This is a genomic window from Pseudomonas sp. GW460-LB5 (genome assembly GCF_059423245.1).
Window position 1 is genome coordinate 1 of sequence record NZ_JBWKXT010000029.1, and the last position, 52,576, is coordinate 52,576.

At 57.9% G+C, this 52,576-nt stretch carries 67 protein-coding genes and 5 pseudogenes (1 of these 72 cut by a window edge); 36 read left to right on the plus strand and 36 right to left on the minus strand.

The window, feature by feature from the left end; all coding sequences use genetic code 11:
* Positions 1-519 (minus strand): TIGR04141 family sporadically distributed protein (locus AC07XM_RS17795; protein ID WP_256596982.1); only part of this gene is annotated, 519 nt, incomplete at its 3' end.
* Between the two features lie 181 nt (positions 520-700).
* Between AC07XM_RS17795 and AC07XM_RS17800 the strand changes: the two genes are divergently transcribed.
* Both AC07XM_RS17800 and AC07XM_RS17805 read left to right on the plus strand, forming a co-directional pair.
* Positions 701-910 carry a hypothetical protein gene (locus tag AC07XM_RS17800; RefSeq protein WP_054903770.1) on the plus strand — a complete coding sequence of 70 codons (210 nt, stop codon included), beginning with the start codon at positions 701-703 and terminating at the stop codon, positions 908-910.
* A gap of 2 nt (positions 911-912) precedes the next feature.
* Entirely contained in the window at positions 913-1,239 is a 327-nt protein-coding gene (locus tag AC07XM_RS17805; protein WP_054903769.1) for a hypothetical protein, read from the plus strand.
* A 272-nt stretch (positions 1,240-1,511) separates the two neighbouring features.
* Here the strand turns inward: AC07XM_RS17805 and AC07XM_RS17810 are convergent, their stop codons facing one another.
* Positions 1,512-1,685: a hypothetical protein gene (locus AC07XM_RS17810; RefSeq protein ID WP_156340891.1), complete on the minus strand. Its 174-nt coding sequence runs from the start codon at positions 1,683-1,685 to the stop codon at positions 1,512-1,514.
* Positions 1,686-1,726: 41 nt separating this feature from the next.
* Here AC07XM_RS17810 and AC07XM_RS17815 point away from each other — a divergent pair.
* Positions 1,727-1,937 (plus strand): annotated as a pseudogene (locus AC07XM_RS17815) (hypothetical protein); the annotation flags it as partial.
* A gap of 251 nt (positions 1,938-2,188) precedes the next feature.
* Here the strand turns inward: AC07XM_RS17815 and AC07XM_RS17820 are convergent.
* Positions 2,189-2,479: a hypothetical protein gene (locus tag AC07XM_RS17820; protein ID WP_054903766.1), complete on the minus strand. Its 291-nt coding sequence runs from the start codon at positions 2,477-2,479 to the stop codon at positions 2,189-2,191.
* A 175-nt stretch (positions 2,480-2,654) separates the two neighbouring features.
* Here AC07XM_RS17820 and AC07XM_RS17825 point away from each other — a divergent pair, with 175 nt between their 5' ends.
* Entirely contained in the window at positions 2,655-3,794 is a 1,140-nt protein-coding gene (locus AC07XM_RS17825) for a glutathione-independent formaldehyde dehydrogenase (RefSeq protein WP_014859200.1), read from the plus strand.
* Between the two features lie 91 nt (positions 3,795-3,885).
* On the opposite strand, the gene AC07XM_RS17830 is transcribed toward AC07XM_RS17825, so the two are convergent.
* The 3 genes and pseudogenes from AC07XM_RS17830 to AC07XM_RS17840 form a co-directional block, all read right to left on the minus strand.
* On the minus strand, positions 3,886-4,134 hold the full coding sequence (locus AC07XM_RS17830; protein WP_016711391.1) for a hypothetical protein: 249 nt from the start codon (positions 4,132-4,134) through the stop codon (positions 3,886-3,888).
* A 78-nt stretch (positions 4,135-4,212) separates the two neighbouring features.
* Positions 4,213-4,677, minus strand: a complete 465-nt coding sequence (locus AC07XM_RS17835) for a PA2171 family ribosome-binding persister protein (RefSeq protein ID WP_054903765.1) — start codon at positions 4,675-4,677, stop codon at positions 4,213-4,215.
* Between the two features lie 93 nt (positions 4,678-4,770).
* Positions 4,771-6,525: pseudogene (locus AC07XM_RS17840) on the minus strand (glycoside hydrolase family 15 protein).
* Positions 6,526-6,773: 248 nt separating this feature from the next.
* On the opposite strand from AC07XM_RS17840, the gene AC07XM_RS17845 reads away from it, so the two are divergent.
* A complete protein-coding gene (locus AC07XM_RS17845) occupies positions 6,774-7,007 on the plus strand; it encodes a hypothetical protein (RefSeq protein WP_146024565.1) in 234 nt (77 codons plus the stop codon).
* 35 nt (positions 7,008-7,042) lie between these two features.
* On the opposite strand, the gene AC07XM_RS17850 is transcribed toward AC07XM_RS17845, so the two are convergent.
* The 3 genes from AC07XM_RS17850 to AC07XM_RS17860 are packed head-to-tail and all read right to left on the minus strand — an operon-like array spanning position 7,043 to position 8,517.
* Positions 7,043-7,486 (minus strand): DUF421 domain-containing protein, encoded by a 444-nt coding sequence (locus tag AC07XM_RS17850; protein ID WP_054902874.1) that lies wholly within the window; start codon positions 7,484-7,486, stop codon positions 7,043-7,045.
* A 9-nt stretch (positions 7,487-7,495) separates the two neighbouring features.
* On the minus strand, positions 7,496-8,002 hold the full coding sequence (locus tag AC07XM_RS17855) for a hypothetical protein (RefSeq protein WP_054902873.1): 507 nt from the start codon (positions 8,000-8,002) through the stop codon (positions 7,496-7,498).
* A gap of 11 nt (positions 8,003-8,013) precedes the next feature.
* The gene (locus AC07XM_RS17860) at positions 8,014-8,517 is read right to left on the minus strand and encodes a CinA family protein (protein ID WP_054902872.1); all 504 of its coding nucleotides are present in this window, start codon (positions 8,515-8,517) and stop codon (positions 8,014-8,016) included.
* A 153-nt stretch (positions 8,518-8,670) separates the two neighbouring features.
* Between AC07XM_RS17860 and AC07XM_RS17865 the strand changes: the two genes are divergently transcribed.
* A complete protein-coding gene (locus AC07XM_RS17865; RefSeq protein ID WP_172455974.1) occupies positions 8,671-8,832 on the plus strand; it encodes a hypothetical protein in 162 nt (53 codons plus the stop codon).
* A 52-nt stretch (positions 8,833-8,884) separates the two neighbouring features.
* Here the strand turns inward: AC07XM_RS17865 and AC07XM_RS17870 are convergent, their stop codons facing one another.
* Positions 8,885-9,742, minus strand: coding sequence for an SDR family oxidoreductase (locus AC07XM_RS17870; protein ID WP_054902871.1), 858 nt, complete (start codon positions 9,740-9,742; stop codon positions 8,885-8,887).
* Between the two features lie 196 nt (positions 9,743-9,938).
* Here AC07XM_RS17870 and AC07XM_RS17875 point away from each other — a divergent pair, with 196 nt between their 5' ends.
* The 9 genes from AC07XM_RS17875 (at position 9,939) to AC07XM_RS17915 (ending at position 15,682) form a co-directional block, all read left to right on the plus strand.
* Positions 9,939-10,463, plus strand: a complete 525-nt coding sequence (locus AC07XM_RS17875; protein WP_054902870.1) for a hypothetical protein — start codon at positions 9,939-9,941, stop codon at positions 10,461-10,463.
* A gap of 32 nt (positions 10,464-10,495) precedes the next feature.
* Positions 10,496-11,569 (plus strand): zinc-binding metallopeptidase family protein, encoded by a 1,074-nt coding sequence (locus AC07XM_RS17880; protein WP_060510440.1) that lies wholly within the window; start codon positions 10,496-10,498, stop codon positions 11,567-11,569.
* A 216-nt stretch (positions 11,570-11,785) separates the two neighbouring features.
* A complete protein-coding gene (locus AC07XM_RS17885) occupies positions 11,786-12,733 on the plus strand; it encodes an alpha/beta hydrolase (protein WP_245353424.1) in 948 nt (315 codons plus the stop codon).
* A 55-nt stretch (positions 12,734-12,788) separates the two neighbouring features.
* Complete coding sequence (locus AC07XM_RS17890; RefSeq protein WP_054902867.1) at positions 12,789-13,886, plus strand: catalase family protein; 1,098 nt, start codon at positions 12,789-12,791, stop codon at positions 13,884-13,886.
* 116 nt (positions 13,887-14,002) lie between these two features.
* Positions 14,003-14,296, plus strand: a complete 294-nt coding sequence (locus AC07XM_RS17895) for a DUF6555 family protein (protein WP_054902866.1) — start codon at positions 14,003-14,005, stop codon at positions 14,294-14,296.
* 38 nt (positions 14,297-14,334) lie between these two features.
* The gene (locus tag AC07XM_RS17900; protein ID WP_172455977.1) at positions 14,335-14,493 is read left to right on the plus strand and encodes a hypothetical protein; all 159 of its coding nucleotides are present in this window, start codon (positions 14,335-14,337) and stop codon (positions 14,491-14,493) included.
* Between the two features lie 16 nt (positions 14,494-14,509).
* Positions 14,510-14,734 (plus strand): DUF2188 domain-containing protein, encoded by a 225-nt coding sequence (locus tag AC07XM_RS17905; RefSeq protein WP_054902865.1) that lies wholly within the window; start codon positions 14,510-14,512, stop codon positions 14,732-14,734.
* The gene (locus tag AC07XM_RS17910; RefSeq protein ID WP_054902864.1) at positions 14,731-15,165 is read left to right on the plus strand and encodes an HhH-GDP family DNA glycosylase; all 435 of its coding nucleotides are present in this window, start codon (positions 14,731-14,733) and stop codon (positions 15,163-15,165) included. The genes AC07XM_RS17905 and AC07XM_RS17910 overlap by 4 nt, the downstream gene beginning before the upstream one ends.
* Before the next feature lie 82 nt (positions 15,166-15,247).
* Positions 15,248-15,682, plus strand: a complete 435-nt coding sequence (locus AC07XM_RS17915) for a response regulator (protein ID WP_054902863.1) — start codon at positions 15,248-15,250, stop codon at positions 15,680-15,682.
* Here the strand turns inward: AC07XM_RS17915 and AC07XM_RS17920 are convergent.
* Positions 15,679-16,095, minus strand: a complete 417-nt coding sequence (locus tag AC07XM_RS17920; protein ID WP_054902862.1) for a low affinity iron permease family protein — start codon at positions 16,093-16,095, stop codon at positions 15,679-15,681. The two genes, AC07XM_RS17915 and AC07XM_RS17920, sit on opposite strands and share 4 nt — an antisense overlap.
* 166 nt (positions 16,096-16,261) lie before the next feature.
* On the opposite strand from AC07XM_RS17920, the gene AC07XM_RS17925 reads away from it, so the two are divergent.
* On the plus strand, positions 16,262-17,605 hold the full coding sequence (locus AC07XM_RS17925; protein WP_060510444.1) for a cation:proton antiporter: 1,344 nt from the start codon (positions 16,262-16,264) through the stop codon (positions 17,603-17,605).
* Positions 17,606-17,664: 59 nt separating this feature from the next.
* On the opposite strand, the pseudogene AC07XM_RS17930 reads toward AC07XM_RS17925, so the two are convergent.
* Together AC07XM_RS17930 and AC07XM_RS17935 are read right to left on the minus strand one after the other, a co-directional pair.
* Positions 17,665-17,859 (minus strand): annotated as a pseudogene (locus AC07XM_RS17930) (con-10 family general stress protein); the annotation flags it as partial.
* Between the two features lie 160 nt (positions 17,860-18,019).
* A complete protein-coding gene (locus AC07XM_RS17935) occupies positions 18,020-18,472 on the minus strand; it encodes a response regulator (RefSeq protein WP_054902859.1) in 453 nt (150 codons plus the stop codon).
* A 266-nt stretch (positions 18,473-18,738) separates the two neighbouring features.
* Between AC07XM_RS17935 and AC07XM_RS17940 the strand changes: the two genes are divergently transcribed.
* Positions 18,739-19,017 (plus strand): hypothetical protein, encoded by a 279-nt coding sequence (locus AC07XM_RS17940; protein WP_054902858.1) that lies wholly within the window; start codon positions 18,739-18,741, stop codon positions 19,015-19,017.
* 51 nt (positions 19,018-19,068) lie between these two features.
* Here the strand turns inward: AC07XM_RS17940 and AC07XM_RS17945 are convergent, their stop codons facing one another.
* Genes AC07XM_RS17945 through AC07XM_RS17955 form a run of 3 tightly spaced genes read right to left on the minus strand, consistent with a single transcriptional unit; the run spans position 19,069 to position 21,876 of the window.
* Positions 19,069-20,394 (minus strand): SDR family oxidoreductase, encoded by a 1,326-nt coding sequence (locus tag AC07XM_RS17945; RefSeq protein ID WP_054902857.1) that lies wholly within the window; start codon positions 20,392-20,394, stop codon positions 19,069-19,071.
* Positions 20,395-20,426: 32 nt separating this feature from the next.
* The gene (locus AC07XM_RS17950; protein WP_054902856.1) at positions 20,427-20,660 is read right to left on the minus strand and encodes a PLD nuclease N-terminal domain-containing protein; all 234 of its coding nucleotides are present in this window, start codon (positions 20,658-20,660) and stop codon (positions 20,427-20,429) included.
* 13 nt (positions 20,661-20,673) lie between these two features.
* The gene (locus AC07XM_RS17955; protein ID WP_054902855.1) at positions 20,674-21,876 is read right to left on the minus strand and encodes a zinc-dependent alcohol dehydrogenase; all 1,203 of its coding nucleotides are present in this window, start codon (positions 21,874-21,876) and stop codon (positions 20,674-20,676) included.
* A 280-nt stretch (positions 21,877-22,156) separates the two neighbouring features.
* Between AC07XM_RS17955 and AC07XM_RS17960 the strand changes: the two genes are divergently transcribed.
* Positions 22,157-22,468 (plus strand): hypothetical protein, encoded by a 312-nt coding sequence (locus tag AC07XM_RS17960; protein ID WP_054902876.1) that lies wholly within the window; start codon positions 22,157-22,159, stop codon positions 22,466-22,468.
* A gap of 126 nt (positions 22,469-22,594) precedes the next feature.
* Here AC07XM_RS17960 and AC07XM_RS17965 read toward each other — a convergent pair whose 3' ends face one another.
* Entirely contained in the window at positions 22,595-22,978 is a 384-nt protein-coding gene (locus AC07XM_RS17965) for an NUDIX domain-containing protein (RefSeq protein WP_054902854.1), read from the minus strand.
* A gap of 216 nt (positions 22,979-23,194) precedes the next feature.
* Between AC07XM_RS17965 and AC07XM_RS17970 the strand changes: the two genes are divergently transcribed.
* On the plus strand, positions 23,195-23,584 hold the full coding sequence (locus AC07XM_RS17970) for an NUDIX hydrolase (RefSeq protein ID WP_054902853.1): 390 nt from the start codon (positions 23,195-23,197) through the stop codon (positions 23,582-23,584).
* 10 nt (positions 23,585-23,594) lie between these two features.
* Here AC07XM_RS17970 and AC07XM_RS17975 read toward each other — a convergent pair whose 3' ends face one another.
* Positions 23,595-24,380 carry a CHAD domain-containing protein gene (locus tag AC07XM_RS17975; protein WP_054902852.1) on the minus strand — a complete coding sequence of 262 codons (786 nt, stop codon included), beginning with the start codon at positions 24,378-24,380 and terminating at the stop codon, positions 23,595-23,597.
* A 153-nt stretch (positions 24,381-24,533) separates the two neighbouring features.
* Positions 24,534-24,707: a hypothetical protein gene (locus tag AC07XM_RS17980; protein ID WP_156340949.1), complete on the minus strand. Its 174-nt coding sequence runs from the start codon at positions 24,705-24,707 to the stop codon at positions 24,534-24,536.
* Between the two features lie 242 nt (positions 24,708-24,949).
* Here AC07XM_RS17980 and AC07XM_RS17985 point away from each other — a divergent pair, with 242 nt between their 5' ends.
* Complete coding sequence (locus tag AC07XM_RS17985; protein WP_054902851.1) at positions 24,950-25,240, plus strand: hypothetical protein; 291 nt, start codon at positions 24,950-24,952, stop codon at positions 25,238-25,240.
* Positions 25,241-25,274: 34 nt separating this feature from the next.
* Here AC07XM_RS17985 and AC07XM_RS17990 read toward each other — a convergent pair whose 3' ends face one another.
* On the minus strand, positions 25,275-25,502 hold the full coding sequence (locus AC07XM_RS17990; RefSeq protein WP_060513156.1) for a hypothetical protein: 228 nt from the start codon (positions 25,500-25,502) through the stop codon (positions 25,275-25,277).
* 12 nt (positions 25,503-25,514) lie between these two features.
* Complete coding sequence (locus tag AC07XM_RS17995) at positions 25,515-25,805, minus strand: hypothetical protein (RefSeq protein ID WP_054902849.1); 291 nt, start codon at positions 25,803-25,805, stop codon at positions 25,515-25,517.
* A gap of 257 nt (positions 25,806-26,062) precedes the next feature.
* On the opposite strand from AC07XM_RS17995, the gene AC07XM_RS18000 reads away from it, so the two are divergent.
* On the plus strand, positions 26,063-26,497 hold the full coding sequence (locus AC07XM_RS18000) for an NUDIX domain-containing protein (protein ID WP_054902848.1): 435 nt from the start codon (positions 26,063-26,065) through the stop codon (positions 26,495-26,497).
* Positions 26,498-26,555: 58 nt separating this feature from the next.
* Positions 26,556-26,828 carry a PepSY domain-containing protein gene (locus AC07XM_RS18005; RefSeq protein ID WP_054902847.1) on the plus strand — a complete coding sequence of 91 codons (273 nt, stop codon included), beginning with the start codon at positions 26,556-26,558 and terminating at the stop codon, positions 26,826-26,828.
* Between the two features lie 196 nt (positions 26,829-27,024).
* On the opposite strand, the gene AC07XM_RS18010 is transcribed toward AC07XM_RS18005, so the two are convergent.
* The 5 genes and pseudogenes from AC07XM_RS18010 to AC07XM_RS18030 form a co-directional block, all read right to left on the minus strand.
* Positions 27,025-28,161, minus strand: coding sequence for a sensor histidine kinase (locus tag AC07XM_RS18010; protein ID WP_054902846.1), 1,137 nt, complete (start codon positions 28,159-28,161; stop codon positions 27,025-27,027).
* Between the two features lie 576 nt (positions 28,162-28,737).
* On the minus strand, positions 28,738-29,076 hold the full coding sequence (locus AC07XM_RS18015) for a hypothetical protein (RefSeq protein ID WP_054902844.1): 339 nt from the start codon (positions 29,074-29,076) through the stop codon (positions 28,738-28,740).
* A 677-nt stretch (positions 29,077-29,753) separates the two neighbouring features.
* Entirely contained in the window at positions 29,754-30,548 is a 795-nt protein-coding gene (locus AC07XM_RS18020) for an OBAP family protein (protein ID WP_054902843.1), read from the minus strand.
* A gap of 246 nt (positions 30,549-30,794) precedes the next feature.
* Positions 30,795-31,487: pseudogene (locus tag AC07XM_RS18025) on the minus strand (DUF421 domain-containing protein).
* 644 nt (positions 31,488-32,131) lie between these two features.
* On the minus strand, positions 32,132-32,656 hold the full coding sequence (locus tag AC07XM_RS18030) for a toll/interleukin-1 receptor domain-containing protein (RefSeq protein WP_054902842.1): 525 nt from the start codon (positions 32,654-32,656) through the stop codon (positions 32,132-32,134).
* Between the two features lie 1,023 nt (positions 32,657-33,679).
* Between AC07XM_RS18030 and AC07XM_RS18035 the strand changes: the two genes are divergently transcribed.
* Both AC07XM_RS18035 and AC07XM_RS18040 read left to right on the plus strand, forming a co-directional pair.
* Positions 33,680-34,687: a hypothetical protein gene (locus AC07XM_RS18035; RefSeq protein WP_054902841.1), complete on the plus strand. Its 1,008-nt coding sequence runs from the start codon at positions 33,680-33,682 to the stop codon at positions 34,685-34,687.
* A 169-nt stretch (positions 34,688-34,856) separates the two neighbouring features.
* The gene (locus tag AC07XM_RS18040; protein WP_054902840.1) at positions 34,857-35,219 is read left to right on the plus strand and encodes a histone-like nucleoid-structuring protein, MvaT/MvaU family; all 363 of its coding nucleotides are present in this window, start codon (positions 34,857-34,859) and stop codon (positions 35,217-35,219) included.
* 72 nt (positions 35,220-35,291) lie between these two features.
* Here the strand turns inward: AC07XM_RS18040 and AC07XM_RS18045 are convergent, their stop codons facing one another.
* Positions 35,292-35,435 carry a helix-turn-helix domain-containing protein gene (locus AC07XM_RS18045; RefSeq protein ID WP_082422863.1) on the minus strand — a complete coding sequence of 48 codons (144 nt, stop codon included), beginning with the start codon at positions 35,433-35,435 and terminating at the stop codon, positions 35,292-35,294.
* A gap of 38 nt (positions 35,436-35,473) precedes the next feature.
* Between AC07XM_RS18045 and AC07XM_RS18050 the strand changes: the two genes are divergently transcribed.
* A complete protein-coding gene (locus AC07XM_RS18050) occupies positions 35,474-35,686 on the plus strand; it encodes a hypothetical protein (protein ID WP_146024524.1) in 213 nt (70 codons plus the stop codon).
* 555 nt (positions 35,687-36,241) lie between these two features.
* On the opposite strand, the gene AC07XM_RS18055 is transcribed toward AC07XM_RS18050, so the two are convergent.
* Positions 36,242-36,823 carry a hypothetical protein gene (locus tag AC07XM_RS18055; RefSeq protein ID WP_054902838.1) on the minus strand — a complete coding sequence of 194 codons (582 nt, stop codon included), beginning with the start codon at positions 36,821-36,823 and terminating at the stop codon, positions 36,242-36,244.
* Between the two features lie 476 nt (positions 36,824-37,299).
* Positions 37,300-37,752 (minus strand): helix-turn-helix domain-containing protein, encoded by a 453-nt coding sequence (locus tag AC07XM_RS18060; RefSeq protein ID WP_054902837.1) that lies wholly within the window; start codon positions 37,750-37,752, stop codon positions 37,300-37,302.
* A gap of 322 nt (positions 37,753-38,074) precedes the next feature.
* Between AC07XM_RS18060 and AC07XM_RS18065 the strand changes: the two genes are divergently transcribed.
* From AC07XM_RS18065 to AC07XM_RS18075, 3 genes are all read left to right on the plus strand, one after another.
* A complete protein-coding gene (locus AC07XM_RS18065; protein WP_054902836.1) occupies positions 38,075-38,512 on the plus strand; it encodes a DUF6957 family protein in 438 nt (145 codons plus the stop codon).
* A gap of 141 nt (positions 38,513-38,653) precedes the next feature.
* Positions 38,654-38,995, plus strand: coding sequence for a hypothetical protein (locus tag AC07XM_RS18070; protein WP_054902835.1), 342 nt, complete (start codon positions 38,654-38,656; stop codon positions 38,993-38,995).
* 223 nt (positions 38,996-39,218) lie between these two features.
* Entirely contained in the window at positions 39,219-39,410 is a 192-nt protein-coding gene (locus AC07XM_RS18075; RefSeq protein ID WP_054902834.1) for an MbcA/ParS/Xre antitoxin family protein, read from the plus strand.
* Positions 39,411-39,642: 232 nt separating this feature from the next.
* Here the strand turns inward: AC07XM_RS18075 and AC07XM_RS18080 are convergent.
* A pseudogene (locus tag AC07XM_RS18080) lies at positions 39,643-40,413 on the minus strand (mechanosensitive ion channel family protein); the annotation flags it as partial.
* A gap of 103 nt (positions 40,414-40,516) precedes the next feature.
* Between AC07XM_RS18080 and AC07XM_RS18085 the strand changes: the two are divergent.
* Positions 40,517-41,878, plus strand: coding sequence for a DEAD/DEAH box helicase (locus AC07XM_RS18085; RefSeq protein ID WP_023047768.1), 1,362 nt, complete (start codon positions 40,517-40,519; stop codon positions 41,876-41,878).
* A gap of 121 nt (positions 41,879-41,999) precedes the next feature.
* Here the strand turns inward: AC07XM_RS18085 and AC07XM_RS18090 are convergent, their stop codons facing one another.
* From AC07XM_RS18090 to AC07XM_RS18100, 3 genes are all read right to left on the minus strand, one after another.
* Positions 42,000-42,272, minus strand: coding sequence for a hypothetical protein (locus AC07XM_RS18090; RefSeq protein ID WP_102689265.1), 273 nt, complete (start codon positions 42,270-42,272; stop codon positions 42,000-42,002).
* 89 nt (positions 42,273-42,361) lie between these two features.
* Positions 42,362-42,655 (minus strand): addiction module antidote protein, encoded by a 294-nt coding sequence (locus AC07XM_RS18095; protein WP_016488543.1) that lies wholly within the window; start codon positions 42,653-42,655, stop codon positions 42,362-42,364.
* Positions 42,648-42,950: a type II toxin-antitoxin system RelE/ParE family toxin gene (locus tag AC07XM_RS18100; RefSeq protein ID WP_102689264.1), complete on the minus strand. Its 303-nt coding sequence runs from the start codon at positions 42,948-42,950 to the stop codon at positions 42,648-42,650. Before AC07XM_RS18100 ends, AC07XM_RS18095 begins: the two co-directional genes overlap by 8 nt.
* Before the next feature lie 175 nt (positions 42,951-43,125).
* On the opposite strand from AC07XM_RS18100, the gene AC07XM_RS18105 reads away from it, so the two are divergent.
* Both AC07XM_RS18105 and AC07XM_RS18110 read left to right on the plus strand, forming a co-directional pair.
* On the plus strand, positions 43,126-43,521 hold the full coding sequence (locus AC07XM_RS18105) for a hypothetical protein (protein WP_016498447.1): 396 nt from the start codon (positions 43,126-43,128) through the stop codon (positions 43,519-43,521).
* Between the two features lie 106 nt (positions 43,522-43,627).
* On the plus strand, positions 43,628-44,554 hold the full coding sequence (locus AC07XM_RS18110) for a DMT family transporter (RefSeq protein WP_102689263.1): 927 nt from the start codon (positions 43,628-43,630) through the stop codon (positions 44,552-44,554).
* Positions 44,555-44,601: 47 nt separating this feature from the next.
* On the opposite strand, the gene AC07XM_RS18115 is transcribed toward AC07XM_RS18110, so the two are convergent.
* Complete coding sequence (locus AC07XM_RS18115) at positions 44,602-45,771, minus strand: MFS transporter (RefSeq protein ID WP_102689262.1); 1,170 nt, start codon at positions 45,769-45,771, stop codon at positions 44,602-44,604.
* Positions 45,772-45,877: 106 nt separating this feature from the next.
* Between AC07XM_RS18115 and ptrR the strand changes: the two genes are divergently transcribed.
* Positions 45,878-46,771 carry a putrescine utilization regulator PtrR gene (ptrR, locus tag AC07XM_RS18120; RefSeq protein ID WP_016488538.1) on the plus strand — a complete coding sequence of 298 codons (894 nt, stop codon included), beginning with the start codon at positions 45,878-45,880 and terminating at the stop codon, positions 46,769-46,771.
* Between the two features lie 124 nt (positions 46,772-46,895).
* Positions 46,896-47,024 (plus strand): PA1414 family protein, encoded by a 129-nt coding sequence (locus AC07XM_RS18125; protein ID WP_009683677.1) that lies wholly within the window; start codon positions 46,896-46,898, stop codon positions 47,022-47,024.
* 99 nt (positions 47,025-47,123) lie between these two features.
* Here the strand turns inward: AC07XM_RS18125 and AC07XM_RS18130 are convergent, their stop codons facing one another.
* Entirely contained in the window at positions 47,124-48,503 is a 1,380-nt protein-coding gene (locus AC07XM_RS18130; protein ID WP_016488537.1) for a sodium:solute symporter family protein, read from the minus strand.
* Positions 48,504-48,634: 131 nt separating this feature from the next.
* Positions 48,635-49,585 (minus strand): agmatinase, encoded by a 951-nt coding sequence (gene speB / locus AC07XM_RS18135; RefSeq protein ID WP_016498452.1) that lies wholly within the window; start codon positions 49,583-49,585, stop codon positions 48,635-48,637.
* A gap of 225 nt (positions 49,586-49,810) precedes the next feature.
* On the opposite strand from speB, the gene AC07XM_RS18140 reads away from it, so the two are divergent.
* From AC07XM_RS18140 to AC07XM_RS18150, 3 genes are all read left to right on the plus strand, one after another.
* Positions 49,811-50,704, plus strand: a complete 894-nt coding sequence (locus AC07XM_RS18140; RefSeq protein WP_016488535.1) for a LysR family transcriptional regulator — start codon at positions 49,811-49,813, stop codon at positions 50,702-50,704.
* A gap of 136 nt (positions 50,705-50,840) precedes the next feature.
* Positions 50,841-52,406 carry a methyl-accepting chemotaxis protein gene (locus AC07XM_RS18145; RefSeq protein ID WP_102689261.1) on the plus strand — a complete coding sequence of 522 codons (1,566 nt, stop codon included), beginning with the start codon at positions 50,841-50,843 and terminating at the stop codon, positions 52,404-52,406.
* Positions 52,407-52,470: 64 nt separating this feature from the next.
* Positions 52,471-52,576, plus strand: the beginning of a protein-coding gene (locus AC07XM_RS18150) for a tRNA-uridine aminocarboxypropyltransferase (protein WP_016488533.1). Its footprint extends 494 nt past the window's final position; the window shows 106 of its 600 coding nt (coding positions 1-106); the start codon lies at positions 52,471-52,473; the stop codon falls past the right edge of the window.

Sequence of the window (52,576 nt, forward strand, 5' to 3'; positions counted from 1 at the left end):
CGGGCAAGGCTTTGTTTTCCACCCGTTCTTGTCCGAGCTGGTCTGTGTGCTGAGGGGTGAGTTGGCCAGACGGTTACAGTCGAATTCGGTTATCGACAACAGCCTCGACGACTGCGCCTTTGAGCGTAACGGAGTGCGGTCAATGTTGGATTTCTCCACAGACTTGATCAGCAGTGGATCCGTAAGGCTGAGCGCGGTGCGTAGCCCGAAGTAGCGCTCAATCGCGAGAGGATCAATCAGGTGCCTGGCATGGCCAAAAGTGAAGCAAAAAACCCTGCCTCTAATTGCCAGGACGAGCAGCGCTTTGAGCGATCTGCCGGTCAGATCAAGGCCCGCTACTTCTGGAACAGCGCCGAAGAGCTGCGTCCACTTTGGATGGGAAGGGTTTTTCTGGTGATAGAAGAGGCATTCAACATCACCTAACGCGAACGCGATTGGTCGTAGGTTGACCTCGTCGGAAAGCGCGTCCTGGATGGTTCGCCCTTCCTTGAGCAAGAACACATTGATTGTGATCTTCACGCATCACTCCTTGACCCCTCGCCTTGATGTTAAATTGGCATCTGCCACTGCCCCCGTCAAGCCAGGTAAACGACGCGCTAGGCCACCTACTTTGGCCAAGGTGGGGATCATGAAATTAGGGTGTGCAGCACCCGTACGCGCTACCCTGTTGTATCACTCATGCAATGCACGAGGAGCGCAAATGAAGCGAAATCTGGATTCAATGCTTATGCCCGACTCTCCCGCTGTGCAAGAAGCCGTTGAGGCCATGAAGCGCTATCACCAAGCCCAAGACACAGGCGAGCCTGATTGCGAAGTCGAGCGGCTAAGATTGGCAGCAGAACAGCTGTTCCAGTCAATCAGCGACTACCAGCTCGCAGCCTTGGGGCATCAACCCCTTGTTCGCCACTGAGCATGGCTGAGCACCCTCAGACTCCCGATGGACGCTATTTCGTGGTGAGGGGGCGCCTATGGCGATGCAGCGATCCCACGCTCACCGTTGAGCACCGGCAGCAACTGGTCGACGCATTGATGGACGCTCGACGTGCAGTGAAGCTGGCAAAGGCAGCCAATGATCCTGACCAGCTTCTGAGAGCCAGGCAACAGGTTGACCAGGCGAAAGTTGCCTTGGGTGAGCGCGGGCCAGTTTGGTGGAGCGATGGTGCGCCCGATTACAACCGCAAGCTGGTCACCAACTCGCCTTACCATAGCTGGTACCAAGCTTTGAAATCTGGAGCCTAGCGGGCGCTATGCACCAGTGCACGCTCAGTCCTTACTCGATATATTGATGATCAGCCCGGTTATCGAGTAAGCACAGTTTGTCATTCTTTGAGTGGAATTACCCAGCGGCCCGGGACACTGAGCATCTCGTTTGGGAGGCCGCTGTGGCGGCCTATGGCGCGGATCTGCCTGCCATCCTCAGTGACCTTCTCAATCGCTACACTCGCAGTCCTGGGATGGATACTGTCGCTCGCGTAACTCCTGAATGCCTATAGATTTGGTTCGGATGCTGCTCAAGCTGAAGTTTCTGCAGATGTTACGAAGGCATGTTGAGCAGCCTGCAGCCGCTCTTGCAGCCGGGCAACATAGGCCTCAGCTTCAACTGCATTCGCGAACGAAACTGGATGGCCGTCAATGATCATTTTGCAGCCTGATCCGTGTTCGTCGACCTGGATATCGATCTTCATGCCCGCCATCTCCTTGGTGTTGTTTTGGCGGCGCGGAGGGTGTGCGGTTGTCGCGAACAGGCAGCACGCAAATTGTTCATAGGCGTGTATGCCGGCAGCGGTATGGCACTGCATGAAGAAGCCTTCGACACGCGTCCAGGAGAGTCGATGACGCGTGCCTTGGTCTGGGGGGACGTGCGAGGTGCCTCGCTACCGAGCGCAACCAGCCTTCGCAACGGCTTGCTTGAACAAGCAGCTGGAAGCCGTGGGTAGCAATTTCCTCTCAGCGATCCACGGCTTGATGAGTCCAGGTGACATAAGCCGCTTTGAGAGATTGAGGCAGTTGTGGGGAATCGGGTTTCAATTCGCCCGATTTCTTCACCCACTCGGTGAGCCAGGCGATGACCAAAGTTCGAGTGACAGGGCTGGGCCCAACCTGGCGCTCCAGTTCGGCAGCTACCTGATCTAGGAACGCGATCTTCAGCGTCCAACTGGGCTAGCTGATCAGCCATTGTCTCGTCCTCCTACCCCACGTGCTGCTTCGGTTCTTGGGCGGATAGAGCCAGGGCACGACCCCGGCCAGCGCCCCGCGCCATGGCCCTAGTTACGTATTCACCAGGCCTTTTTGCATAGGCTTCCTCAATCCTAGCCAAGCCCGAGCGCTCGTAGATCCCGATGAACAACTGGGTGTCCCCTGTGCGGGAAAGCCGAACCTGAACATCGAGCTTGGCTCCGTCATCTAGTTCCTCCACATGGGAATGGAGCTGCAGAGCTGGATCTGCACAAGCCCAAAATACCGCTCCACGATGTCGCATCCTTGCCTCATCAGGTCTTCCTCATTCGCTACATACAAGGACGCGAAATCATAGAGCAACGATGATTAGTACCACCGATCCGAGCTGCGACAGACTGTGGTGAACACCTGAGGCTCAGCGATTACCTGAAAAAGGTAGGGCGCATTTCCGTCGCCCCTGACTTTGGGAGTTCAGCATGAAAGCCATCGTGTACAACGGCCCACGTGACGTCGCGGTCAAGGATGTACCAGACGCAAAAATTGAAAAGCCTACGGACGTGCTGGTACGCATTACCACGACCAACATCTGCGGTTCTGATTTGCACATGTACGAGGGCCGCACCTCGTTTGAAGCCGGGAGAGTCTTTGGTCACGAAAATCTCGGTGAGGTGATCGAGGTGGGGGCAGGGGTCGACAGGGTCAAAGTCGGTGACCGTGTCTGCTTACCCTTCAATATTGGCTGTGGATTCTGTGAGAACTGTGAAAAAGGCCTCACTGGGTTCTGCCTTACAGCGAATCCTGGTGCTGCGGGCGCCGCTTACGGTTTTGCCGAGATGGGCCCGTATCAGGGCGGGCAGGCCGAATTGCTGCGCGTGCCCTATGCGGATTTCAACTGCCTGGTACTACCGGAAGATGCCCAAGAGCGTGAGGATGACTACGTCATGCTCTCGGATATCTTCCCTACAGGTTGGCATGCAACAGAGCTTGCCGGTTTGCTACCGGGTGAAAGCATTGCGATTTACGGCGCAGGGCCTGTCGGCCTGATGGCCGCCCATTCGGCAATCATCAAAGGTGCATCTCAGGTGTTCGTCATCGACAACCAACCGGATCGTCTGCAACTTGCCGCGCAGCTGGGGGCAACCCCAATCAACGCAGTCGAGCAGAAGGCCGTGGAAGAGATCATGAACCTGACCCATGGCAAAGGCACCGACCGGGGATGTGAGTGCGTGGGCTACCAGTGCTGCGACAAGCATGGCCATGAAGCGAACTACCTCACCATGAACAACCTGGTCGCTTCAACCAAGGCCACAGGCGGCATTGGCGTGGTTGGTGTGTTCGTGCCAGAAGATCCTGGAGCGAAAAACGAACTGGCGAAGGAAGGCAAGATGGCCTTCGACTTCGGTGCGTTCTGGTTCAAGGGCCAGCAGATCCGGACAGGCCAGGCGAATGTGAAGGCCTACAATCGCCGCCTGGCAGAGCTCATCCATCATGGGCGCGCCAAGCCCTCGCAGATCATTTCCCATCGTTTGAAATTGGCCGAAGGCCCAGATGCCTACAAGCATTTCGATGCGCGGGATGATGGTTGGACGAAAGTGGTGCTCAAGCCTGCTGCGTGATCCGCTCTCACTGCTTCCAGGGAAGGAAGCTTGGCGAGAAGGGAGATCTGCATGCTTTAGAAGCTAGCCTCACCGGCTTGTCAGGGCGTTATCACCCGGCAATTTCCAGTTGTGTGTTCTTCCGCCACCCTCGCAGATTCATGGCGCAAAGGCAAAACTGCAGGATGATCAGAGCCCAGGCTTGTGCTTGCCAGCCCCACACAGCCCACAGCACGTTGCTTGCGATGAAACAGCAGAATCCTATCTTCCTTCTACCCGGACGGCGCGAACCGATGCACCAGGCTGCCAGTACGGTCATCACCATGGCAGGCCATTCAAGTAACCCGATCCAATATTCCATGAAACTTTCCAACTGATGATGGGATATCTGAAACTAATCACCTGCCAGCGTTCTGAGCGCTGGCAGGTGATCGCTTGACTAAGCCGCTCGCTTCTCGCCCTTGAGCATCTTTTTCTGCATTTCCATGGTTCGCCCCAGCTCCTCAAGGATGTCCTTGCTGAGCAGCTTCTTCGCCGTGGGGAACAGCTCGCCTTCTTCTTCCTCGATGTGATGCTCCAACAACTCTTTCATGACCTTGACCCGCCCGGCGAATTCGACGGTGCCGGTTTCGGTATGCAGGAGGTCGGGTAGGACGAGGGAGTCAACAGTCCGGTGTTCTTCCTTGGCCTCGTAGTACATCTTCGCTTCTTCCTTGCCACCCGCTTCCTTGATGGCCGGATAGAGAATTTCTTCTTCGAGCGCGGTGTGAATCTGCAGCTCCTGCTCGATCCTGTGGAGTAGATCGGCCCGTTTTTTCACTGCTCGCTCGGTGGTGGTCGACAGCTCTTCGAGCAGCTTCTTTACCAACTTGTGGTCTTGAATCAGTAAGTCGATAGCGTTCATGGCGTTACCTCATCACGGATTGAAAGAATGGAAAACTTGCCTGTGGTTGAGTGGCCGCCAAGCGAGACGGTTCAACGCAGATGATGTCTGGCGTCATCGTTCGGGATGGCAGCCCCCGATGGCCATTGCGGCCTTGAGGGCTGCCAGGTGAGTCAGGCCCTGCGGAAGGTTTCCCAGATATTGTCCAGTCTGCGGATCGATCATCTCCGAGTAGATGCCTACACCGTGTGACAGCCCTTGCAAAGCGTCTGCATAGGCGGCTTCGGCGCGATCCTGGTTATCCAGAATGGCCCAGGCTTCGATAAGCCAGAATGTGCAGGCCAGGAAGCAACCTTCCTCTTCCTGTGCATCGGTGTAGCGATAATGGAAAGCGCCGGCCCCCAGATCATGATCAATGGCTTCCAGCGTGCTGCGTAGACGTTCCTGGCTGGGGTAACCGAACCTGACGGCCAGTGCCAGTGAAGCGTCCAGTCGGTCGCTGCCTGGATAGAACAGGTATGCCTGACGCTCTTCGCTCCAGCAGTGCGCCTCGATCCATTGCTGGATGCGCTGTCGCTCGCGATCCCAGCGTTCCCGGCATGTAGTGGGAAGGTGACCGCCATCGGCCAATTCGATGGCCCGGCTCAAGGCTTGCCAACAGCTGATTTTAGACATCGTGTAATGCTGTTTTTCCGGCAACTCCCAGATACCGGCGTCCTGCTGACGCCAACAGTCTGCGCATTGGTCGGCAAGGCCTGAGAGGAGCATGGCGCTCGGGGAATCAAGAATATTGCCGCTGTCAATGAAACAGCGCGCTGTTTCGAAGATATCGCCGAAGACGCCGTGTTGAAGTTGGTCGCGGGCATCATTGCCGACGACTGGAGGGGAGTTCTTGTAGCCAGGCAGGTCGACCGGGCGCACGCAATCACCGATTGCACCATCGAGGGTATAAAACACCCGTGGCCCATGTTCATCCAGCCGGCGCAGCAGCCAAGTGAATGCAGCTTTTGCTTCTGGCTGCGCGCCGATGCCCAGAAATGCTTCGATGGTGTAGCCAGCGTCGCGTATCCAGGCGAAGCGGTAATCGTAGTTTTTGCTGCCGCCAATCCGTTCGGGAAGGGATGAGGTCGCTGCCGCCATGATCGAGCCACTTGGAGAGGACAGCAGCAGCTTGAGGGCCAGCGCATTTCTGATGACCTGGGTCTGGTACGGGCCGTCGTAGACCAGCCCCTTCTACCATTGGCACCACTCCCGATGCGAGCCGTCGATGCGTTCATCGATCAAGGCCAATGGGGGCACCACCAGGGGCTCATCTCGTCCTGCGATGATTGCGACCACTGAGCGTTGTCCTGCTGCAAGGCTAAGGACAGCACGCACGCCCATGTCATCCTTGCGTTCGATGTGCACCTGATGGTCGTGCAGGAACATGCCGAGTATTCGGCCCGCATGAAAAACGCAGGCATTGTCATTCGGCGCCACGTAGGGGCTTACCGTGTCGGCTTGGGTTCCGAAGTCGATGGCGATGTCGAAGTCGACCTTACCCTCGATACCTTCGATGCGTCTGGCGAGTTCGGCCCAAGGCAGGCGTCCAGCAGGGCCACTGTTCAAGGATTCCGTCAGCCGGGCACGACCCTGACTGGTAATGAAGATTGTCTCAAGGACGTTGCTGTCTGCCAGGTAGCGGCGCTCAGCAACGAATGCCTCGCTAGGGGTAATGGAAAAGAAGCCTCCAGTCTGAGGGGCCAGCAGCTTGTCGAATAGGGGAGGTGAATCCATGTGCGGCACACACCACCAGTCGATGGAACCGTCCAGACCAATCAGTGCCACAGAGCGCCCATCGCCGAGCGCACCATACTGCTCCAGGGGCAACCATCCACCCTCATCACGCTGAGGTGCACCCTGTTGAGCTTCTACCGGTTCTCTTTCCATCGGTATGCCTTCGAGATCACGTGTTCTGATTCCGACAGGGCTATCTGGCGTCTGGTTCGTCTTGTGTGAGCGCCGCCCAAATAGAGGGAATTTAGGATTGGCATGGATATCTCATGTAAAGCGAGACAAAAGGGCGCTTCGTCCCCTCGCATTTACCCTGCAGGGAACAAGAACAAAAGGGGGCTTACATGAGTTGTCTGATTTGCGCGGGGCAAGCTGAGTCCGTCGAATGCACCAGTGGCTGGGAAGAGCGACACTGTTCTCAATGCGGCTGTTACCGAATGTCCCAGGCGCTCATTCTGGTGATGATGGAAGAGGGTCAGATTTTTGATACCGAGCGGATGCGGGCCTGGCTGGTATCTCGGCGCGAATTGATGCCCATCCCTACCATCGACCATAGCCAGGCGATATTGGCACTTTAATCGGGCCTGGGCTCTACCACTGGCTACCTGGTGTCTCACTCAGCAGGAATGATCGAAATCTTTCCATTGCGTTCGACGATGGCGAACTTGACATGCTCTATGTTCTCGATGCCTTGGCTGTCCCGCGCTGACTCAAGGATATCGTCCTCCGTGAGGCGTGCCCGACGCATGCGGTGATGCAGAAAACGTCCATTCTCAACAACCAGGGTAGCGTGCCCATCCAGAAACCTGGCCAAGGGCTTGGAGTTGAGCTTCGCGAGCGAAAGGCCGACGTCCAAAACGATCAGCGTGGCAATCACCAGCATGGCATTGGTGAATGAAAAATCCTCGCCCAGAAGTGCCTGCTGGGTGGCTTCCCCAATGATCAGTAGCAAGACGAAGTCGAAAGTCGTCAGGTCGGCCAGTGAGCGCCGCCCGGCTACGCGAAACAGCAGCATGAGGGCGACGTACATCCCGGCTGCGCGGAGGATCGAATCCATGACGCACTCCTAGGGGTAAAGAAATGTGGAAAAGTGAACGGCGCTTTGGGGGCCAGCCCTGACGCTACCCTCCAGAGTGCCCACGTGATCACTTCTAAGGGTCAGGTACAAGGTGGCCAAGCCATCTTGCCCAGTACCCAGTTGGAACAGCATGGCCTGGCCATGGGACATCGACAGTTGCGGCTGCGGTTGCAACGTCTCGATACTGGCGTTACGAAGCAACGATCCCTCAAGTTGCACCTCCACCGGCTGACCGGAGATACCCTGAACGGTGATGAAAAGGCTGTCTGTCGTGCCACTTCGGCTGAGGCGCTGGTACTCGACCCGTACCCGGCCATCCTGGCTCACCACCTCGGCATCGCTCAGCGGGCCATTACCGAAGAGGCCTGCCAAGGCAAGCAATACGATGGCCACGAGCACGTACCACCCCACGCGCTCGAAGCGCCAGACGCGCTGCTGCATCGGCATATTTTCTTGAACAGGGTGACGTCTGGATACCAATTCATCTTCCGACATGACCACAGCCCTCAGGCGCGCTCACCGCGTAACCAGCGCTGGTGATAGTAGGAAAGCCGGGTCAACCCGAACAGGGCACCTTGGCGCATGACCTCAGACCGCTCGCCGAAGAAACGTTGAGTGCGCGTGAAAACGGCATTTGGCTCGCCGGCGAAAGCCCACGCAAAGCACATCGTCCCCGGTGGTATCCCGGATTCGGGCGCCGGCCCGGCTACCCCGGTGGTGGCGATCACAACATTTGCATCGCTGTCTCTCAAGGCGCCCAAGGCCATTTCCCAAGCTACTGCTTCGCTGGTCAGGCCGTATCGTTCGATGGTTTCGGCGCTGACCCCCAGCAGGCGTTTCTTGGCGCTGGGTGAGTAGACGACGTAGCCGCTTTCCAGCACCTCTCCTGTACCCGGTACCGCGGCCAACAAAGCCACCATGCAGCCCGCAGTGCACGATTCTGCGGTGGTCAAAATCAGTTTGTTGTTTTTGAGATAGCCGAGGGCGGCCAGTACAGGGTCGTTTTCCATTCCAGAATCGACTCGCTTGTTTTGCGGTGGACGCGAGCCTGGGGTAATTGGTTCATCGCCCCTGTTGCCCGCCCATCTCCTGAAGTGTCACTGACCTGAACTTTGCCCCGTGGATTGGCTTCCCTTGTTCAAAGGCAATGGGAGGAGAGCAACATGCAGAAAGTGAGCGACAGGCAAAAAGAAGGTGCGCAGACAAGGCCGCATGGGGAAGAGGAGCGAGACAACGATGCTCATCGTCCGGATGGATCCACCGGCACATCACATGACTCGACAGCGCAAAAAACGGCCCGTGATCACGATCAGCACAAACGCTGAAACTGCCACGCAAAACGGTTTGAGGCTCGCCAACTCGGCGAGCCTCTTTTCGCTAAAGGATCGGTTTGCCCCCAGTCACTGCGTAACGTGAGCCACTTATATAACTGGCCTCGTCGGAGCCCAGCAGCACGTAGATCGGCGCGACCTCCACCGGTTGACCAGGACGTCCCAGTGGTGTTTTCGAACCGAAGTTCTTGACCGCTTCATCTGGCATGGTGGAAGGAATTAGAGGCGTCCAGATAGGCCCTGGCGCAACGCTGTTGACCCGAATGCCTTTCTTGCCTAGCAGCTGAGCCAGGCCAGCAGTGAAGTTGGCAATGGCCCCCTTGGTCGTGGCGTAGGCCAGCAGGCTGGGGGATGGATCGTCGGAATTGACCGAGCTCGTATTGATGATCGAACTGCCCTTGGGCATGGAAGGCAGGGCCGCCTGGCAAATCCGGAAGATGGCGGTGATGTTGGTATCGAAGGTTTTCACCCATTCATCATCGTCGATCTCTTCCAAGGTCTCGTGGGACATCTGGAACGCCGCGTTGTTGACCAGGATGTCGATACGCCCGAACTGGCTGACGGTCTTTTCGACGATGTCGTAGCAGTGCTGTTTCTGCGCCAGGTCTCCGGGCAACAACAGGCATTGACGGCCTGCGGACTCAACCCAGCGCGCGGTTTCTTGCGCGTCGTCATGCTCATTCAGATAAGCGATAGCGACGTCGGCGCCTTCACGGGCATAGGCAATCGCCACTGCCCGCCCGATGCCGCTGTCTGCTCCGGTGATAAGGGCAATCTTGCCTTCGAGTCGATTGTGGCCGGTATACGACTGCTCACCACAATCCGGGTAAGGCTCCATCTTGCGTTGTGAGCCGGGGACATTTTGAGGCTGCGAAGGGAAGGGTGGGGTAGGGAAGTCGCGCATGGTAGAAGCTCCTGCAGTTGAGAACGTTCATACCGGTTCGAAAAGCCTGGCCTGCGCGTGTTGGTTTCAATCTGCGGTTGGTACGACGAGCGGTGCGGAATATCAATCCAATTGAATTCCATGCCCCATCGCCTGTTCTACCGGACTCAGCTCCAGTCTCATCTCTTCGCTCGGAGCCCAATTCCCGGAGTAGCGAGTGTCTCGAATCATTACCCCAGCGACCCCTGAGCACGAGATCAGCGAGCACAATGCCAGGATGTTTGGCTCTCCCAAGGAGCGTCTGGATTTTTACCGGCGTGAGATCCAGTACGAAACCAGCATCCTGGCCAACCGTACGGATGCCTACCTGGCGGCGCAGTCATTCCTGGTCATCGCTTTCGTCTCATCCATGGGAAACCTCAATCAAGGGTGGGGCGAGATGTTCACCCTCATCGTGCCCGCGTTCCTCGCCTTGCTCGGGGTACTGAGTTCGCTCAACGCCTGGCCTGGCATCCGGGCGGCGTACAACATCATCGATCACTGGCAGTTCAAGCAGAGCCACCTGCTGCGCAGCGAGCCATTGATGGGGTTGGCTTACGACGAGTCGCCGCTGTTCTGTGAGGCGGAAACCTCGCGTGCAGGGCATCGAAAGTCATTGCTGTTCTCGCTACGGACGCCGTGGATCTTTCTGGTGTTCTGGGTGTTATTGGGTAGCTACTCGGTTTACATCCAACTGGCCTGAACACGTTTGCGTGCAAACATGGAGGTAACGTTTTGACGACTGAGGCATTACTGACCGAGCTCCTCAACGCCCGAGGGCCGGGCGGACAAGAAGATGAAGTACGGGCCATTTGTCTGCGCGAGCTGCGCCTATTCTGTGATGACACGCACATCGACCCTGCTGGCAATGTGGTGGGGGTGATTCGTGGGGGCCGCACTGGTAGCCCAGAGGCAGCCATACGCGTTATGGCCCACCTCGATGAGATCGCGATGATCGTCAAAAATGTGCTGGAGAACGGCACCCTGGAGGTGCTCGCTCTAGGTGGTTCGCAACCGATAAGCTTCGGTGTCTGCCCTGTCGATATCCTGGGCGATGAACACATCCTGCCGGGTGTTTTGTCCTACGGTTCCATGCACAACAGCGGTCGTACTTCGAATGGAAGAGACGTGCTGGCAGGAAATGTTCAGTGGAAAGATGTCTATATCGTCACGCGCAAGAGCCAGTCGGATCTCCAGCAACTTGGCGTTCGGCCTGGTACTCGAGTCGTGCTCAGTCAGCACTGGCGTAAGCCCTTCAAGGTACATGACTGTATTGCCGCTCACTTCCTCGACGACCGAGCTCCGCTGAGCGCTGTCATTCTCTGTGCGAAGCTGCTGAGTGAACGGCGAGGAAAACTGAAGCAGGACGTTTGGTTCGTGCTTACGACGCTGGAGGAAGAGTCGAATGCCGGCGCCATGTACGCAGCTTCCCGACTGCCCGGCGACACTACAATCGCTGTCGAGGTCGGCCCTGTACTTGAGGAATATGGCACGGAGCTTTCGGCCAACCCGATCATCAATACCGGCGACCAGAAGGGATACTACAGCCGCACCGTGGTGCAGGGCCTGATCGCCGCTGGCCTAAAGGCCGGCTTTAAGCCCCAGTCGGCATTGCTCGTCGATTTTGCATCCGATGCAAGCGCGGTGATGAGCGCCGGGATCGATGCCCGGGCTGGTTGCATTGCTATACCGACCGAGAATACCCATGGCTTCGAAATGGTGCTTCTGGAGGGGATTACGGCCTGCGCCGCAACACTGGTCGAATTCATGCTGGATGCCCATCTGTCCGACATTTCAAGAACTGGCTGAACGCCATTGGAGTAGGGCGCCCTGAGCTTAAGACAGGCGAAGAAACCTTCGCCCTCGCCTTGGGAGTGTCCTATGCAAAAGTGCCATTGGGTGGCTGCGGTTTCGGTCTTGGGGGTCTCGATAGCGCTGGGCGGGTGCGCCCGCGATCCTGAAAAGCGCTCGGTCTCCGAGCTTGCTGTGAGTGGCACCAAAAGTCTTTTGCGCACGGATTCCGACATGCAGAAGCTGCTGAACAAGTTTGCCAGCTTCGATGCCAAGGCCATCGAGAAGACCACGCCTCAGGAGGCCCGTCAGCAGCCGACCATGGCCGATGCTGTGAAGGGCGTGCTGGAAGATCAGAAACGCAGTTCGAGCCCCGAGTCATTGGTGCCCGGCGTCACCACGCGGGAAATCTCGATACCCAGCCCGTCAGGCTCCATGCCGGCCACGGTGTATACGCCGCCAGGCAATGGCCCTCTCCCAGCGGTGCTGTTCTTCCACGGCGGCGGTTGGGTGATAGCAGATCGGAAAGTTTACGATGGCGGCGCACGCGGGTTGGCCAAGCAAGCCGATGCCGTGGTGGTATCGGTCGATTACCGCTTGGCTCCTGAGCACAAATTCCCCGCTGCGCATGACGATGCCCTGGCGGCTTACCGTTGGCTGGCAAGAAACGCCGCCTCCGTTGGCGGGGATCCAGAGCGCCTGGCATTGGCCGGCGAAAGCGCAGGCGGCAACCTCGCCGTCGCTACTGCAATGGGCGCCCGAGATGCTGGCCTGACAGCACCGAAACACGTCCTTTCGGTGTATCCGGTTGCGCAGTCGAGCACCGATACCGCTTCCTACCTCAAGTACGCCGATGCCATGCCGCTGAATCGTCCGATGATGCTGTGGTTCATCGGCCAAGTCACCAGTTCGCCTGCCGATGTCCAGGATCCACGTATCAACCTCGTCAAGGCTGACCTGCATGGCTTGCCTCCGGTGACCATCATCAACGCGGAAATCGATCCGCTGCGCGACGATGGCGCCCAGTTGGAGCAGGCGCTACGCACAGCAGGTGTGGCGGTAGATCGCAAAGTCTACGACGGCGTGACGCACGAGTTCTTCGGCACTGCCGCCGTCGTGAAGAAGGCTGAGGACGCACAGGCCTATGCGGGTCAGCGCCTGAAAACTGACCTCGCCAAATAGAGCGCAAGCATGCGTTAACGCCAATCAGTGCCCTTGAGGCAGCCGGAGAATCCTGATGAATAACCAACCGGATACACCCGTTGCAATTATGCCGCTGCGCTTCCAGCCCTCTTTCGAGCAAATTCCGGATGACGAAGCCGAGACGAGCAGGGAGCTGGCTGAAACCCTACGGCAGATCATGGAAACCACGTTCAAGGACAACGGCCACGCCAACCGCAGTGTCCATGCCAAGGGACACGGATTGCTGCGCGGGAAAGTGACCATCCTCGAAGGACTGCCAGCGGAACTGGCACAAGGTGCCTTTGCCAAGCCCGCTACGCTGCCGGCCTTTCTGCGGTTTTCCACCAACCCAGGGGATGTGCTCGATGACAAGGTATCGACCCCGAGGGGCTTGGCACTGAAGATCGTGGGTGTCGAAGGCTCCCGCCTACCTGGCAGTGAGGGGCAGGTGACCCAGGACTTCGTCACCGAGAATGCCAAAGCCTTCACCTCGGCAACGCCCAAGGCGTTCCTGAAAACGCTGAAGATGCTCGCGAAGACGACGGACAAGGCACCAGGCATGAAGAAGGCACTGTCAGCCGCACTGCGGGGAGTGGAATCGCTGGTCGAATCGGTGGGCGGCGAAAGCGCTACGCTGAAGAGCCTCGGTGGCCATCCCCAGACGCATATTCTGGGCGAGACCTTCACCACGGTGGTGCCGATCCTCTACGGCCCTTATTACGCCAAGCTGGCCATTGTTCCTGTGTCGCCCTCGCTAACCGAGTTGACTGATCTCAAAGTGGAGCTGAAGGGCGACCCGGACGGGCTTCGCCATGCCGTAGAGGCGTTTTTCAGGCAGAACGGCGGCATCTGGGAGCTGCGTGTGCAGCTGGCCACTGACATCGAGAAGATGGCCATCGAGGACGCATCAGTGAAATGGTCGGAAGCGTTGAGCCCCTACGTGACAGTTGCCAGGGTAGAGGTCGAACCGCAGGCCGCCTGGGATGATGAAAAGGTACGCGACATCGATGATGGCATGGCATTCAGCCCCTGGCATGGGTTGGCTGCGCATCGTCCCCTGGGAGGCATCATGCGGGTGCGCAGGCCCTCATACGAAATGTCAGCGCAGTTTCGCGCTACGCACAATGGGTGCCCGATTCACGAACCGCGTTGAATTTACGCAGTTGGCACATTTTCCATCCATGAGCGATGTGCATGCCCCCTGGCAATCCAATGGAATTATCTCTTCTACGGCTTGCTCAATAGCGTATGAACTAGGGAGCGGATCTTGTGCCAGCACTTCAATTGTACGTAATCGAGTATGACCTGCACGGTGACCATCGGACGTTCATCATCCGCTTGGAGAAAATGGACAACGCCGTGGCTTGGCACTGGGCCAGTTGCGATGCCGGCGTTGGCATCATCCCAAGATTCAGTCAGCAGAAAATCAAGTTGGTCAGTCGACCGATGGCCGAGCGCTATGGCATCGCTAAGGTGAAGTGGCGGCTCGCCGGCGATGGCCCTGAATTCGTAGCGCAACCTATCGAAGTCAAAAAATTCTCGGGGGTTGCTGAAGGTACTTGAAGCCCGGCGCCCCGATCCATCTGCTTTGAGGTATTGCCATGCAGCCGAAAACCGAAGGCTCCGAAGAAAAAGGGCCAAGCGACGTGCCCTTCATTAACGATCCGGAAAAGCCCACGTCGCCGCCACTCAATGACGCTGATGCAACGGAGGCAGCCGAGGCAGAGGAAGACATCCAGGATGACGGCGAAGCCATTTAACCAAGAGGAGCACACGATGGACAATTACCACCTCAGCCCGACATCAGAAGGATGGGAATTGAAGGAAGCCGGTGCTGAACGCGCCTCCAAACGAGCGTCGACGAAGCACGAGCTCGTCAGCGCCCTTGCGGATTTCTTTGATGGCAAGACGGCGTCGGTGAAGATCCATAAAGCGGATGGCACTATCGAAGAGGAACGCACCTACCCACGATCTGCTGATCCGCGCCGTAGTAAAGGTTGAAGACTATAACTGCCTGTGACCTCGGCATTGAGGTCACGGATGCCCTTGGCGTGTTCAGATGGTTGTTGGCCAGCTTTCTCATGGGGAAGCGCATCCGCGCCACCGTAGCAGTGCAGGCGTACCGGATGCTTGTCGATCAGCAGGGCCTGGGTACGCCGATTAAGCTTGCCCAGACTTCTCATTCCACACTGGTCAGACTGCTCGGGCAGGCCGGCTATGCGCGCTACGATGAATCCACTGCCCGACGACTGCATGATCTTGGCAACAAGGTAGAAGTGGAACTTGCTGCTCAACTTGAGGCACTGCAGGAAGAATCAAATGCTGAGGGATTCAAGCGCTGGCTACTGAGTTTCGAGGGCGTAGGCCCAAAGACCGTGGAGATTTTCATGCGTGAAGGCTTGGCCCATTTGACGAAGTTGGAAGGCCATTGAGCATGGGTGGCCTTTAGCCCCCATCGACGCATGTCCGGATGAGTGAAACACTCGAAAATCTAACCATGGACTGGAGCAGGTGATGAAGCTCGACATCGAGGGTTTGTCGCTGTCAGGTAAGACGGTAATTGTGGTAGAAGACGATCCAACGCTTCAGACCCTGTTGGTGGACATCCTGATCGAGTTGGGCGCCACCTGCGATGCGTTCGATAACTCAGAAGATGCCTTGATTCACTTGATGGGACTTAAGAGCGACTGCTCGTTGATCGTTGTCGACCATGGTGTTCCGGGAAGCATCAAAGGTATGGAGTTCATCTCCATGGCACACGAAAGGTGGCCTGGACTACCCGCCATTCTGACTTCTGGCTACCAGCTTGATGCTTCTCAGGTGACGCCACCCGTTACCTACCTCTTCAAACCGTGGTCGATAGACGAGCTCGCTCAAGCTATTAGCCAGGCGCTTCACCCTGCAAATTTACCTTCAACTCTCCCGCCGCTCGACCAACAAGGACTCTAGCGCTGCAGGTTATCCCGAGCACCATCGTCCGTGTGATGCTCAGCAGGCGCCTGATGGTGGGGATCACATTCGCTGCCCATCGCCTGATATTCCTTGCGAAGTTTATGGATTTCCCGGTTATCGAGCGCTTCGAGATCCAATACCGACTGCTCCGCAGATTTCGTAGCGCGGATCAGTTCGTCGAGCTTCACGTGGATGATGTCGTTATCCCGGTTCTGGGTGTTCTGAATCAGGAAAACCATCAGGAATGTGATGATGGTGGTCGACGTGTTGACGATAAGTTGCCAGGTATCGTTGTAGTGAAACCAGGGCCCAGATGCAGCCCACATGGCGATCAACACCACGGCGATCAAAAAGGTGCTCGGTTTACCGGCGTGGTTGGCGAGCCATTGGCAGAACTGGGCGAATTTCATGACGTCATCTCCATTGCGATCCATAGGGTTTGACCGCAGCGGAGCGCTGAAATCTTTTTTTACATTTACCTCAGGTATTGGGTGAACCCACTAAGCGCAGCGGAACGACGTGGCGTGCCGGAAAGTCAAAAAAATACTCGAAAACTTTCCCAAGGCTTCTGCGCAGATGACCTTCATCGTCTGGTTCGCCACGCTGGGCGCAGTCTTGCTGCTGCTCGCACTCTCATCCTCCTACCTGCGCTGGATCCCTGTGACCTCGTCTGTAGTGTGCCTTGCCCTGGGTATCGGCCTGGGTACATCGGGGCTAGGTTTTCTTCAGCTGGACGTGAGCAAGTCGAGCGGATGGATGGAGCACCTTACAGAAGTCGCGGTGTTGTTTTCGCTGTTCTTCAGTGGTTTGAAATTGCGCCTGCCCTTGCACAACCGCCGTTGGTGCAGCGCCTTTTTTCTAGCAGGGCCAGTGATGTTGATCTGCATCGGTGGGGTAACGCTGGTGCTGCATCACGGCCTGAACTTGGGGTGGGGAGTCTCGCTACTAATCGGGGCGATCCTCGCACCCACTGACCCCGTGCTCGCAACTCTGGTGCAGGTGGTTGATGCCCAAGACGATGATCTTGTCCGTTTCAGCTTGTCGGGTGAGGCAGGGCTTAACGACGGCGTGGCGTTTCCCTTCGTCATGCTTGGACTGTTCCTGCAACAGGACAATGGCCAGGCCTGGTTCAGTGACTGGTTGTTCAAGGACATGCTGTGGGCAGTAATCGCAGGCCTGTTGCTTGGCTACTGGATGGGGCGCGGCCTGGGCAAGCTCACGCTGTTCTTGCGTCTGCGCAACGACGACAGCACCGTCTCGCCCAATGACTATCTGGCCCTTGCCCTGATTGCGTTGGCATACGTGAGCGCCGAGTCGATACAGGCCTATGGGTTCCTCGCGGTGTTCGCTGCGGGCCTCGGTTTACGGCAGGCGGAGGTGCAGACCGCCAATAGCCCAGAAGAACCGGCTGCTGAACATCTGGTACAGCCTGTGGTGGGTCACCAGCACGTGGCGCCGGAGCTAGCCGTCAAAGGCGATTTGAAAGGGCTCGACGACTCGCAGGTAGCAGCGGGGATCATGTTGGGTGACATGCTGGCTTTCGGTAGCCTGATCGAACGGGCAATGGAAGTGTTTCTGGTGACCCTGCTCGGGGTAGTGCTCATTGAGCATTGGGACTGGCGGGCAGTGCTGGTGGCCGGCGCTTTGTTTTTTGTCATTCGCCCCATCAGTATCCTGCTGTTTCCGGCTCGGGGAGTGCTGGATATCCGCCAGCGTGGGCTTTTGGGGTGGTTTGGTATCCGAGGTATCGGTAGCTTCTACTACCTGTTCTATGCCCTCAATCATGGGCTGCTTCCCACGTTGGCCGCGCAGAGCATCAACCTGGTGCTGTCAGTGGTGGCGTTGAGTATTCTGCTGCATGGGTTGAGTGTCCAGCCGCTTCTTGCCAGATACGAAGCGTGGAAGGAAAGGGTTTCCTGATGGCCGTTCAGGAGAAAAGTGCCAGGGCAGCTATTGCCCTGGCACTGGATCACCGCCAGTTAGCGGTTTTCGCTACCGCGACCGCCGGCGTGGCTGTTTTGCCCGCCTTTACGGCCCGCTTCGGAGGCACGCTCACGGTCGTTGGCAAAATTGCCGCCTGAACTCTGCCCGCCTTTGCGACCTGCCTCCGACGCCTTCTCGTGATCATTGGCAAAATTGCCAGGATTGTTCTGAGCAGTGCCACCTTGATGGCCACGATTGGTTTGGTTGTTAGCCATGATCTTTCACCTCATGTCGTCACACAGGAAAGTCTGTGTTCAACTCGGACGTCGGGGCGCGGGGTGTTTACTCCGTGGGTTTTAGCCGAGGCCGACGGGTTGCGCGAAAGAACCGGTGCAGGCGTGTGTGGCGTCCTTAAGCTTTGTTCGCGAACGTTTGGAAAGGATCAAGCTTGGCAGACGTCGACCTTCCAGCCCCGTCGGCGTGGTTAAGCTGAGCGCAGAGCAGTTCCTGGAGCTGGGTTATTGGCCACGGCTTAGGAAGGAACTCCGCACCTGGCGGCAACACTCTCCCTGCAAATTCGTAGTATCCGCTCATGACAATGATGCGCGTCTGAGGTTTTTGCTGGCTTGCCATCCAGGCAAGATCAACCCCATTGAGTAAACCAGGCGTTTGTACATCCGTTATCAGCAGCGTCCAATCTTGCTTCCTCAACGCCTCATTGCCGTCATCGGCAGTCGCCAACGCTGTCACCATGGCCCCCCATTCTTCCAGGTACAGGGTCAAAAGCTCTCGAATCATGGGTTCGTCCTCAACGATGAGAACAGTTGGGCGAATTATCTTCGCAGCGGAAAGCAGCTCTTTCATACGGGTACTCGGACATGCGGCTGCAGGAAGGGAGGGACATCCAGGTCTGCTTGCTTTCTTCCAGCAAGACGTAGCAGCGCGCCATCACTACGACATCGCCAGCGTTCAAGAAATTCACTCCAACTTGAGTCAGTGCCGTCCATACCCATCCTTGAGCGGAACTATAACGGTGCGACCCTCTGGACACATCGACGCCGCTGACACCGCTTTACTGAACCTCTGGAATTTTCGTGACTCAACCCTCCATCAGCGTGTGAGGCCTCCTGATGCGAACGTTCGAGAAAAACCTCTCTGCCGCCCAATTGCTGAAGCTCAACTGTCTGGCAGACTGGTACCGCGTGCTGGAAAGCAGGGCCTTACGAATGGATTCGCCAGACGAATATCATGAGGAATTGCTTCGCCAGGCCGATGAGATGGATCGTCGAGGGATTATCTGCTGGCAGGAATGGCGCGATCTTCGTCTGGAGGCTGACGCTGCTTACTTGAGAGCGGTAGCAGGGGAGGACTATCGCTCGGTTAATCCCACAAGCTCGTCAGCAGAGTAGGATCGAACGTGATCTCGCAATCACGCTCATTCCTCGGTACGCAGACCGCCTCTAGTTATCCCTGCGTCGTGAATGTGTGAGGGTAAAACCCACAAGGATTCCCAGCGCCGCTGCGCCGATCAGCAGGAGCGTCTTATCTTTTGGCTTCCTCCAACCTCCGTCGATACCCCTCCTGCCACTCGGAGGCTCAAAGAGGTTGCCTGATGATGCTTCGGCTATGGGGCTGCGATTTATCCCCCAGCGCGTCAGCCTTCCTGACAACAGAGGCAGGCCTGGTATCAGGTAGCTGGCCAAATGCGCGAGGCGCGCCGCAGCGCCAACCGTGGTGTGAGCACGAGGCGAGATTGCGCAGGCCACCATAGCCTTCGCCACCATTTCGGGATCGTATACGGGGCCTGGCGGTGTCAGCGCATGCCCGGTGTAGTTACCGCCGTCTCGGAAGCCTGGTGTGTCCATGACGGCTGGATAGATATCGCACACATGGATGTTGGGAAACTCAGTCAATTCGCCCCGCAATGCCTCGGTCAGTCCGCGCAAGCCGAACTTGCTCGCCGAGTACGCGGCGGCGTAGGGCTGTGCCACCCAGCTGCCCAGCGACAGCGTGTTGATCAGAATGCCGCTGCCCTGTGCCTTGAAGAAGGGAAGGGCGACGTAGGCCCCTCGCAGGTAACCGATCAGGTCAGTCTGGATGACCTGCTCGTGCGCCTCCAACGGCGTTTCTTCGAAATTGCCGACCGCGCCGACCCCGGCATTGTTGACCCAGATATCGATCCGTCCCTGTCCAAAGTCTGCGGCCTGAGCGGCAAGCGCTTGAACCTGGTCGCTGTGGGTGACGTCGGTCGTGATCGCTATGGCATCCGTACCGCAATCGGTGCATTCATCCAGCACGTCGAACAACGCCTCTTCATCGCGTGCGGCGAGTACAAGGCGAGCACCTTTGCACGCAAAGGCATGCGCGGCGGCTCGGCCTATGCCGCTGGATGCGCCGGTGATGACCACGACCTTGCCGCGCAGAGGCCCTCTGAGCGGAGCGCCACGGTCAGGCGCTTCTCGTTTCGTAGCCGAGGCGCTGGGGTCAAGGGGTGCAATGGGGTCGCTGGCCTCGATCCGCGAGAGCTCAAGGGAGGTGCCATCGACCAGGGTCAACGTCAGCCCTTCGACCGTGCCTGCCGCTCGGTTTGGAAATACGGGCTCACCTTCAGCATCCAGGCTGTCGTAGATGAAGCGTGTACCTTCGAGCCAGCCCACGGCGGTGAGAAGTTCAGGGCCGAGATAATACTTCCCGTCTTGAAAGAAGCCTGGAAACTGATGAGCGCGCTCCACGTTTTCCACGCGATAGCGTTCGCCTGATTTCATCCCTGTCGCTTGATCGATCATATTGAAACCCCTGTAAGTGGAGCTCGGAAATGTCAGCCTTTGCTGTGCTCGTCGGAAGTGGGCCCGGTACCGCGCTTGATACCGCGCGGGCCAGCAACGCCCCAGATACCTAGGCCAATTAACGGTAGCGCGACGATCAGCAGGGCCCAGGCCGCTTTGACTGCATCTGACTTGTCGCTTCTGAACACGCTGACAATGGCCCACAGATCGATGAGTAAAAGGATTGCCGCGACGGCAATCCAGAAGTAGCTGGCGACCTCATTCATGATCTTGTCTCCTCTACACGTAGTCAGGGCCCAAGGTGCCCGGTGCAGCGCCCGGCACCAGGATGACTTTGCGACAGTTGTCCTGCTTCTGGTCGAACATCTTGTAGCCCATGGCCGCTTCTTCGAGTGCTAGGCGGTGGGTGACGATGAGTTCCGGTTGCAGGCGTCCCGCCTCGATGTGTTCAAGAAGTTCAGGCAAGTATTTCTGCACGTGGGTCTGGCCCATCTTGAACGTGAGGCCTTTGTCGAAGGCGTCGCCGAACATGAAGGCGTGGATGAAGCCGGCGTACACACCCGGCACACTGACAACGCCGCCGCGACGCACTGCAGCAATGCTCTGGCGCAGCGCCTTGCCACTGCTGCCTTCGATTTTCAGCGCCGTCATCACCGTTTCGGCAGTGCTGCCCTTTGCCTCGAAACCGACCGCATCAATCACTGCATCGACGCCGCGCATGCCTGGTGTCTGGCGGATGATGCTGTCGGCGGGATCGTCGTCTTGCTCGAAATTGATCGGTATGACGCCGTAAGCCTCGCGGGCGTAGGCCAGGCGGTAGTCGTTGTCATCGACCATGAAGATGGTCTGTGCCCCGAGCATTCGCGCACAGGCGGCGCTTAGCAAGCCCACCGGCCCGGCACCATAGATCGCCAGCGATGAACCCTGGCCAATCTCGGCATTGATGACCGCCTGCCAAGCGGTGGGCAGAATGTCCGAGAGGAACAGCACCTTGTCATCGGCCAGGTCGGTGGGCACTTTGAACGGGCCGACGTTACCTTTGGGCACCCTCACGTAATCCGCTTGGCCGCCAGGGATACCGCCATAGAGATGGCTGTATCCGAACAGCGCGGCGCCCGGGGGAATGCCCTTCTTGTTGATGATCGAGCCCCGCCCCGTATTGGTGGTTTCGCAGGCAGCGAACAGATCGTGCTGACAGAAGAAGCAGTTGCCGCAAGCGATCACAAAGGGAATCACCACGCGGTCGCCGATCTGGAGATTGGTGACGGCATTCCCGGTGTCCTCGACGATGCCCATGAACTCATGGCCGAAGATATCGCCGGCTTCGGTTTCTGGGATTTTGCCTCGGTAAAGGTGCAAGTCGGAACCGCAAATGGCTGTGGCGGTGACCCTGAGGATGATGTCGTCTTCTTGCTCGATGATCGGGTCAGGAACGTTATCGACCCTGACGTCGTGTGCTCCGTGGTAGGTCAGTGCTCTCATGAATGTCAGCTCCTGCAGCCGCGTAATTTCGTGATCGGTATGCAGGGGAAGCCATGGCGGACAGCAAAGTTCAGACCAACAAGGCAGGCGGTACTGATTCGCTGCCTATCCGAAAGTTGGCTGAACCAATCGGATCACATCGATATCAGAGCGATCTAAATGGAGCTGCTGGGACGAATCGGTGGCCATCCATCATAATCGGCTGTTCGAAAGGGCTAGCTGTGAGAATCCCAAGCTCGGGGGCTTCAACCGTTCCGCTTTAAAGCTAAAGGGGGCTGGCATGCGAATACGTGGTGATGTCTTCTGGAAATGGGCTGACCCCGCGCTTGCCCACCGCAGTTATGATGAAACGCTGGACGACGGAACCGCTATAGAAGTCCAGACGAGGTTGTCACGAACCGGAGCCACCCAGGTTTTTATCGGGGTTTATGCCGCGAGTGGAATGCCCCTTCACGAAGAGGCATTTGCTGCCATGCCGGGCGAATCGATGAATCGTGCGCTGGCTTGGGGGATAGGACGGGCCAAAAGCATTGCCAATGAGCCAAATAGGAAAGGCATTAAGCGACCGCCATTCAGTACGATGGGGGAGTAGGCAAGCCCAGCCAAAACCAGAAAATTTCTCCTCGTACCGATACTTTTCTTGGGACGGGCAAGTTTTCTGATCGATACTCATCAGTGCTGCTGCCTATTGAACATCAAGCTCCTTGGCTGATTCAGGCTATTCGTTAGCGGTGATTATTCCTTCTCGTCTTAGCAGATCTACGTTGGTTGGCTTGACTGAGGTTTTGGTGATTTCCTGGATCGAGAACCAGCGACACTCCACTATCTCGTGCGAAGGTCGAGGCATCATGCTGGCCGGAACGGCCATTCGGTACAGCCAGTGCTCTTCCGCTTGGAGCACGTGATGCCCCAAAAACTGAGCGTCAGTCAGTTCTAGGCACGTTTCTTCCCGTGGTTCACGACGTGCCGCTTCAAGCTGCGTTTCGCCAGGATCGATTTTCCCGCCAGGGAGTGACCACTGAGGTGCCTCCTTGCGTACAAGCAATACCTTCCCTGCCTGCAGGCAGATGACGGTGGAATGAAGTTCTCTCGATGGGCTCATCACTTGTCCTCCCTTTGACGGAAGGCTCTCATGATCTGGTGAAGTTCACTTGATGCGTCGAAAGGCGTTCGACTTACCTGAGCAGGGCATTACACGCTTCGGCGCCGATAACTTGAACGTTGCCCTCGTTACACCGGTCATCTAACCGACACACGGAAGATTTATTCTCGGCAAGGAACCTGCCGGATCTAGGCCAGCCAACGTTAAGGGCAGCGCATGAAGGCAATGGACACTGCAACAGCGAAACGCAAAGGCATCAAGCTGCGCGCCACCATCATCTATCGCAAGGATGGTGAAGTCTTGTTCGTTCGCAAGCGCAACGCCAAGTGGAACCTACCTGGTGGCCGAGTCGAGCGAGACGAGACGCCGCATGAGGCGGCTATGCGGGAGATGGCCGAAGAAACTGGTCTCGCATTCGACGAGCTCCGTTACCTCACGATGTACCGGGAAGACAAGGTGATCCATTACCTGTTCGAAGCCCGCAAGTCAGACGATAAACCACGCCCTCGAAACGAGATCGAAGCTTGTCGTTGGATCAAGGCTAGGGATGTACCGAAGCGTCGAGTAAGGCGCCCGATCAAAACCATCCTGAAACGCTGCGCCTGATCAGGCCACGTTAACCGTTTGTTTCAAATCCCGAGCGCTTGCGCGCTTCGGCGTCCGCTTCATTCTTCTGCGTCTGGGCCTTCTTCGAGATGGCCGGAAGCAGCTGCTTCAGCTTTTTCAGTTCGGCCTCAGCCTGCGCCAGTTCTTTCTCCGACGACTCTGCCCAGAGACTTTCGAGAGGTTGAAGATCAGGCTCTTCGTGGACACGCAGGCACCATTGGTGGTGGTCGTGCCATGAGCCCAAGGCACCCTGAACTTTCTTCAGCGATTTCGCAGCTTCAGGGGAGAGCGGCGACAACTCTTCAAATGCTTCGGTGAGATAGCGAGCCCGCTTGACCAGGATCCGCAACTCATGGCGGTCGTGATGCTTGTCATCTACCGCGATATGTACCTTGTCCAGCAGCTTGGTCAGTGACTTCATCACCGCCCCACGCAGCGCTTTATCGTCATGCCCAGCAGAAGAGGATCTGAAAGTTGCCGGCCAGAGATCGAGGGCGGTGAACAGTTCGTTGAGCTCCTGACTCTTCGCGATAGCTTTGTACTGATCAGGCAATCGACTTCTTCGGGCCTGGGCGGCTTCGGTCAGTCCACGTGTATCCAGCTCTCCCGCCATGACCTCAAGATCTCTGGTGGGAGTAGTAAGTCGACCTACCTCGGCGGCAGCTGCTTTCAAGCGCTCCACGCCTTCGAGCTTGCGGACGGGGATCAGTAAGCTTCGGATACGTCTGACGGCGATCCGCATGTCATGTAACGCCTCGTCATCGGTCGAAGCCAGAAGGCGTTCTCTGGCATTCATAAGCGTCACTTCGAGCTCTACAAACTCGCAACGTACAGGTCAACAAACGCCATCTCGTCCTCCCCCTTGATGAAGTACGGGTGCTGAACCACTCACCGTATCGCTTACACATCAGATGTGATGGGCGAGTATAGATTTTGGTTCGGTGGCTGCTCAGGCTGAAGCTTCTGCAGATGTTACGAAGGCATGTTGAGCGGCCTGCAGCCGCTCTTGCAGACGAGCAACATAGGCCTCAGCTTCAACTGCATTCGCGAACGAAACTGGATGGCCGTCAATGATTACTTTGCAGCCTGATCCGTGTTCGTCGACCTGGATATCGATCTTCATGCCCGCCATCTCCTTGGTGTTGTTTTGGCGGCGCGGAGGGTAACGTAAATAGATCAGCAGGAAAATCGCCAGGGCCGCTCTAGCATGCAGGTTTCATCGATTATCATCAGTTCGGCAAAACGCTGTAACAACTCCAACCGTCTGATTATGAATGGATTTGCCGGCCATTTGGATGCATGAGAGCCGCTGTGGGCTATGGTGGGATGACCATCTGTCTAATACTAAAGTCGTAGGAGAGCGGCATGCGCATACGCGGTGACATTTTTTGGAAATGGTCAGACCCGACGCTTCATCACCGAACTCACGATGAGACGCTGGACGACGGCACGACGATGGATATCCAAGTGCGGTTGTCGCGAACGGGCAGCACTCAAATGTTCATAGGCGTGTATGCCGGCAGTGGTATGGCACTGCATGAAGAAGCCTTCGACACGCGTCCAGGAGAGTCGATGACGCGTGCCTTGGCCTGGGGGGTTGGCCGTGCGAGGTGCCTCGCCACCGAGCGAAACCAGCCTTCGCAACGGCTTGCTTAAACAATGTGCTGGTAGCCGAGGGTCGCAATTTTTCTCAGTGATCCACTTCTTGATGAATCCAGGCGGTATAAGCCGCTTTGAGAGATTGAGGCAGGTGTGGTGAGTCGGGTTTCAATGCGCCCGGCTTTTTCACCCACTCGGTCAGCCAGGCGATGACCAGAGTGCGAGTGACAGGGCTAGGCCCAACCTGGCGCTCTAGCTCCGCAGCTATCTGATCCAAGAACGCGATCTCAGCGTCCAATTGGGCTAGCTGATCAGCCATTGTCTCGTCCTCCTACCCCATGTGCTGCTTTCGTTCCAGGGCGGATAGAGCCAGCGCACGACCCCTGCCCGCGCCCCACGCCATGGCCCGAGTTACCGATTCACCAGGCCGTTTTGCATAGGCTTCTTCAATCCTGGCCAAGCCCGAGCGCTCGTAGATCCCGATGAACAACTGCGTGTCGCCAGTACGGGAGAGCCGAACCTGAACATCGAGCTTGGCTCCATCATCTAGCTCTTCCTCGTGGGAATGGTGCTGTAGAGCTGGATCTGCCCAAGCCCAAAATACTGCTCCTCGATGTCGCATCCTTGCCTCCTGATTACCTCTCCTTCAAGCGAGCTTAGTCCGTTTCGTCTAGATCGGTGGTTTCAATCATTTCAGGACATTCCAGTGCATGTCTTTGACTCACTCATGATCATGTGACCGGTGGGAATTCAGAGACTTCATGCTTCTTCGCATGGAAAACCGTCAATTCGGAACTCTGCATTCAGCCATGGATCATCAGATCATGGATGATCATTTTCGCGTTAAGGATGTCGCCCATTCTCTAGGTGCGATCCCTTATGAGCGTCACTACGCATCGCCCAGTCAGAGCTAAGGCCACGATCATCTGCTTACGAAATGACAAGGTTCTGCTTGTCCGCAGGAAGGGGGCTAAATGGAAGTTTCCAAGCGGCGTGCTCGCGACCGGCGAAGCGCCAATCGTTGCCGCTGCCCGTGAGCTTTGGAAGGCGCTGGCGCTTCATTGCTCAGGCTTGAACGCTGTGGGCACCGTCGAGGTAGGCAATGTTCTCCACCATATTTTTACGACTGACGTACCCGACGGTTGCTGCGTCGCGCTTGGCAGAGGCATCGTTCATTGTAAGTGGATTTGTTGGGAGGAGCTGAGTTCAACCATGCTGAAACCCACAGCCGCTGCTTTGCTTTCACGAGACCTGCAGGAGCTCGTTCACCATGATGGGTGCCCGGAATCAGTCTCGTCTTTCAACACAAACTGAACGTCAAGATCAGCGTTCGGGTCGGATCGTTAACTGTCATGAAAAAAGGAAGTTAGTGATGAAAGCGATGACACGAGTGTTCACTGGCCTGGCGTTGGTTGGTGCTATGGGGGCTACTTCTGCATGGGCTGATACGCCCGGTGCTGACTGGAAGGTGAACAAGGATCAGGCTGAGGCCACCTTGAAAGGCGCAGGCTACACCCAGATTACCAAGATCGAAGCTGACGATGGTCACTGGGAAGGCGAGGGTATCAAGGCTGATGGCAAGCAATACGAGTTCCAGGTTGATCCGCACGACGGCAAGATTATCAAAGACGAGCTGGATAACTGATCAGGGCGGGTGTTGCTCTCTGAGCGGCCCGTGCCTAAGGCGCGGGCTTTTTTTCGTTAGTCATCCCAAACGGATTTCGGCGTTTCTGGGCCAGTCTCCTGGCAACGGAAGCAAGCGGCGGCTATCGACCCAGCTAACCTTGAGGTTTCTCCCCAAGGTCAAAGAGCAAGCTTTTCGCTCGTTCTAATAACAGGGATTATGTCGATGGCTGTCTCGGAAAGCTCACTCGAAAAGTCGTGCCTTGCTCAGGGCTAGATACGACTTGAATGCTGCCGGCATGGCTGGCCGTGATTTCCTTGGCTATGAACAACCCTAGCCCTAGACCTTGGCTCTGCTCACCGTCAGCACGACTTGCGCGTGTTAAGCGTGCTTCAGGATCAAATAGGTAGGTGATCTGGTCGGCAGAGATTGGTTTTCCCCAGTTGTGTACCTCAATTACGGCCATGTTCTCAACGCAGCTAGCACCTACTCGAATCGGCCGCTCAACATCCCCGTGTCGTATGGCATTTACCATCAGATTGGATATCACCTGGCTCATGCGTAGCGGATCGACGCTCGCCGGCAGTGCATCGGTACGTTCGAAAACAACGTTAATCTGTGGATGGGCGAAGCAGACCTCTTGTACAACCCTGGCACACAACGAAGTCAGATCGATATCCTGACGTTGCACCGTGATGCCCAGGCCCAGGTTGCATCTGGCGAGATCCAGTAGATCGTTTACCAACTGATTGGCACGTTCGGCACTCGTATCGATCTGCACCGCCAAGCTCTGTTCACGGTCTCCCCACTGCTTGGCTCTGGTAAGCAGCGCCGCTCCCATTTTAATGGCCGTTAGTGGTGATCGAAGATCGTGACCCAGTACCCCCAGCACCATTTTGCGTGTGGTATCGACAGCCTTGCCATAGGATGCGATGGACTCTACAAGAGCCTGATCGATAGCTTCGTTGAAACGGATTATTTCGGGTACACGATCCGCTTGATCGAGTGATGCTTCCTGTGAAAGCCAAAGCCTGAGCACGCTGGATCTGAGGGCTCTGTACTCGGATACCATCTGATCGAGGGTAAATCCATCCAGAAGGCGAAGTACGGCATGAGTCTCAGCAGCGCTTTCGCCCTCAATAGCTGGGCCTAAACCCTGCGATTTATCGATCTCCTGCTGCAAGCTCTGTGGTGTATCCATATCGCGAGCCACGGCTTGGAGGATGAAGGCGGCATGATTTCTTAAGCCCTTGTCACTAAGCGCTTCGCGAGGTAATTCAACGGTACGAGCGAAATCCTCCCAAGCCTGCAGGATGCTGCCCATGTGCTGAGTGATGAATGTCGACAACCGCATGCAGCCTGCCCTCCGTCCTAATCGCGTATCTTTTCCGTTGAGTCTGTAGAAGCGTAGCTCCCTGGCATCTGGTTGGTGACTTCCAGCGCAACGCGACTGATTTGATACTAAAGCAAGCGTCCGCTACGGGGCGACTGCTGTCACTCGCCAAAGGAATTGAGCACGCTGATAATCTCGGCAGTTCAGCTCTGGGTTGCCCAGAGGCATCCTCGTCGAACTGCTTTGTCCAACAGGCGATACGCTTTTGCTGACAAAGGCTGCGCATGAGGGGGCGGATTTACCGGGAGGGTTTCCGCTACAGCAAAGCGGAGGTGCTGTTGCTCGACCTCAGCCAGCGTAATGAGATTAGTGGTGACCTGTTCGGGCTGCTCAGCTAGTGGCGAGTGAGAAGCTGATGGGGGGGCAATCCATGGACGATGGGAACGATGCGTCTGGCGAGCGCCCCGGTCGACCTGTCATGGGGATGATGAGCCAAAGCTTCACGACACGAGTTAATGAGCTCTGTACTGTTTACTGCAAATAGAGCGGGGCCATGAGCAAGGCCAGGGCTTCCAGCTCCCCTGGCCCTAAACAACCTTACCGGTTGTCTTCAGTCATGCCGCTGTCTTCGTCCTGCACCGCTTGCGAAGCTTCGTCAATTTCGCTTTGGCCATTGTCCGATTTGGGCCCCGTGGTATGACCTCCCATGCCGCCTCTATGAGCTGTACCAACTGCGCCCTGGTGATCGCTTTGGTACCCACCGCCTAAATCCTGACCATCTTGATGCAAATCTCGTTGAAGGTCGGATTCGCTCTCCGACAACTGTCCACCTCTTTGATCAGGCTCAGATGGTCGGTGTGGATCATTCTCGAAGCCATCAGGATTGTTTTGAGTGGTGCCACCTTGCTGACCGGTTTTTTCTTGATCGTTTGCCATGATCTCGCACCTCGTGTGGTCACACAGAGAGCCTGTGTGTTCTGGTGAGATGCTTGGCGAATTAGGGACGCTCCCTTTACTTTCGTATTAGCTGACCGGGTGCGCGAAAGATCGTGAAGCGCAACGAATCGTGTAATAAAGGTTGCTGCATAGCTTGTGCAGTTGTCCGCGCTCGGTATGCCACTACCCGGCGTCCAAGAGAGGCAGGCGCTGCCTGATGTCGGCAATCAGCCGTCTACCTTCTGCCTCCATCAGATCGCCATAATTGGCAATGGCGGCACACCCTCGGCACGTGAGGATAGCCTTCTTGTTCAACCTCTGTGGTACTACAAGGTCTTGCCCACCGCATTTGAGACATCTCAAGGTGACGCTCACAGTTTTCCTCTCCATGGACGTTGATCAGAATCCTTCCCTCGCCGTGCTGATCACTAAACACGGTGCGGTACATGGAGTGTCGCGGTGTGCTGATCGTTCACTTTGAGACAAGGACTAGGCCGGGCATTTGAGTGTCGGCAACTAGCAAGCGGAGCGCGCAGCCCATGGAGGGGCGGAGGCGTGAGGATGGAAGCCCGGTAGGGCCGTGACCCTGGCAGCGCCAGGGTGCGGTACACGACAGCCGCTCCCCCGAAAGGGGGGACACGCCCGAGGCCCCATCCACACAAAGCTGATGCAGGCGGCTATTGGCTGGATCGGCTATTTGTAGTGGATGGTGTAGCTGTTGAAGGGCGATGTAAATGGGCACCGGTTGGATCGGTGATTTGAATGACGTTACCGTGCTGCCAGCCATTCGCCTGGGGATCAGCATCAGGAATACGAATGTCAGCCCGCTCAGCTTTGGTTTTTGCAGCATCCACACCCAGGCGCCGATTGCGCTGTTCGACCATCGCCGGGCTAGCCTGGCCATCAGCGGTAAAGCCCATCATCAATTGCGGCACACCTACAGGCAGCGATTTATCCTGATCGGTGTGCCAGGTGTGCCATGTCTTCCCATAAGTATGCGCCAGTCGCTCCATCAAGGCATGTTCAGCAGGAGCAGGGATGCCTGGGGCGATCAGCTGCCCAGACGCGACCTCGTAGCCATGACTGTGCCACATCGCCTTCTCCTTGATTGGTAATCCGGCAAACAGCTTCTCGTCGATGATGTACTCGACGCCCATGATCTTCGCACACTTGGTATTGCCGTCGAATATCACACACTGAATGACATCCTCGTTGAGGATGGAGCAGTAGTGATGCGCTTCCATTTGCACGTCCTGATGGCCGTTGTAGAAGTGAAATCCATCCAGGTAGGCGTTGATGGCCTCAATGGGCGGCTTGGACTGCAGCGTCGCGGCGCCGGTTTCCAGCAACTGGGTTTTTGCCGACTCTGGCCGGCCTGGTGCCTCCACAGGAGACTTCGTTTCGGGAGCGGCGCATGCCCACAGCAGAGTGCAGGCAAGGGGAAGAGTTATCGATTGGAATAGCTGTCGCATGAGGAAGCCTCTGGCTGATGTCCTTAGAGGACAGCTTTGGCCGATGAAGCGGACAGCCCAACGGACGAATGGCCCGAGTCGATGAGGAATGGCGGGCAAAAGAAAGCCCGCTGCTAGGCGGGCAAGGGAGCTTCTATCACACGTAGGGATAGCTAACGCTCCCACATAGCATGTGAAAAGGGCGTGAATAAATCCGTCAGTGAAGACGGTGCCTGTCCAACCCCCGCGCTATTAAGTGGATTAGGTCTAGCGGTTGCGCACGGTATCCAATGCAGGTGACCAGACGTTATGTCCGCAGCGTTCACACACGACTGAGTCTTGAGGTTCATGGAAGGTTGGGAAGCCGCAGCTGACGCAACAGTGAAGGCCCGCGTTCGGCGGTGCCAGGTACTCCGGACGATGTTCGACTGGGAGCACCGACAGCCCTGGCCGGGTGTCATCTTGCCCATAGAAATACAGACTGAGATCGCCATCGGTTTCCAATAGGCCGAGTCGAACTTGGCCGAGATGCTCCACGCCTTGTTGGCGCAGCTCCATGAAGAGCTCGTTGGACGAGATGTTCAAATTCCGCAGCTAATGGATCTCGTACATTCCGTCCTTTACGACCGTGATGGGCAGTCCATCGATCCAGGCCTCGCATGTTTTGCTGCGCCTCATCATGTAGACGGTTCCGCGATAGAGCAGCAAGAGCGTAAGGAAAACCAATGCGACCGGGAGGAGGGGTACATCTTCATAAAAAGTCACATCGCCTGCGGCTGAGCCCAAGGTGAGGATCACCACGAGCTCGAATCGGGACAGCTGCCTGATTCCGCGTCGACCACTGAATTTCAAAAAGAAGAACACGGCTAGAAACGCCGCTGAAACACGAAGGGCGACCTCCAAGAGGAAGGTCAGCGGGAACTCGCCAATGAGCATCCTTTGTAGATCAAATGAAACCATTCGCTGTACCCCGCCAGTTGCAATCTCCCGTTACAGACTGACCCGCAATTATCGATCTTGGTTCATGCGGCGGTGTCGGCGAGATCAGTAGACCTTTTGCCATACGTTGATTGGTGCAAGGCTTTGGATTCCATAGTAGCTGGGTGACGTGCGGTTAGATGGACGCGCGCTTCGGGACTGCGCCCATATCTATGTGGCAGCAGATCTTCGCCCTTGGACGAAGCTCCCAATTATTGGGGGGTGAGTTGCAGTTTGGGCAACTGAGCTGGGATTCACTGAAAGTAGCTATTTCATAAGTGCTCAACATGTCCGTAGACTCGCCGAGCTCAGATTGCGACGATGATGTCTTCGCGACCACACTTTTCTGAGCCGCCAATCATCAATACCTGGTTTTGTCCGAGGTCATTGTCACTATCTGCATCTGAGCAGTCTGCAAGTGGCTTGGCACAAGAATGGCTGGTGTTTCGGTACTCCAATGGCGAAGTTGAATCCGTAGGCATCCATTGGCATTGCTGTCGACACCTTGAATCTGGCGGCCCCCCTGGGGAGGAGAAGGCGATTAGCCTGCCGGGATGTCCCAAGGGCAGGCAACAGCGGATGGGCATGCCCGATTATCTCCAGGCATGCTGTGTGGACGCTTGATGTTAGGATGCTTGGGCATCATTAGACTTTAGCAAATCGGCGATCTCAGCAGCGATCTCATCAATGGTGTGCACCGCGGTGCTGCGCGCCACCTTGTCCGCGATCGAAGAACTGAAATCCATCACCTGCTGCTTGGTGATGTTGTGCCAAATCGGCAGCAATATCTGTTCGCCAGAAACCGAGCGGGTAACGATCCCGTCCAATTCGTAATTCGTCCATCCCTTCTTGATAAACGCTGGGGACAGAACCACAAGTCCAACGCGGCTATTAACCAAGCCTTTATCAATTTTTTGACGCAAGCTGTCCCCGATACGAAGTGTCATTTCGTCAAACCATACCTTGAGCCCAACTGCAATCAACGCATTGGCCAATGGCCTGACAAACTCGTCCTTGTCCTCAGATGCATGAGATATGAACACGTCATAGGTTTGCCCGTTCGACTGCGCCGGAGTTGGAACCTCGCTGCGGACTAGGCTTGGTACCTCAGATAGCGGACGACGATAGATTTCCGGAACTCCACTGGGCAAAGCACGTGACGTGCGCCCCCCACCCCCACCAGATGAAGAGGATGATGACGGAGAAGAGTATGAGGTGGAGGAATATGAGCGTGCTCCATAGCCCCCATAGCGATTTCTACACGCAGGACAATTTGCTGCCGCGCTTGCGGAGCGGTGACCCTTACTAGGTGCGGTGCATGTCGCCATATCGATTCTGACTCCCCAAACGCAATGTGCGCCTTGTACGTGCCCTGCCTCAGTCATGGCATTAGCGGGACAATCCCATAGGTTCAGCGCTAGAAAATCATGCCAGTTTGAAGCGCCTAAACTGAAGGATTACTGATATCAACGTGCCATGCAACCCTTTTGGGGTATAGCGAAACGTGGATCGCTGGCAAGCAGCGGAAACTATGGAAGGAACTTTCGAGTGCGCTTGTGTGGCTGAATTGAACTCGGTTTCGTAGATACCTCGAACGGCTGCAAAGAATCGATTGCGGTCGGTCACCACTGGCTGTTTTCGACCCAGGGGTGCCAGTGCAGTTGCCAGTAATTATGTGGGAGTGGGCTTGTCCCGCGAAGCGGCCGGCCCATGCATTGGAGGTAGCTGGCACGGGCTACGCCCGTGTTCGCTGGGCAAGCCCGCTCCCACAAAAATCAACTCTGAGTTCACCGCCAGCAACGCGTCGTAGGCTAGCGGTCATCATTTACCTCTTTCTATCCAAAGCTCCCAAACGGGAGCGATGGTCACGCTCAATTCCCAAAGCCTGTGGCCGTGGACGAAGACCGTGAGATACCCGCGTTGTGAGCTTCACTGGTACCCATCTCCCTGAGTAATAGATGATCAGGCCACATGCTGGATCAGGGCCCGATGTGTTGTATCTCGAAGTAGCACTCCACCTCGTCTTTGGCCTACCTCTTTCGGCTGAATAACCTGCAGTTCCGTGGAGAAATCATTGTCGCTAGGGGCGAGACGGGATCAAATGATGCAGCCAGTTCAAGCTGTGATAGCGGCTATGTTAATGTGCCATCACGAAGCCAGTAAGGAATATTGTGATGGGTTGGAAAGGGACAGTTCGATCTCTGCAAGCGTCTGCAAGGCGAGCAGAACGTAATGCGCATCGCCGCCAACGTGAGCTGGAGAAGCGGCAGAAAGAGTTCGCGAGAATGGAGGCCCTCGAACAGGCGGCCTACGAAGTCGAGGTGTATGAGAACCACATTGATATCCTGCTCTCGATGCATAAGGAATGCGCTGAGCCGGTCAAATGGAAGAAGATTCTGTCCAAGCCTGAGCCTAAGCCGCCCGTGAAAAGCGGGGCCCTTGAACAGGCCGCTATGCAGGCCTCGGCGACTTATCGTCCAAACTTCTGGGCCAAGCTGTTTAAGTTGGAAAGCCGTCAGCGTGCGGCCCTCATCGCGAAAATCGCCACTGCCGCAACTGAAGATGAACGGCTGTTCCAGGCGCAGTTTGAAGAATGGAAGACTCAGCATTCTGATTGGTCGGAGGAGCGGGACATTGCCCTGCGGATTCTTGATGGCGATCGCCAGGCAAAGCTCGACGCTATCGAGGCGTTCGAGTCGTTCGAGGAAATTTCGCACCTTGGCTCATCCATACAGATGATCGTTCATGAGGGAGGCGTGCTGGAAGCAAAGCTGGCTATTCACGGCTCGCACGTCATTCCCACCGAGATCAAATCGCTGCTCAAAAGCGGAAAACTGTCGACCAAGGCGATGCCTGCAGGCCGCTTCAACGAACTCCACCAGGATTACGTGTGCAGTTGCGCACTGCGGGTAGGCCGCGAGCTGCTGGCCATCTTGCCGGACGACCTCGTCATCGTTACGGCGATGGATAACGTGCTGAACAGCTCTACCGGGCACATGGAGGATCAGCCGATCCTCAGCGTTGCATTCTCCCGTGCCACTGTCGAAGGTCTTAACCTCGAAGCCATCGACCCTTCAGATGCGATGAAAAACTTTGTTCACAATATGAGCTTTAAAAAGGGTGCTGGCTTCTCGGCGGTAACGTCCTTAGACGCGCAGCGCTTTGCTCAGGTAGGTGTGTGAAGCAGCACAGGCCTAATTAGTGAGATGGATATAGTTTCCTTATATTGCTGCTGAGCCTGCAAGTGCTGTTGTGGTGAACTAACTCCACGTTGCAGCATCAAATTCATTAGGCCCAGCTCCACATTTGGGTTAACCTGTAAGCACTTTTTTAAATACCTGAGGACTACATATGTCTCGTTTGGCAGAATTCCGAAAGCTTGAGCAGACCCTGGCCGCGCAGCTCGCTGAGCTCGAGGCGATGAAGGGCAGCACCGAGCTGAAGAAAGAAATCGAATTTGAAGAAAAGCTTCGTGATTTGCTGAACAAGTACGGCTTCAGCCTGCGTGACATCATCAACCTGCTGGATCCTCAAGCGGGTCGTCGTAGCGCCCCGGCTGTGGCAGAGAAATCGCCGCGTCGTGCACGCCAAGTTAAGCAGTACAAGAACCCGCATAACGGGGAGATAATCGAGACAAAAGGCGGCAATCACAAGCTGCTGAAAGAGTGGAAGGCGCAGTACGGGGCCGAAGAAGTAGAAGCTTGGGTTTCCTGATTTATTGTTGCTGCACTCAAAACGGCCAATCTGGCCGTTTTTTTGTGTCAGGGAAATTGGTGAGGTAGCAGATCAGCCTTTCTTCCATATGTCGTTTACCGTCGACCATGGAATGCCAAGCTCATCTGAGATTTCTCGCTTGGATTTGCCAGCCGCTTTGGCTTTGAGCACCGCTTCAATCTTCGCTTGCCGTGCTGGCTGACCAGGCTTGTGGATTACAAGATGCCCACCTCAGGCTGACGACGAGGCTTTTGTTGGACGTGGCCAAGGCTGACCATGGGGCCGATGAAATCGCTGAACAGCTCACTCAGTGGTGGTCAGCAAAAGACGCGGCGCGTATTGCTCATGAGATCAAAGCTCACTTGATGCGTATCAACAGCGCCTCGCATGTCCCCAAAACGTCTGACGATCCGGACTTCATCCCCAGAATGATTGAGGCGGGAGAGCGGCGGATGACTGGGCCCTGATTGTGCGACAGGGGGAAGCTGACGCGGGATAGGTGGAGTACAAATGTATTCTTTCCTGTTTTCATGCCAGTGAATGGCTTAATGAGCGCCTGAATTTCTTCTGCTTTCAGCAATCCCAATGGTAGCGTCGCTCAAGTGCCCGTCTGAACGAGGCCGAGTCAACCCAGGAGATTACAAGCCTGCAAGTCGTACCGTTCGCGTCCTCTCGGATACTGATGTCTCCTAGGGAAGTCCCGCTATGATGCTGAAAATACATTGTGATCAAGTCCTGTGCACACTGGCGAACACACTCTAGGCGACGGGATTGACAGAAAAATGATGGATTGATGACGCCACTGAGAGGTACCAGCGGCAGTAAGCATGGCGGATCGTGCTGTCCGCAGTCCTAGTAGGAGTTGTCTGATCGCGGGTGGTCAGAAGCTAGGAATGAAGTGGCCCTGTTTACCAGGTACGAGATGAGAAGCCACAGCAGGGTTACGATGCTGTCCGGATGGATAAGATATGTGAGCTGCGAAAGGATGGAGGCGGGCGACCGACTGATCGCCCGCCGGAGGGTTAAATCAGGCCGCTCTTCTTCTGCGCGCGACGGATTCTGCGTTTGATTTTCTGAAGGGGAGGATCGGTGACGACCAGGTGCTCCTTCAGGAACAGTGAGGGGAAATTGGCTTTTGCTAGCGCCACTGGGACGGCTGCAAACGACCCCCAGTTCCACCGCCAGGCTGACAGCTCAGCGCCGGTCTCGATCACATAGAGCGGCTCTTCATAAAACGCGCGGAAGTCCATGATCGCCAATTGCTCGTAACCGGGCTTGGGCATACGAACCTCCCTCCCGTTTCTATCCCATCCAATGAAGTAAGAGTCATAGCCGATCGACTTGCCGTCAAAATGACTGAACCGCACATGCGCGATACCCTCTTCGGGAACACGCAAGGCGCAGATTTTCTTCATGAGCGTAGTGTAAAAGTCACCGAGGCGGTCGGATGGCGCCGTCTTCAGGCAGCCCTTGAAGTGCTCATAATCTTGGTAGCCCAGGCGCTGAGCCAGGTAACGAAGGTACTGGGTGTGTTTGAGCTTTGGGGCATCCGCAACCTTGGTGGTTTTAAAGGTTTCCAGGATGGTTTCGGCATTGAAACGCATGACATTGACTCCGGTGTCATGGCCGAAAAAGCACTCGTTAGACGAGATCTTTGCAGATCAGACGCGCTTTGCTGAGCTTGCTGCTAGCCGGGCTGGCCACGGGGAGTAATGTGGTAAGCAGGCACAACACCGTGCTTTCCCAACACAGCGGGGCGGTATACGGCAACCTGGGCACTTGGCCCTCGTCAGCAGGATAGCAAGGCTTCGAATTTGGGTGCAAGCGCTCTATCATCGTTCCTTGCTGCTTTAATACTTTGTGCTAGGGATGCGAAGTTTGGCTAGGTTGAGGGTGTGCTGATCACAGTGGCACGGGCCTGATCTTTGGCATCTGCTGCTGCAGAGGAGCTCGCCAGCAGGCTGGGCGTGGCTCTTTTGGGCATCAATACTTTAAGGGTCGCAGGCCCACTCCTCAGAGTGCATCCATACGGCTACTACGCTTGGCTGGCCGCGCTTGAAGCGGACAGGTCGAGAGAGGGTTAGCATTTTCTCCAGTAACGGCTCAGAGTGGATCTAGGTAAGTCCAGCAACGCCATGGCCTCTGATTGAGTCTTGCCCTCAGCCTTCAGCGCCTGCACCTTCAACAAAACTGCCTCAGCGCTCCTGGTGCGAGGATGTGCTTGCTTGACTGGCTCGGTGGGGAGTGGCGCATCGATCAGCTCCATGCGCTCCAACTGGTCGAGCGCCTGCTCCAGAATCTGCCTCGCGGTTTTCTGCTCATCAGCTGCGTGCACGAGCGCCAGGAAAGCGATCGGATGCAAGTTCAGCGCTTTCGCGAGCTCTTGGCTGGTTTCCAGAGTGGCATTGGATTTCAAGCCTTCCAGTCGACTGATGTGTGACTGAGTCACACCTCCAGCGACATCGTATTGCGAAAGCTGCTGCTGCTCTCGCAAAAGCTGGAGCACGGCCGCAAAGGCATCTCGAAGACTCATTTCATCCGCCCTGATAAAAGCGGAGGGTATGCCGCGTTTGCGTGCGCTCACTCAAATGTATATATTCATCGCTGTGGGAATCAGGTGGCTCTGTCAGCTTCGGCTGTAATTGGGGGTAGCCCTCTGACCGCAGGCCCTGGCCCGGAGGGGGCTCTTCAATATATCTCTAAATCGTAAATGAGTAGCGTCACCGTGTGGCAAGCCTCGGCCCGCACTCTGTGTGGCCCGTTAGCTATCCATCAACGATGAAAATTGATCTTTTCTTGTCCGAATCATCATGTCGAGGCGGTTTAGCTGTGCGTTGGAGTAAGCGAGGAAGGCGGTGGAATCAGTTCTAATTGCAGACATCCTGTACGGGGAGGCACGGAATCTTAATGGGTCGAGCCTCAGCGATGGCGACCTCATTAGCATCGTTCAAAAGGACTTTTCCGACCGTGCAGTTTGTGTGGTGAGGCAGTGGTTGTTGCTGGATGTTTTGCTGGCCGAGGGCATGCGCGCTGAGATCGAAGGGGAGGGGCGTCAGCCCACCATTCTCTACGCCCACAACGTGGTCTTTGATAACCGAGAATGCATTCCCGCGGGGGACGGTCTTGTGACCGATTACGAGCGAGAATTCTACGGCTGCCTGTTTGAAACCGGGGATGTCTTGGTGGTGCTTGCCGGCCGTGGTGGACGCAAATATGTGAGTCAGCCTGCGGTGGCCGCGCTGAAAAATCCCGACATTCGAAGTGCCGCAGGATTGCTGGTGCACGATCTTTAACGCCTGCAGGTGCCGCTTTCCTCCCTGGTCGTGCAATGGGGCCGCAAGCTCCAATATTCGTTTCTCTGCGCTGAGAAGCAGTGCTCAGTCGGGTGACCGGTTTTGACGTCGGGGCAGTAACTATTAAAGGAAATTTTCAGGGTGAGTAAGCTTAGAGTTCCGCCGTTTACCAATAAGCCGGCTTGGAGTGACTGCGCCGCGATACCGAGCGGTGTCGCAAAAGCCATGGACACGCAGTTCGACGTGACCGTAACGGCCTATCTTTCCTCTGTGCAGTACGGGGAGGGGGAGGCGTACATGATCGGCGTGATTTTTGGCGACGACCGTAAGCGGTTTACTGATGGCTCGACAATTTGCACATCAATAATTATGAAGACTGAAGAGCGGCGGGGCTACTTGATAGTCCACACCATGAACAGTTGTTATGTGATATGCGACTGGGCGGCAAGTAATGGGAAGGAAAATCTAGGCTTCGTTCATTGATGTTCCTGCCTGAGCTGGAGTTTGAAAGGAGTGAACTTCAGGATGTGGGTTTGCGCTGTCTCATTTTCTCAGAATTTACCAGTGAGGCGGTGCTGGTTTTCAGAAGGTGTTCAAGTGAGCGGGAAATGCAGGAATTTACTTAGGTCTGGCATCGTATGTCACGCCTAGCTAGCTCGGGTTGAGCGATTTTGGACGACCAACACCAAGGGCTGGGAGGGCATCTATGGATCGGATTGAGCGCCTCTGGCTGCGGGCTGAGCAGGTGTTTGGTGACAGAGCCAAAGCTGCCGTTTGGTTGTCGCAGCCTCGGGCCGCATTTGAAGGTTGCTCTGCGCTGGAGCTTGCACGTGAGGAGGCTGGCAATCGTCTGGTCGTCCAGACCCTGGAGCGGATTGCTCACGGCTACTGCTGCTGACAAGCATGACGTAACTACGCGTCATCGCGAAATCAACTGCGAGAATAGCAACGGATATTGAGCGCGGATCTTGCCCACAGGGGGAAGCGGAATGGGGCTCAAGGCGCGGGCTGGGCGGGAAAGGGGTTACGCAGGAGGGTGGCAGATAGTATATGAATTGGTAGTATGTGTACTATCTATGAGGCCAGGGTTTACGGGGTCTGTGGCGTAGGTAGTATATTATCCGCGGTTATAGACCACGGTTGCGGAACGACTCGCTCATCAGGCGCCAGGTGGGGATGGAGACAATCGTCTTGTCGAAGTTCTGCACCTTCACCGTGTGCAGGGTAATGTCCACCACGTCGCCATCGGCACCCACCTGCGGCATTTCGATCCAGTCACCCACGTGCAGCATGTCGTTGCTGGTGAGTTGCACGCTGGCGACGAACGACAGCAGGGTGTCCTTGTACACCAACAGCAGCACCGCCGACATGGCACCCAGGCCCGACAGCAGCAGCAACGGCGAGCGGTCGATCAAGGTGGCGACGATGACGATGGAGGCGAAGATCCACAGCATCATCTTGGCCAGTTGCACATAGCCCTTGATCGAGCGGGTGCGGGCGTGTTCGGTGCGGGCGTAGATGTCGAGCAGGGCATCCAGCAGGCACGACAGCGCCATGGTCATGAACAGCAGGGTAAAGGCCAGGGCCACGTTGCCCAGGAAGTGCTGGGCAGTGTCGGACAGCTCTGGCACCAGCTTCAGGCCGAACTGGATCACCAGCGACGGCGTGGTTTGCGCCAGGCGGTGGAACACTTTGTTGTGGCGCAGGTCATCCAGCCATTTCAGCGCGGGCTGGCGGGCCAGCAGGCGGGCGCCATGCAGCATCAGGAAGCGCGCCAGGCGGCCGAGGATGAGGGAAATCAGCAGCAGCACCGCCAGGCCAATGGCGGCGTGCAGCATCGGGTGTTGGTCGAGGGTGCCCCACAGGTCGAGGGAGTCACGCCAGATTCGTTGTATATCCATGGGCTTGCATACAGTCTTGTTGCGAAACGAAGGGCCATTAGAGCGCGGATGGCGACAAAGTTGCCAAAAGAAATTCGGCTAAGGCGGCAGAAAACGTTACCCTATGCAACTGAATTTCCCGCACTTGCCTGAGGTTACCTCCGTGTTCTCCCAATTCGCCCTGCATGAACGCCTGCTTAAAGCCGTGGCCGAGCTTAAATTTGTCGAGCCAACCCCGGTGCAGGCCGCGGCCATCCCCCTGGCCCTGCAAGGGCGCGACCTGCGCGTGACCGCGCAGACCGGCAGTGGCAAAACGGCGGCCTTCGTGCTGCCGCTGCTCAACCGCCTGGTTGACCTGAAAGGCGGGCGCGTCGAGATCCGTGCGCTGATCCTGCTGCCGACCCGCGAGCTGGCCCAGCAAACCTTGAAGCAGGTTGAGCTGTTCTCGCAGTTCACCTATATCAAGGCGGGCCTGGTTACCGGCGGCGAGGACTTCAAGGAACAGGCCGCCATGCTGCGCAAGGTGCCGGACGTGCTGATCGGCACCCCGGGTCGCCTGCTTGAGCAGCTCAACGCCGGCAACCTTGACCTGTCCCACGTGCAGGTGCTTATCCTCGACGAAGCCGACCGCATGCTGGACATGGGCTTTGCCGAAGACATGGAGCGACTGTGCAAGGAGTGCGAAAACCGCGAACAGACCCTGCTGTTCTCCGCCACCACCGGTGGCGCGGCCCTGCGCGACATCATCGGCAAGGTGCTGAAAGACCCTGAGCACCTGATGCTCAACAGCGTCTCGCAGCTGGCCGAGGGCACCCGCCAGCAGATCATCACCGCCGACCACGACCAGCACAAAGAGCACATCGTGCAGTGGCTGCTGGCCAACGAAACCTTCGACAAGGCGATCATCTTCACCAACACCCGCGCCATGGCCGACCGTATCTACGGTCACCTGGTGGCCAAGGACGTGAAGGCTTTCGTGCTGCACGGCGAAAAGGACCAGAAAGACCGCAAGCTGGCCATCGAGCGCTTCAAGCAGGGCAGCTCCAAGGTGCTGGTGGCTACCGACGTGGCGGCTCGCGGCCTGGACATCGACGGCTTGGACCTGGTGATCAACTTCGACATGCCTCGTAGCGGTGACGAGTACGTGCACCGCGTGGGCCGTACCGGCCGTGCCGGTGGCGAAGGCCTGGCGATCTCGTTGATTACCCACAACGATTGGAACCTGATGTCGAGCATCGAACGCTACCTCAAGCAGCAGTTCGAGCGCCGTGTCATCAAGGAAGTGAAAGGCACCTACAGCGGGCCGAAGAAGGTCAAGGCCTCGGGTAAGGCTGTTGGCGCCAAGAAGAAGAAAGTTGATAAGAAAACCGGCGACAAGAAAGCTGCCGCCAAGCGCAAGCCAACCGCCAAACCGCGGGCCAACGCACCGCTGGCCAGCGCTGACGGCCTGGCGCCGCTGAAAAAGCGCAAGCCTGCTGCTGAATAAGTAGCGATCAAGGCCCTATTGCCGGCAAGCCAGCTCCCACAGGGAAACCACAGACGCTGAATTCAGCTGACCTGTGGGAGCTGGCTTGCCGGCGATGGAGCTATCGAAGGCAACCCGTCAATCACTCGGCCTTCTTCTCCGCCGTTTTCAGTTCCTTGATCCGCTGGTCTATCAGCTGGCACTTGTCGGGCAAGTCCTTGCTCGCCGTTCCTAGATCCATCCCTTGAAGCTCGTCGTTGATCTCCTTCGCCTTCTGCGGGTTCTGCTCGGTCAACTGGGTAACCAACCCGGCCAGCTCTTCACGTTTCTGCGTGGCTTCTTCCGGTGTGCAGGCCCAGGCGGGCAGGGCGCAGGAAAGTGCAATGACGCAGGTAATCGGCAGCAGCGGTTTCATCCTTTTTACCTCTAGCGATGGCTATGCGCGGTGGAACGATGCGGCGGCAAGCAAGTTCAACCTTGGCGACCGATGGCGCAGATGCGTTGTCAGCCAGCGAGGTGAGGCCGCGCCGTCATGTCTATTCCCAATGCCTTCATCACGGTCAGAAACGACTTCAGCGTGGGGTTGCCATGCTCGCTGAATGACCTGTAAAGCTGCTCTCGGGACAGCCCCGTCTCTTTCGCCAGTTCGCTCATGCCCTTGGCACGTGCAACCACGCCGACAGCTTTAGCGACATAGCTGGCATCGCCGGTTTCAAGTGCATCGGTCATGAACTGCGCGATTGCTTCAGGTGTAGTGAGGTACGCGGCAGGATCGAATTCAGAGAAGGTTTCAGTCATTTTGCATCCTCCACGAACGCAGAATCTGGTGGGCAACCTTGATTTCTCGCTTTTGACTGCTTTTGTCGCCGCCACAGAGCAGAATGACGAAGGTGCTGCCCGTCTGATGGAAGTACACCCGATAGCCGGGACCATAGTGAATTTTGAGCTCACTCACGCCATGGCCTACCGGAGATACGTCGCCCGGCAGACCCTCCATCAACCGGTTGATCCGAGAAATGATTCGGGCTCTGGCGCTTAAGTCCCGTAGTCCGGTCCCCCAATGCCTGAAACTGCTGGATTCGATTTTCTTCATCGAGTGAATGTAGTTTATAAACTACACCAGGCGAGGCAGCAAATGGTTTCTGTCTATTGCTGCCTACGCGGCTTCAGACCGTGGCATCCATCCAGCCTTCATCTTTCGGAACACCGCTTGCGCCGGCAGGTCCCAACCTGTGTACCCCTTCCGTCCACAGCAGGAGCCCGTAGCCATGAGCATCGCTTACGATTGGGACCTGATCGAACGTTTGCTGCACGAAGTGCAGAACGGCGCCGGTCATAGCTTTACGCCACGCCCCTATGCCGAACAGCACGCCGCGGCCCAGGCCGCCAAGGGTGAGCCGGTGGGAGACCTGGACCACCTTAAAACCCATGCCTGCGAGTACGAAAAGCTGCTGTTCGAGCGTGGCTTCATCGAAAGCCGGCCTGAAGAAGAGGGCGGCAATGGCGAAAACTTTGTGCTGACCGAGCGTGGTTTACGCTTGCTGAGCCTGATCGACAGCAGCATCCCGGGCTTCGAACACCCGCGCCAGGTGCTGGACGAACAGGCGGATGCGCTGGATGAAGCCACCTTCGAACAGGTGTCTTCGAAGGCGCAGATCGCTTGAGGTCGTTTTGAGGCTGGCAACAGCGGGTAGGGAAGCCCGATAATCGGTAGCTTCTGAAGACTGCCGAGCCTATGCCCATGCCTGCGAACACCCCTGAGGCCCGCCTATGAGCGCGGTCCGCAAGAACCCAGACGCCTTTGCCTTTCAGGTGATGCTGGGGCTGTGCCTGATCTGGGGTTGCCAGCAGGTGCTGATCAAGACCGCCGCGGTCGACGTTGCGCCGGTGATGCAGGCCGCGCTGCGCAATGGCATTGCCGCTGTGCTGGTGGCGCTGATGCTGTGCTGGCGCGGTGGCTGGGAGCAGGTTGGCATCACCTGGCGGGCCGGGTTGCTCGCGGGCGGGTTATTTGGCGTGGAATTCCTGTTCATTGCCGAGGGCCTGAAGCTGACGTCGGCGGCGCACATGTCCGTGTTCCTCTACACCGCGCCGGTTTTTACCGCGTTGGGCCTGCACTTTCGGCTGCCCAGCGAGCGCCTGCGGTTGTTGCAGTGGCTGGGCATTCTGTTGGCCTTCGGTGGCATTGCCATGGCGTTTGCTGGCGGCATGTCGTTCGAGGAAATGGATGGACGCATGCTGCTGGGTGATGCCTTTGGCGTGATCGCCGGGCTGGCCTGGGGCGCTACTACAGTCGTGGTGCGCTGCTCGCGGCTGTCGGAAGCACCGGCTACCTTGACCTTGTTCTATCAGCTGGCGGTGGGTTTTGCCGGCCTGTTGCTGATTGCTCTGCTAAGCGGGCAGATCGGTGCCGTGTCGCTGACACCCTTGGCGATGGGCAGTGTGCTGTTCCAGGGCATTGTGGTGTCGTTCATCAGCTACCTGACCTGGTTCTGGTTGCTGCGCAAGTACCTGGCGTCCAACCTGGCGGTGTTTTCGTTCATTACACCGCTGTTCGGGGTGACCTTTGGGGTGCTGCTGCTGGACGAGCCGCTAAGCGTCAATTTCGTGATCGGCGCGCTGTTGGTGTTGCTGGGCGTGGTTCTGGTGAGTGCCGAGCCTTGGGTGAAGCAACAATTGCGCAAGCTGGTGGGTTGAAGGTTGCCTGTGCTGGCCCTATCGCCGGTACAGGCAAAACCAATTAATCAGGCTGAGCGGGTTGCCGCCTGGCAACCTTGGATACGCTGCCCGCTGGAGATCACCAGCACGCCCGCCAGCCCCAGCCCCATCGCCGCCAGCATCAACGCCGGCTGCAGGCCGCCGCTGTAATGGCTGCTGACCGCCGCCAGCAACGGCCCGCTCAACTGCCCCAGGGCAAAGCACGCAGTCAGCAGCCCGGCATTGCGCTGTGTGGCATGCGGGGCCAGCTCCCGCGAGCGTTGCATCACCAATTGCATGCAGGCCAGGAACGGCCCGCCACACAGCACCACACCCAGCGCCAACCCGATCCCGCCGCCCACCAGGCAGGCCAGTACGCCCAGCCCTTGCAACCACAGGGTGGCGGTCAGCCAGGCCGAGGTGCGCCCGTTACGGCGCAAGCTCACCAGCACCACCCCCAGCGCTGCCGCCAGGCCAAACGCCGGCCAGAACAGGTCGGCCATCCACTGCCCGCGGAACTGCTGGTTGGCCATTTGCGACAGGAAAGTGGCCGGCAGGATGTAACCCACGCCGTACAGCGTATATACCAGCGCCAGGCGGCCAATGCCGGCGCTGCGGGCCGGGCCCGGGTGCGCTGGCGAGGGAGTGGGGGCAGCTTGCAGCGCGCGTGGCAGCCAAGGCCGTACGGCCAGCAGCATCACCAGCGCAGCCACGGCGTAGATCAACCACAGTGCTGCCGAACCCAGCCCCAGCAGATGCGCCAGCAGTGCCAACAGGCCGGTCAGCGCAATGCCCAGGCCGGGGCCTGCAAACACCAAGGCACCCCGCCGTTGGCGGTTGTGGGCGTTGGCTACCTGCTGGCTGAGGCTGGTGATCATCACCAGCACCCAGGCACTGGCCACGCCGGTGCCAAAGCGCAGCAGCAGGTGGCTCCAGAAACCGTCGGCGGCCCATGAGGCCAGGGTCAGCAGTACGCACAGCCACAGCCCGCCGTGCAGGCGCAGGCGCACCTGGCCAGGTGTGCGGGCGAACATGGCGTCCACCGCGCCAATGAAATAGCCCAGGTAGTTGGCGGCCGCGACCAGCCCGGCGACCGTCAGATCGAACTGGCCTTCGGCGATCAGGTGCGGCAGTTGCGGTGTGAGGGCGAAACGGCCGATGCCCATGGCCATCATCAACGCCACGGCGCTGGCCAACAGTTGAGTGAGTGGCGACATGACAGGTCTCCTGCGTGGAATTAAGCGATGACTGGCAGGTTAGGGCGGTTTCATTTTCAATAAAATTGAATAATGATGATCAAGTTGTTCTGTTTTGGAGAATGTTGTGGAATTCAGCCAGCTGCGTATCTTTCAGGCTGTGGCCGAGGAAGGCTCAGTCACCCGTGCTGCAGAGCGCCTGCATCGGGTGCCGTCCAACCTGTCCACGCGCCTTCGCCAGCTTGAGGAGCAACTGGGTGTCGAGTTGTTCCTGCGCGAGCGCCAACGGCTCCAGCTGTCGCCGGCGGGCAAGGTGCTGCTGGAGTACGCCAACCGCCTGTCGGCCTTGCGCGACGAGGCGCTGGCCGCTGTACGCGGCGGCGAGCCGGCCGGCGACTTCGTGCTGGGGACCATGTACAGCACGGCTGCCACCCACCTGCCAGCGTTGCTGGCGCGTTATCACCAGGCCTACCCCGCAGTAAACCTGCAGGTGCGCGCAGCGCCCAGCGGCGAGCTGCTGGAGGGCCTGCTTGGCCACACCCTGGACGCTGCCCTGGTGGATGGCCCGCCGAACCTGGCCGGGCTGGATGGCGTGCCGTTGTGCGAGGAACAACTGGTGCTGATCACCAGCCCCGAGCACCCGGCGGTGCAAACCGCCAGGGATGTGGCGGGCAAGGCGGTGTTCACTTTCCGCCAGGGCTGTTCTTACCGCATGCGTCTGGAGGCGTGGTATGCCCATGCCCACACGCCCATGGGCCGGGTGATGGAGATCGAGTCGTACCAGAGCATGCTGGCCTGCGTGATCGCGGGCGCAGGCGTGGCGATGATGGCCCAATCGATGCTCGACAGCCTGCCTGGGCGTGACCGGGTGAGGGTGCACCGGCTGCAGCAGCCGTTCGATCAGGCGGTCACCTGGCTGATGTGGCGTCAGGGCATGCGTGGGGCGAATCTGCAGGCATGGATCGACTTGCAACAAAGCGAAACGATTAACCAGTCGTCGGAATGCGGCGCCAGGGCTTGATCCGCGTCAAAATGGCCCTTATCTGTAAGAGCATTGGCATGCGTAATACAGGACATCAGGCTATGATCTGTATGAACCATCCCAGGATTGATTCGCCGTGAGGCTGACCCGTCAAGGGGGCATTATGAATAAACCACTGTCCAACTGGCTCCACGACCTGGCGGTCGCCCTGGGGCTGATTCCACCACCCTTGCAGCCGGTGCCGATCCCGACTGATGAAGAGCAGCGCAAACGCCAGCCGCGTCGCCGCTGATATAAGACAAAGGCCGCAGCACCTGGGTGGGTGCTGCGGCCTTTTTTGTGTCTTGGAGTTTAGTGTTATCCCTGCCGGCGATAGGGCTTGAGGCTAATGTCAGGCCAGATTCACCGCACCGACTGTTTTGCGAGACATCAGGCTAACCGCCACAAAGCTCACCAAGCCGATCGCCAGGCTGTAGTAGATCGGCGTATTGGCCTCCAGCCCGTCTTTGAACATGAACAGCAGCGCGGTGGCAAAGCCCAGCGACATGCTGGCAATCGCGCCAGCGGTGGTTGCACGCTTCCAGAAGATCGCCCCGATCAGCGGGATCAGCATGCCGCCGACCAGCAGGTTGTAGGCCAGGGTCAGCGCGTTGATCACATCGTTGACCATCAGCGCGATGCCCAGCACCACCAGGCCGGTGAGCAGGGTGAACAGGCGGCTCATGCCCAGGCTCGACTGCTTGCCGCCACGCAGCTTGGGCAGCAGGTCCTCGGTCACAGTGGTCGAGGCCGCCAGCAGGCCGGCGCTGGCGGTGGACATCATGGCCGCCAGGGCCGCGGCCATCAGCAAACCACGGATGCCATCGGGCAGGGTGCTCTTGATCATCTCGGCAAAGGCATTGTTCGGGTTGGCCAGGTCGGGCATCAGCACATGCGCGGCCATGCCGATGGCGGCGCAGGCCAGGCCGTACACCACACAGTACACACCGGCGACGGTACCGGCACGCTGGCAAACCTTTTCGTCACGCGCAGTGAACACCCGCTGCCAGATGTCCTGGCCAATGAGGATGCCGAAGAAGTAGATCAGGAAGTAGGTGATGATGGTGTCCCAGCCAATGGTGGTCAGCTGGAAGCTGGCCGCTGGCAACTTGGCCACCAAGGTGTCCCAGCCACCTGCCTTGTACAGGCACACGGGCAACAGGATGAACATCAGGCCGACTGTCTTGATCACGAACTGGACGATGTCGGTAAGGGTCAGCGACCACATGCCGCCAATGGTGGAGTACAGCACCACCACACCGCCGCCGAGCAGCAGCGAAGCCCAGAAGGGCAGGTCCAGCAGCACCTGCAATACGGTGGCCATGGCCAGTGTCGAGGTGACGCCGATCATCAGCGCATAGGCCAGCATGATCACGGCGCTGGCCTGGCGTGCGGTCGGGTTGTAGCGTTGCTCAAGCACCTGGGTCACGGTGAAGATGCGCAGGCGCAGCAGCGGTTTGGCCAGGAACAGGTTGATGGCGATGATGCCCAGGCCAAGGGCCGCGCATAGCCAGAAGCCGGAGATGCCATGGACGTAGCCCAGGCGCACGGTGCCCACGGTAGAAGCACCACCAAGCACGGTGGTGGCCATGGTGCCCATGTACAGCACAGGGCCCAGGTTGCGCCCGGCTACCAGGTAGTCTTCATGGGTTTTTGCACGTCGCATGCCGTACCAGCCAAGCCCGAGCATGCCGGCGGTGTAGATCATTACAACAATGATGTCCAAGGCCATTGGGGTTCTCCCGATTATCTTTATTATGGCGAGATCGACCACGCGGGCGGCCACGGCCGCCGGCGGTCTTGTCGTGTTGTTGGCGGGCCTCTGTGGCCCTCCCTCATGGCTCCTGCCGGGGTGTAGCGGTGTTAACGACGCACGACGCCCGGAAGCACGCAGAGCATCTCGAACAGCAGGTTGGCACCGAGCAGCGAGGTATTGCCGGTGGTGTCGTAAGGCGGGGAGACTTCGACGAGGTCACAACCGATCAGGTCCAGGCCGTGGCAGCCGCGAATGATCTCCATCGCCTGGATGGTGGTCAAGCCGCCGATTTCCGGGGTGCCGGTACCGGGCGCCCAGGCCGGGTCGATGCCGTCGATGTCGAACGACAGGTACACCGGGCCGCCGCCGACCTTTTCCCGCACTTCGGCCATCAGCGGTTCCAGCGACTTGTGCCAGCACTCTTCGGCCTGGACCACGCGGAAGCCCTGGCGGCGGCTCCAGTTGAAGTCATCGGCGGTGTAGCCCTGGGCGCGCAGGCCGATCTGTACCACACGGTCGCAATCGAGCAGGCCTTCTTCCACGGCGCGGCGGAAGGTGGTGCCGTGGGCGATCTTCTCGCCGAACATGTGGTCGTTGACGTCGGCGTGGGCGTCGATGTGCACCAGCCCGATCTTGCCGTGCTTCTTGTGCAGCGCCCGCAGGATCGGCAGGGTGATGGTGTGGTCGCCGCCCAGGGTCATCGGGATGACATTGTGCTCGACGATTTCGTCGTAGGCTTCTTCGATGATGCGTACGGCGTCCAGCAGGTTGAAGGTGTTGATCGCCACGTCACCGATGTCGGCCACCGACAGCGAGTCGAACGGTGCGGCCCCGGTGGCCATGTTGTAGGGGCGGATCATCACCGACTCGGCGCGGATCTGCCGCGGGCCGAAACGGGTGCCGGAACGCAGCGAGGTACCGATGTCCAGGGGCACGCCGATGAAGGCAGCATCCAGGCCTTGGGCACTTTGCAGGTGGGGGAGACGGAGCATGGTGGCGATGCCGCCGAAACGCGGCATTTCGTTGCCGCCCAGTGGTTGGTGGAGAGTCTTGTCCACGGTGGGCCTCATCAGTCGGTCGATTGTTGTGTTTGTTCGAACCTGTGCCGCCGCGCGCCTCTCACGTGTGGTTTTGCCGGCGGGCAGGGACATTTCGGCCAAGTCTGCTGAAGGTAGTGCCGGGGAAGAATCGCTACCGACAAATACTTAGTTCAGGAATTTCTGAACTAAAGACGGGCAGAGCGGTTAGACTGCGCGCAAATACACCTGCGGAACCGTTGCACCATGGCCTCGACCTTGCCCGACCTGAAACTGCTGCGCATCTTTGTCAGCGTGGTGCGCCACCAGGGCTTCGCCAACGCCCAGCGCGAGTTGAACCTGTCGACCTCGGCCATCAGCACCTACATGAGCCAGTTGGAGGGCGCGCTGGGCATCGTGCTGTGCCACCGCGGCCGTGGCGGTTTCAGCCTGACCAGCAAGGGCGAGCTGTTCCACCAGGAGACCCTGCGGCTTCTGGCCGAACTGGATGGCTTCGAGCAGTATGCCGCTGCCCTCAAGGGCGAGTTGCGTGGCACCCTCAACCTCGGGGTTATCGACTCCACGGTCGGCGACCGGGCCTTGCCGTTGGCCGAAGCCATCGGCGCCTACAGCCAGGAGCACCCGGCGGTGCACCTGCACCTGTCGGTGTCCAGCCCTTACGAGCTGCAACTGGGCGTTCAGGACAACCGACTGGACCTGGCCATCGGTGCGTTCTCCTCGCGCATGAGCGGCCTGCTCTACCAGCCGTTGTACCGTGAACAGCACTGGCTGTATTGCAGCAGCCGCCACCCGTTGTATACCGAACGGCGCATCCCCGAGCCGGTAGTGACGCAGCAGCGCATGGTCGGGCGCGGCTACTGGAGCCAGGCCGAGCTGGCCCGGCATGGCTTCAAGCACAGCGCGGCGACGGTGGAGAGTATGGAAGCGCAGTTGATCCTGATCCTGTCCGGCGCCTATATCGGGTACTTGCCCGAGCACTATGCCCAGGCTTGGGTCGACAAGGGGGATTTGCGCGTGTTGTCGCCGTCCACCTTTGGCTACCAGGCGCCGTTCTCGCTGATCATTCGCCGTGGGCGTAGCCGTGAACCGCTGATCCAGACCTTCCGTGATCTGTTGAAAAGCCAGTTGAACGTGGGCTGAGCAGCGACGCATTCATGCATTCCGTCGGGCGACGTTAAATTCCGGCAAAAGCTGACCGCTAACCTGATAGCGCTCTGCTACATATCAACTTGCGCTGATGATTTTCCCCTTATTTCATCCTGCAAGGATCGCCCCGATGCGCATGAATTTGCCCGTCACTGAGCACGAAAGAACCTTCTCAAGCGATCAACGCCTGATTTCCACGACTGACCTCAACAGCCGCATCACCTACTGCAACGAAGCCTTCGTGGCGATCAGCGGATTTACCTATGACGAGCTGGTCGGCCAACCGCACAACCTGGTGCGTCACCCTGACATGCCTGCATCGGTGTTCGGGCATATGTGGGACACGATCAAGCAGGGCAAGCCGTGGATGGGGGTGGTCAAGAACCGGGCGAAGAATGGTGATTACTACTGGGTCAGCGCTTACGTCACGGCCATCTACGAGCAGGGCCGCATCAGTGGTTACGAGTCGGTGCGCTCGGTGCCCACGCGTGAGCAGATCCGCCGCGCCGAGGCGCTGTATGCGCGCCTGCGGGCCGACCGCGCAGCTGTGTCCTGGGCGGCGCGGCTGGGGCACGGGTTAGCCCATGGCTGGCCGTTGATAGCCGCAGGTCTGGTATCGGCAGGCGGTTACTTGTGGCTGCCGGCCTATGCAGCGCTTGGGGTGCTGATGGCCAGCCTGCTGTTGGCCTGGTACCTCGTCGAGCACCGGCAGAACCAGGCCATCCGCCGCACGTTGGCCGAGCATCCCAAAGCCTTCACCAGCCCGCTGGTGGCGCTGACCTACAGCGACAACCCGGGCCTGCAGGGCCAGCTTGACCTGGCCATCATCAGCGAGGAAGCGCGCTTGCAAACAGCCCTGACCCGCCTGGTGGACGCTGGTGTCGGGGTAAAGTCGCGGGCTGCGCAGTCCTCAGATTTGTCCGATGCCCAGGCGCAGATGCTTGACCGCCAGCGCAGCGAGACCGACCAGTCGGCCACGGCCATTGCGCAGATGGCCGCAACCATCCAGCAGGTCACTCACAACGTGCAGAGCACGGCGCATGCGGCTGGCGATGCCGACCAACTGGCGCAGCATGGCAGCGAGCTCGCGCTGCAGAGCCTCAGGGCCATGGGCAGTATGAGCGATGCCGTCAACGACATCGGTCAGGCGGTCAATGCCCTGGCCGAGCAGACCCAGTCCATCGGCAGCGTGGTCGATGTGATTACCTCGATTGCCGAGCAGACCAACCTGTTGGCGCTCAACGCTGCCATCGAGGCGGCGCGCGCGGGTGAGCAGGGGCGGGGTTTTGCCGTGGTGGCCGATGAAGTGCGTTCGCTGGCACAACGTACCCGTGCATCGACCGACGAGATTCACCACATCATTGCTTCGTTGCGCGCGGGCGCGGAACGGGCGGTTAGCACCGCCAGCCGGGGTGAGCAGATCTCGCGGGACAGCGTGCACAGCGTCGAGGCGGTGCAGACGGCGTTGAGCGGGATTGCCCAGGCGGTCAGCCGCATCACCGGCATGAGCCAGCAGATGGCGACGGCGTCGGAGCAGCAAAGCCATGTGGCCGAGGACATCAACCAGCAGATCGTGAGAATTGCCCAGCTGTGTGACCAGAGTGCCGGGCAGGCCAGGCAGGGTGCAGAAATCAGCCAGGACCTGGAGCGCATGGCGGAGTACCTGCATAGCCTGGCGGAGCGCTTCAACCGCTGAGATCGCTGGGGCCGCAAAGCGGGCCCCGGTTCTGTGGCACACTGTTCCCGCCAAGGAGAACCCCATGCCCAGACCCCGCTGCGAGCGCTGCCAGCGCCCGCTCGACCATTGCCTCTGCCCACTGATCCCCGCGCTCGACAGCCGCACCCGCGTCATCCTGCTGCAGCACC

Coding starts and splice junctions, on each gene's coding strand:
- AC07XM_RS17800 (WP_054903770.1), top strand. CDS start 701: ATGAAGCGAAATCTGGATTCAATGCTTATGCCCGACTCTCCCGCTGTG.
- AC07XM_RS17805 (WP_054903769.1), top strand. CDS start 913: ATGGCTGAGCACCCTCAGACTCCCGATGGACGCTATTTCGTGGTGAGG.
- AC07XM_RS17810 (WP_156340891.1), bottom strand. CDS start 1,685: ATGAAGATCGATATCCAGGTCGACGAACACGGATCAGGCTGCAAAATG.
- AC07XM_RS17820 (WP_054903766.1), bottom strand. CDS start 2,479: ATGCGACATCGTGGAGCGGTATTTTGGGCTTGTGCAGATCCAGCTCTG.
- AC07XM_RS17825 (WP_014859200.1), top strand. CDS start 2,655: ATGAAAGCCATCGTGTACAACGGCCCACGTGACGTCGCGGTCAAGGAT.
- AC07XM_RS17830 (WP_016711391.1), bottom strand. CDS start 4,134: ATGGAATATTGGATCGGGTTACTTGAATGGCCTGCCATGGTGATGACC.
- AC07XM_RS17835 (WP_054903765.1), bottom strand. CDS start 4,677: ATGAACGCTATCGACTTACTGATTCAAGACCACAAGTTGGTAAAGAAG.
- AC07XM_RS17845 (WP_146024565.1), top strand. CDS start 6,774: ATGAGTTGTCTGATTTGCGCGGGGCAAGCTGAGTCCGTCGAATGCACC.
- AC07XM_RS17850 (WP_054902874.1), bottom strand. CDS start 7,486: ATGGATTCGATCCTCCGCGCAGCCGGGATGTACGTCGCCCTCATGCTG.
- AC07XM_RS17855 (WP_054902873.1), bottom strand. CDS start 8,002: ATGTCGGAAGATGAATTGGTATCCAGACGTCACCCTGTTCAAGAAAAT.
- AC07XM_RS17860 (WP_054902872.1), bottom strand. CDS start 8,517: ATGGAAAACGACCCTGTACTGGCCGCCCTCGGCTATCTCAAAAACAAC.
- AC07XM_RS17865 (WP_172455974.1), top strand. CDS start 8,671: ATGCAGAAAGTGAGCGACAGGCAAAAAGAAGGTGCGCAGACAAGGCCG.
- AC07XM_RS17870 (WP_054902871.1), bottom strand. CDS start 9,742: ATGCGCGACTTCCCTACCCCACCCTTCCCTTCGCAGCCTCAAAATGTC.
- AC07XM_RS17885 (WP_245353424.1), top strand. CDS start 11,786: ATGCAGAAGCTGCTGAACAAGTTTGCCAGCTTCGATGCCAAGGCCATC.
- AC07XM_RS17890 (WP_054902867.1), top strand. CDS start 12,789: ATGAATAACCAACCGGATACACCCGTTGCAATTATGCCGCTGCGCTTC.
- AC07XM_RS17900 (WP_172455977.1), top strand. CDS start 14,335: ATGCAGCCGAAAACCGAAGGCTCCGAAGAAAAAGGGCCAAGCGACGTG.
- AC07XM_RS17905 (WP_054902865.1), top strand. CDS start 14,510: ATGGACAATTACCACCTCAGCCCGACATCAGAAGGATGGGAATTGAAG.
- AC07XM_RS17915 (WP_054902863.1), top strand. CDS start 15,248: ATGAAGCTCGACATCGAGGGTTTGTCGCTGTCAGGTAAGACGGTAATT.
- AC07XM_RS17920 (WP_054902862.1), bottom strand. CDS start 16,095: ATGAAATTCGCCCAGTTCTGCCAATGGCTCGCCAACCACGCCGGTAAA.
- AC07XM_RS17925 (WP_060510444.1), top strand. CDS start 16,262: ATGACCTTCATCGTCTGGTTCGCCACGCTGGGCGCAGTCTTGCTGCTG.
- AC07XM_RS17935 (WP_054902859.1), bottom strand. CDS start 18,472: ATGAAAGAGCTGCTTTCCGCTGCGAAGATAATTCGCCCAACTGTTCTC.
- AC07XM_RS17940 (WP_054902858.1), top strand. CDS start 18,739: ATGCGAACGTTCGAGAAAAACCTCTCTGCCGCCCAATTGCTGAAGCTC.
- AC07XM_RS17945 (WP_054902857.1), bottom strand. CDS start 20,394: ATGATCGATCAAGCGACAGGGATGAAATCAGGCGAACGCTATCGCGTG.
- AC07XM_RS17950 (WP_054902856.1), bottom strand. CDS start 20,660: ATGAATGAGGTCGCCAGCTACTTCTGGATTGCCGTCGCGGCAATCCTT.
- AC07XM_RS17955 (WP_054902855.1), bottom strand. CDS start 21,876: ATGAGAGCACTGACCTACCACGGAGCACACGACGTCAGGGTCGATAAC.
- AC07XM_RS17960 (WP_054902876.1), top strand. CDS start 22,157: ATGCGAATACGTGGTGATGTCTTCTGGAAATGGGCTGACCCCGCGCTT.
- AC07XM_RS17965 (WP_054902854.1), bottom strand. CDS start 22,978: ATGAGCCCATCGAGAGAACTTCATTCCACCGTCATCTGCCTGCAGGCA.
- AC07XM_RS17970 (WP_054902853.1), top strand. CDS start 23,195: ATGAAGGCAATGGACACTGCAACAGCGAAACGCAAAGGCATCAAGCTG.
- AC07XM_RS17975 (WP_054902852.1), bottom strand. CDS start 24,380: ATGAATGCCAGAGAACGCCTTCTGGCTTCGACCGATGACGAGGCGTTA.
- AC07XM_RS17980 (WP_156340949.1), bottom strand. CDS start 24,707: ATGAAGATCGATATCCAGGTCGACGAACACGGATCAGGCTGCAAAGTA.
- AC07XM_RS17985 (WP_054902851.1), top strand. CDS start 24,950: ATGCGCATACGCGGTGACATTTTTTGGAAATGGTCAGACCCGACGCTT.
- AC07XM_RS17990 (WP_060513156.1), bottom strand. CDS start 25,502: ATGGCTGATCAGCTAGCCCAATTGGACGCTGAGATCGCGTTCTTGGAT.
- AC07XM_RS17995 (WP_054902849.1), bottom strand. CDS start 25,805: ATGCGACATCGAGGAGCAGTATTTTGGGCTTGGGCAGATCCAGCTCTA.
- AC07XM_RS18000 (WP_054902848.1), top strand. CDS start 26,063: ATGAGCGTCACTACGCATCGCCCAGTCAGAGCTAAGGCCACGATCATC.
- AC07XM_RS18005 (WP_054902847.1), top strand. CDS start 26,556: ATGAAAGCGATGACACGAGTGTTCACTGGCCTGGCGTTGGTTGGTGCT.
- AC07XM_RS18010 (WP_054902846.1), bottom strand. CDS start 28,161: ATGCGGTTGTCGACATTCATCACTCAGCACATGGGCAGCATCCTGCAG.
- AC07XM_RS18015 (WP_054902844.1), bottom strand. CDS start 29,076: ATGGCAAACGATCAAGAAAAAACCGGTCAGCAAGGTGGCACCACTCAA.
- AC07XM_RS18020 (WP_054902843.1), bottom strand. CDS start 30,548: ATGCGACAGCTATTCCAATCGATAACTCTTCCCCTTGCCTGCACTCTG.
- AC07XM_RS18035 (WP_054902841.1), top strand. CDS start 33,680: ATGGGTTGGAAAGGGACAGTTCGATCTCTGCAAGCGTCTGCAAGGCGA.
- AC07XM_RS18040 (WP_054902840.1), top strand. CDS start 34,857: ATGTCTCGTTTGGCAGAATTCCGAAAGCTTGAGCAGACCCTGGCCGCG.
- AC07XM_RS18055 (WP_054902838.1), bottom strand. CDS start 36,823: ATGCGTTTCAATGCCGAAACCATCCTGGAAACCTTTAAAACCACCAAG.
- AC07XM_RS18060 (WP_054902837.1), bottom strand. CDS start 37,752: ATGAGTCTTCGAGATGCCTTTGCGGCCGTGCTCCAGCTTTTGCGAGAG.
- AC07XM_RS18075 (WP_054902834.1), top strand. CDS start 39,219: ATGGATCGGATTGAGCGCCTCTGGCTGCGGGCTGAGCAGGTGTTTGGT.
- AC07XM_RS18085 (WP_023047768.1), top strand. CDS start 40,517: ATGCAACTGAATTTCCCGCACTTGCCTGAGGTTACCTCCGTGTTCTCC.
- AC07XM_RS18090 (WP_102689265.1), bottom strand. CDS start 42,272: ATGAAACCGCTGCTGCCGATTACCTGCGTCATTGCACTTTCCTGCGCC.
- AC07XM_RS18095 (WP_016488543.1), bottom strand. CDS start 42,655: ATGACTGAAACCTTCTCTGAATTCGATCCTGCCGCGTACCTCACTACA.
- AC07XM_RS18100 (WP_102689264.1), bottom strand. CDS start 42,950: ATGAAGAAAATCGAATCCAGCAGTTTCAGGCATTGGGGGACCGGACTA.
- AC07XM_RS18105 (WP_016498447.1), top strand. CDS start 43,126: ATGAGCATCGCTTACGATTGGGACCTGATCGAACGTTTGCTGCACGAA.
- AC07XM_RS18110 (WP_102689263.1), top strand. CDS start 43,628: ATGAGCGCGGTCCGCAAGAACCCAGACGCCTTTGCCTTTCAGGTGATG.
- AC07XM_RS18115 (WP_102689262.1), bottom strand. CDS start 45,771: ATGTCGCCACTCACTCAACTGTTGGCCAGCGCCGTGGCGTTGATGATG.
- AC07XM_RS18125 (WP_009683677.1), top strand. CDS start 46,896: ATGAATAAACCACTGTCCAACTGGCTCCACGACCTGGCGGTCGCCCTG.
- AC07XM_RS18130 (WP_016488537.1), bottom strand. CDS start 48,503: ATGGCCTTGGACATCATTGTTGTAATGATCTACACCGCCGGCATGCTC.
- AC07XM_RS18140 (WP_016488535.1), top strand. CDS start 49,811: ATGGCCTCGACCTTGCCCGACCTGAAACTGCTGCGCATCTTTGTCAGC.
- AC07XM_RS18145 (WP_102689261.1), top strand. CDS start 50,841: ATGCGCATGAATTTGCCCGTCACTGAGCACGAAAGAACCTTCTCAAGC.